General features: G+C 41.0%; 49 protein-coding genes (2 of these 49 running past the window's edge). 37 read left to right on the top strand and 12 right to left on the bottom strand.

From position 1 onward, the window contains the following. From GDZ68_RS03560 to GDZ68_RS03600, 9 genes are all read left to right on the top strand, one after another. On the top strand, window positions 1–730 hold the 3' portion of the coding sequence (locus tag GDZ68_RS03560; protein WP_153720903.1) for a CdaR family transcriptional regulator. The gene continues 419 nt to the left of window position 1, outside the view; the window shows 730 of its 1,149 coding nt (coding positions 420–1,149); the start codon falls outside the window, past its left edge; the stop codon is at window positions 728–730. 382 nt (window positions 731–1,112) lie between these two features. Beyond that, window positions 1,113–2,357 carry an urea ABC transporter substrate-binding protein gene (locus GDZ68_RS03565; protein WP_153720904.1) on the top strand — a complete coding sequence of 415 codons (1,245 nt, stop codon included), beginning with the start codon at window positions 1,113–1,115 and terminating at the stop codon, window positions 2,355–2,357. A gap of 70 nt (window positions 2,358–2,427) precedes the next feature. Further along, window positions 2,428–3,330, top strand: coding sequence for an ABC transporter permease subunit (locus GDZ68_RS03570; RefSeq protein WP_228550991.1), 903 nt, complete (start codon window positions 2,428–2,430; stop codon window positions 3,328–3,330). Further along, window positions 3,323–4,390: an ABC transporter permease subunit gene (locus GDZ68_RS03575; RefSeq protein WP_153720905.1), complete on the top strand. Its 1,068-nt coding sequence runs from the start codon at window positions 3,323–3,325 to the stop codon at window positions 4,388–4,390. The genes GDZ68_RS03570 and GDZ68_RS03575 overlap by 8 nt, the downstream gene beginning before the upstream one ends. Continuing rightward, window positions 4,350–5,123 carry an ATP-binding cassette domain-containing protein gene (locus GDZ68_RS03580; RefSeq protein ID WP_228550992.1) on the top strand — a complete coding sequence of 258 codons (774 nt, stop codon included), beginning with the start codon at window positions 4,350–4,352 and terminating at the stop codon, window positions 5,121–5,123. Before GDZ68_RS03575 ends, GDZ68_RS03580 begins: the two co-directional genes overlap by 41 nt. Window positions 5,124–5,127: 4 nt before the next feature. Continuing rightward, window positions 5,128–5,823, top strand: coding sequence for an ABC transporter ATP-binding protein (locus GDZ68_RS03585; RefSeq protein ID WP_153720907.1), 696 nt, complete (start codon window positions 5,128–5,130; stop codon window positions 5,821–5,823). Between the two features lie 55 nt (window positions 5,824–5,878). Beyond that, window positions 5,879–6,796 carry an acetamidase/formamidase family protein gene (locus tag GDZ68_RS03590; protein WP_153720908.1) on the top strand — a complete coding sequence of 306 codons (918 nt, stop codon included), beginning with the start codon at window positions 5,879–5,881 and terminating at the stop codon, window positions 6,794–6,796. A gap of 30 nt (window positions 6,797–6,826) precedes the next feature. Continuing rightward, entirely contained in the window at window positions 6,827–7,999 is a 1,173-nt protein-coding gene (locus GDZ68_RS03595) for a glycerate kinase (RefSeq protein ID WP_153720909.1), read from the top strand. A gap of 977 nt (window positions 8,000–8,976) precedes the next feature. Then, window positions 8,977–10,803: a WG repeat-containing protein gene (locus GDZ68_RS03600; RefSeq protein ID WP_153720910.1), complete on the top strand. Its 1,827-nt coding sequence runs from the start codon at window positions 8,977–8,979 to the stop codon at window positions 10,801–10,803. 705 nt (window positions 10,804–11,508) lie between these two features. On the opposite strand, the gene GDZ68_RS03605 is transcribed toward GDZ68_RS03600, so the two are convergent. The 5 genes from GDZ68_RS03605 to GDZ68_RS03625 form a co-directional block, all read right to left on the bottom strand. Then, window positions 11,509–12,765, bottom strand: a complete 1,257-nt coding sequence (locus tag GDZ68_RS03605) for a dihydrolipoamide acetyltransferase family protein (protein ID WP_153720911.1) — start codon at window positions 12,763–12,765, stop codon at window positions 11,509–11,511. Between the two features lie 12 nt (window positions 12,766–12,777). Next, complete coding sequence (locus GDZ68_RS03610) at window positions 12,778–13,836, bottom strand: alpha-ketoacid dehydrogenase subunit beta (protein WP_153720912.1); 1,059 nt, start codon at window positions 13,834–13,836, stop codon at window positions 12,778–12,780. A gap of 15 nt (window positions 13,837–13,851) precedes the next feature. Next, window positions 13,852–14,799 (bottom strand): thiamine pyrophosphate-dependent dehydrogenase E1 component subunit alpha, encoded by a 948-nt coding sequence (locus GDZ68_RS03615; RefSeq protein ID WP_153720913.1) that lies wholly within the window; start codon window positions 14,797–14,799, stop codon window positions 13,852–13,854. 21 nt (window positions 14,800–14,820) lie between these two features. Continuing rightward, a complete protein-coding gene (gene lpdA / locus GDZ68_RS03620) occupies window positions 14,821–16,173 on the bottom strand; it encodes a dihydrolipoyl dehydrogenase (RefSeq protein WP_153720914.1) in 1,353 nt (450 codons plus the stop codon). Window positions 16,174–16,456: 283 nt separating this feature from the next. Beyond that, window positions 16,457–18,397: a sigma-54-dependent Fis family transcriptional regulator gene (locus GDZ68_RS03625; protein ID WP_153720915.1), complete on the bottom strand. Its 1,941-nt coding sequence runs from the start codon at window positions 18,395–18,397 to the stop codon at window positions 16,457–16,459. Window positions 18,398–18,602: 205 nt separating this feature from the next. Between GDZ68_RS03625 and GDZ68_RS03630 the strand changes: the two genes are divergently transcribed. After that, window positions 18,603–18,854 (top strand): hypothetical protein, encoded by a 252-nt coding sequence (locus GDZ68_RS03630; protein ID WP_153720916.1) that lies wholly within the window; start codon window positions 18,603–18,605, stop codon window positions 18,852–18,854. A gap of 393 nt (window positions 18,855–19,247) precedes the next feature. On the opposite strand, the gene GDZ68_RS03635 is transcribed toward GDZ68_RS03630, so the two are convergent. The 3 genes from GDZ68_RS03635 to GDZ68_RS03645 all read right to left on the bottom strand — a co-directional run bounded on the left by GDZ68_RS03635 (window position 19,248) and on the right by GDZ68_RS03645 (window position 22,457). Beyond that, entirely contained in the window at window positions 19,248–19,829 is a 582-nt protein-coding gene (locus tag GDZ68_RS03635; protein ID WP_153720917.1) for a DUF7686 domain-containing protein, read from the bottom strand. A gap of 107 nt (window positions 19,830–19,936) precedes the next feature. Then, window positions 19,937–20,905, bottom strand: a complete 969-nt coding sequence (locus tag GDZ68_RS03640) for a lysozyme inhibitor LprI family protein (RefSeq protein WP_153720918.1) — start codon at window positions 20,903–20,905, stop codon at window positions 19,937–19,939. A 199-nt stretch (window positions 20,906–21,104) separates the two neighbouring features. Further along, entirely contained in the window at window positions 21,105–22,457 is a 1,353-nt protein-coding gene (locus GDZ68_RS03645; RefSeq protein ID WP_194841044.1) for a DUF6612 family protein, read from the bottom strand. A 425-nt stretch (window positions 22,458–22,882) separates the two neighbouring features. On the opposite strand from GDZ68_RS03645, the gene GDZ68_RS03650 reads away from it, so the two are divergent. The 17 genes from GDZ68_RS03650 (at window position 22,883) to GDZ68_RS03730 (ending at window position 37,817) form a co-directional block, all read left to right on the top strand. Next, the gene (locus tag GDZ68_RS03650) at window positions 22,883–23,722 is read left to right on the top strand and encodes a class II fructose-bisphosphate aldolase (protein ID WP_153720920.1); all 840 of its coding nucleotides are present in this window, start codon (window positions 22,883–22,885) and stop codon (window positions 23,720–23,722) included. A 17-nt stretch (window positions 23,723–23,739) separates the two neighbouring features. Further along, window positions 23,740–24,438 (top strand): triose-phosphate isomerase, encoded by a 699-nt coding sequence (locus GDZ68_RS03655; protein WP_228550993.1) that lies wholly within the window; start codon window positions 23,740–23,742, stop codon window positions 24,436–24,438. Then, entirely contained in the window at window positions 24,438–24,947 is a 510-nt protein-coding gene (locus GDZ68_RS03660) for a YjbQ family protein (RefSeq protein WP_153720922.1), read from the top strand. Before GDZ68_RS03655 ends, GDZ68_RS03660 begins: the two co-directional genes overlap by 1 nt. 82 nt (window positions 24,948–25,029) lie before the next feature. Continuing rightward, window positions 25,030–27,018 (top strand): BglG family transcription antiterminator, encoded by a 1,989-nt coding sequence (locus GDZ68_RS03665; RefSeq protein WP_194841045.1) that lies wholly within the window; start codon window positions 25,030–25,032, stop codon window positions 27,016–27,018. A 16-nt stretch (window positions 27,019–27,034) separates the two neighbouring features. Continuing rightward, window positions 27,035–27,502: a PTS sugar transporter subunit IIA gene (locus GDZ68_RS03670; RefSeq protein WP_194841046.1), complete on the top strand. Its 468-nt coding sequence runs from the start codon at window positions 27,035–27,037 to the stop codon at window positions 27,500–27,502. Further along, on the top strand, window positions 27,499–27,783 hold the full coding sequence (locus GDZ68_RS03675) for a PTS sugar transporter subunit IIB (protein WP_153720925.1): 285 nt from the start codon (window positions 27,499–27,501) through the stop codon (window positions 27,781–27,783). Before GDZ68_RS03670 ends, GDZ68_RS03675 begins: the two co-directional genes overlap by 4 nt. Before the next feature lie 11 nt (window positions 27,784–27,794). Continuing rightward, entirely contained in the window at window positions 27,795–29,120 is a 1,326-nt protein-coding gene (locus tag GDZ68_RS03680; protein WP_153720926.1) for a PTS galactitol transporter subunit IIC, read from the top strand. Between the two features lie 21 nt (window positions 29,121–29,141). Further along, window positions 29,142–29,783 (top strand): ribulose-phosphate 3-epimerase, encoded by a 642-nt coding sequence (gene rpe, locus GDZ68_RS03685; RefSeq protein WP_153720927.1) that lies wholly within the window; start codon window positions 29,142–29,144, stop codon window positions 29,781–29,783. Window positions 29,784–29,807: 24 nt separating this feature from the next. Further along, window positions 29,808–31,286: an aldehyde dehydrogenase family protein gene (locus GDZ68_RS03690; protein WP_153720928.1), complete on the top strand. Its 1,479-nt coding sequence runs from the start codon at window positions 29,808–29,810 to the stop codon at window positions 31,284–31,286. A gap of 33 nt (window positions 31,287–31,319) precedes the next feature. Then, the gene (locus GDZ68_RS03695) at window positions 31,320–31,592 is read left to right on the top strand and encodes an HPr family phosphocarrier protein (protein WP_153720929.1); all 273 of its coding nucleotides are present in this window, start codon (window positions 31,320–31,322) and stop codon (window positions 31,590–31,592) included. After that, window positions 31,586–33,307 carry a phosphoenolpyruvate--protein phosphotransferase gene (ptsP, locus tag GDZ68_RS03700; RefSeq protein ID WP_153720930.1) on the top strand — a complete coding sequence of 574 codons (1,722 nt, stop codon included), beginning with the start codon at window positions 31,586–31,588 and terminating at the stop codon, window positions 33,305–33,307. The genes GDZ68_RS03695 and ptsP overlap by 7 nt, the downstream gene beginning before the upstream one ends. Before the next feature lie 306 nt (window positions 33,308–33,613). Beyond that, a complete protein-coding gene (locus GDZ68_RS18050; RefSeq protein ID WP_194841049.1) occupies window positions 33,614–33,826 on the top strand; it encodes a hypothetical protein in 213 nt (70 codons plus the stop codon). 141 nt (window positions 33,827–33,967) lie between these two features. Further along, on the top strand, window positions 33,968–34,324 hold the full coding sequence (locus GDZ68_RS03710; protein ID WP_408020115.1) for a hypothetical protein: 357 nt from the start codon (window positions 33,968–33,970) through the stop codon (window positions 34,322–34,324). A gap of 279 nt (window positions 34,325–34,603) precedes the next feature. Continuing rightward, complete coding sequence (locus GDZ68_RS03715) at window positions 34,604–35,710, top strand: DNA sulfur modification protein DndB (RefSeq protein ID WP_153720933.1); 1,107 nt, start codon at window positions 34,604–34,606, stop codon at window positions 35,708–35,710. After that, on the top strand, window positions 35,700–36,743 hold the full coding sequence (locus GDZ68_RS03720) for a DNA sulfur modification protein DndB (protein ID WP_153720934.1): 1,044 nt from the start codon (window positions 35,700–35,702) through the stop codon (window positions 36,741–36,743). Before GDZ68_RS03715 ends, GDZ68_RS03720 begins: the two co-directional genes overlap by 11 nt. Window positions 36,744–36,899: 156 nt before the next feature. Further along, complete coding sequence (locus GDZ68_RS03725; protein ID WP_153720935.1) at window positions 36,900–37,451, top strand: competence protein ComK; 552 nt, start codon at window positions 36,900–36,902, stop codon at window positions 37,449–37,451. A gap of 69 nt (window positions 37,452–37,520) precedes the next feature. Beyond that, complete coding sequence (locus GDZ68_RS03730) at window positions 37,521–37,817, top strand: hypothetical protein (protein WP_153720936.1); 297 nt, start codon at window positions 37,521–37,523, stop codon at window positions 37,815–37,817. A 193-nt stretch (window positions 37,818–38,010) separates the two neighbouring features. Here the strand turns inward: GDZ68_RS03730 and GDZ68_RS03735 are convergent, their stop codons facing one another. The 3 genes from GDZ68_RS03735 to GDZ68_RS03745 form a co-directional block, all read right to left on the bottom strand. After that, entirely contained in the window at window positions 38,011–38,868 is an 858-nt protein-coding gene (locus GDZ68_RS03735; protein ID WP_153720937.1) for a DMT family transporter, read from the bottom strand. A gap of 324 nt (window positions 38,869–39,192) precedes the next feature. Continuing rightward, window positions 39,193–40,371, bottom strand: a complete 1,179-nt coding sequence (locus tag GDZ68_RS03740; RefSeq protein WP_153720938.1) for a hypothetical protein — start codon at window positions 40,369–40,371, stop codon at window positions 39,193–39,195. Between the two features lie 45 nt (window positions 40,372–40,416). Beyond that, window positions 40,417–41,580 carry an amidohydrolase gene (locus tag GDZ68_RS03745; RefSeq protein WP_153720939.1) on the bottom strand — a complete coding sequence of 388 codons (1,164 nt, stop codon included), beginning with the start codon at window positions 41,578–41,580 and terminating at the stop codon, window positions 40,417–40,419. 1,036 nt (window positions 41,581–42,616) lie between these two features. Here GDZ68_RS03745 and GDZ68_RS03750 point away from each other — a divergent pair. The 3 genes from GDZ68_RS03750 (at window position 42,617) to GDZ68_RS03760 (ending at window position 47,657) form a co-directional block, all read left to right on the top strand. Further along, the gene (locus GDZ68_RS03750) at window positions 42,617–45,133 is read left to right on the top strand and encodes a hypothetical protein (RefSeq protein WP_153720940.1); all 2,517 of its coding nucleotides are present in this window, start codon (window positions 42,617–42,619) and stop codon (window positions 45,131–45,133) included. Window positions 45,134–45,155: 22 nt separating this feature from the next. Next, on the top strand, window positions 45,156–45,758 hold the full coding sequence (locus GDZ68_RS03755) for an Ig-like domain-containing protein (RefSeq protein WP_228551002.1): 603 nt from the start codon (window positions 45,156–45,158) through the stop codon (window positions 45,756–45,758). A 588-nt stretch (window positions 45,759–46,346) separates the two neighbouring features. Next, on the top strand, window positions 46,347–47,657 hold the full coding sequence (locus tag GDZ68_RS03760; RefSeq protein WP_153720942.1) for a hypothetical protein: 1,311 nt from the start codon (window positions 46,347–46,349) through the stop codon (window positions 47,655–47,657). Between the two features lie 139 nt (window positions 47,658–47,796). On the opposite strand, the gene GDZ68_RS03765 is transcribed toward GDZ68_RS03760, so the two are convergent. Further along, complete coding sequence (locus tag GDZ68_RS03765) at window positions 47,797–48,969, bottom strand: ROK family transcriptional regulator (protein ID WP_153720943.1); 1,173 nt, start codon at window positions 48,967–48,969, stop codon at window positions 47,797–47,799. 142 nt (window positions 48,970–49,111) lie between these two features. Between GDZ68_RS03765 and xylF the strand changes: the two genes are divergently transcribed. From xylF to GDZ68_RS03800, 7 genes are all read left to right on the top strand, one after another. Continuing rightward, window positions 49,112–50,191: a D-xylose ABC transporter substrate-binding protein gene (xylF, locus tag GDZ68_RS03770; protein ID WP_153720944.1), complete on the top strand. Its 1,080-nt coding sequence runs from the start codon at window positions 49,112–49,114 to the stop codon at window positions 50,189–50,191. A gap of 68 nt (window positions 50,192–50,259) precedes the next feature. Beyond that, window positions 50,260–51,780, top strand: coding sequence for a xylose ABC transporter ATP-binding protein (locus GDZ68_RS03775; protein WP_153720945.1), 1,521 nt, complete (start codon window positions 50,260–50,262; stop codon window positions 51,778–51,780). Next, the gene (locus GDZ68_RS03780) at window positions 51,777–52,943 is read left to right on the top strand and encodes a sugar ABC transporter permease (protein ID WP_228550994.1); all 1,167 of its coding nucleotides are present in this window, start codon (window positions 51,777–51,779) and stop codon (window positions 52,941–52,943) included. The genes GDZ68_RS03775 and GDZ68_RS03780 overlap by 4 nt, the downstream gene beginning before the upstream one ends. 37 nt (window positions 52,944–52,980) lie before the next feature. Further along, complete coding sequence (gene xylA / locus GDZ68_RS03785; protein WP_153720947.1) at window positions 52,981–54,303, top strand: xylose isomerase; 1,323 nt, start codon at window positions 52,981–52,983, stop codon at window positions 54,301–54,303. A 74-nt stretch (window positions 54,304–54,377) separates the two neighbouring features. Further along, window positions 54,378–55,877 carry a xylulokinase gene (xylB, locus tag GDZ68_RS03790; protein WP_153720948.1) on the top strand — a complete coding sequence of 500 codons (1,500 nt, stop codon included), beginning with the start codon at window positions 54,378–54,380 and terminating at the stop codon, window positions 55,875–55,877. Window positions 55,878–55,889: 12 nt separating this feature from the next. Then, a complete protein-coding gene (locus tag GDZ68_RS03795) occupies window positions 55,890–56,876 on the top strand; it encodes a Gfo/Idh/MocA family protein (protein WP_153720949.1) in 987 nt (328 codons plus the stop codon). Beyond that, window positions 56,828–57,671, top strand: the 5' portion of a protein-coding gene (locus GDZ68_RS03800) for an aldose epimerase family protein (protein ID WP_228550995.1). 248 nt of this gene lie beyond the right edge of the window; 844 of the gene's 1,092 nt are visible here — the first part of the coding sequence; the start codon lies at window positions 56,828–56,830; its stop codon lies off the right edge, out of view. Before GDZ68_RS03795 ends, GDZ68_RS03800 begins: the two co-directional genes overlap by 49 nt.

Here is a 57,671-nt window from a genome sequence, read left to right on the forward strand (position 1 = left end):
GAATAACGATCTCGCCAGGCTAGAAAATGAAGCGAGTTATCTGAGCATTGATCTTGCAAAAAAATGCAAGATGATTGCCGTACAAATCAGTAATTTTAATGCGTCTGTATTTGATTATGAAATACTGCATCAAAATGAGACACAGATATTCAATACGATAAAACAATACTTTCCTTTCAATTCTTTTGTCGCGGGTTTAGGCAAAGGAATGTTTGTAGTTTGCATTGTTGCGAATCGGGAGTTTGAACTTGGCTACTATAAAACATGCAAGGAGTTCAGTGAAAAGTTAAAAACCGAAGGATTCTTTAATTACATTGGAATTGGCGGCATATACGAAGGAATATTTGGTTACCGTACAAGTCTATTGGAGGCAATTCAAAGTATTGATATTTTAAAACAATCAAATTCTAAACGTACTATTGCCCATATCTCAGATTGGGGAACAATGAATCTGGTGGCGCAGATACCAAAGAACTATCGTCAAACCTTCATCACATCCTTCCTTAATCAAAAACCTCCTTTAACTAAAGAAATCGAGGAAACATTACAAGTTTTTTTATCAAATAATTTAAATTTGAAGAAAACCGCATTGGAGATGCATATTCACCGAAACACATTAATATACCGGTTGGATAAAATCAAAGAATCGTGGGGATTGGATCCAAGAAAATTTAGTGATGCATTAAACCTGCAAATGATGATTTGGTGTAAAATGTTAACAGAAAAATGATTTTTCTTTAAATTGAACGTTTGTTTCTTTCTCCTTCACTTTTTAGAAGTCTTGGCTGGTCAACTGTTCTGGCAGGATAACATTTTTTATATCCAGTGTACACAGTATTTACAATATTTTTAAAAAGTGATTGGAAAAATATGAATATGAAATCGCTTGAAATTGTCATAATTGTTTTTAAGTACAAAGAATGCCTGTAAATATCTGAAAATTCGTTAATTTACACAAAATATAAGTTAAGTATTCTTGATAAGATAGATATAGAAATATAAGGGCTTTCAAATGATAAGTGAGAGGATGTGAATTTGAATTACAGTCCCTATTATCTTCTATCACTAAGCTTCTTCGAAACAAAAATTGCCATAATAAAAAGGAGGATGTTATGAGAAATTATAAGAAGTCGTTATTCTACGTTGTCTTTCTAATTATTGTCTCTTCTATATTAACGGCATGTGGTGACGATGGCTCATCGAAAGCGGAAGGAGACACTATTAAGTTAGGTGTATTAGAAGACCGGTCAGGAGATTTTGCACTTGTCGGAATTCAAAAATCCCATGCTGTCGAGTTGGCTGTTGAAGAAATCAATGATAATGGCGGGTTGTTAGGTAAACAAATCGAGATAGTAGCTCCAGACACACAGTCGGATGATAAACGTTTTCAGGAAATGGCCAGAAAGCTAATTTTAAAAGATAAAGTAGATGTAATAATGGGCGCATTTTCAAGTGCCTCAAGAGAAGCAATCCGTCCAATTATGGAAGAGAATAAGATGCTGTATTTTTATAATAATCAATATGAAGGCGGAGTAGCAAGTAAGTATACGTTTCCTACAGGGGCAGTACCTGAACACCAGGTTATGACAGTGATGGAGTATATGATTGAAAATTACGGTTCGAATGTGTATACGATTGCCGCAGATTATAACTTCGGACAGATAACTGCTGATTGGGTTCGGATGGCTGCGGAAGATCTCGGCGGAAAAATTGTAGGCGAAGAGTTTATCCCGCTGGGTGAATCCCAATTTAACAGTAGTATCAATAAAATTCAAAAGGCGAAACCTGATTTTCTAATTGTGCTATTGACCGGTGAAAAACAATCATCATTCTATGAACAGTGGAATACGCAGGGAATCAAAGACTTGCCGATGGCCACCACGATCAATATGGCGCAGCAATATGAGCATATACGGTCCGAAGCACCTGCATTAGCTCATATGCATGTCGCCGCACCTTTCATGGAGGAAATGGATACACCTGAAGCAAAAGAATTTGTGGAAAAGTTTCGTAAAAAGTTCCCTGACGATGACTATGTTGGTATGGAAGCAGAAGCTCAGTATACAGGAGTCAACTTATGGGCGAAAGCAGTGGAACAGGCTGGCACGACTGATGTAGATAAAGTGATTGCTGAACTGGAAAATGGTCTGAGCTGGGAGGCGCCTTCTGGAAAAGTAACCATTGATCCGAAATCCCACCATGCAGTTAAGGATGTCTACTTGTTTTATGCGGATGAAAACCATAAGATCAGCACCTTGTATAAGTGGGATCAGGTGGAGCCGTTCTGGCTACATGAAGAAAAAGGTATTGACTTAACGCAGGATTCTCCGAATCAGCAATATACTCCAATTGATTAGTATCATTTAAGAGCCGGGAGGATTAATCTCCTCCTCTATTTTCGAACATCTATATTTAAAATGATGGGAGTTGACGACTATCATATTCCTAGAAAACGCTTTTAATGCAATTTACCAGTTTATGGACAGCTTTTCATTCTTGATTTTATCTGCAATAGGGCTGGCTATCATATTTGGAATGATGGGGGTCATTAATCTAGCACATGGTGAGTTTATTATGCTCGGCGCCTACATTACGACACTCTCCTGTTTGGCCGGAGTCCCTATACCTATCGCGATTATATTAGGATCTATAGGTGTAGGGATATTTGGATTTATTGTTGACAAACTAATCATCCGACATCTATATGGTAGACCTCAAGATTCCGTAGTTGCGACTTGGGGCATCAGTTTAATAATGGGTCAAGGAATGTTGATCTTGATGGGCCCTTCATTGCAAGGTCCCTCCACACCGCTTGGTTCCTTTTCAGTCGGGGGTATCAATTATTCATTATACCGCTTAATCTTGACTATTATTGCTTGCTTACTAGTTGTGCTTTTATATTGGGTGTTTATGCATACGAAGTTCGGATTACGATCCAGGGCGACTATGCAAAACGAAGAGATTGCCAGAAGTCTGGGTACCAATACAAGTCAAATGTATACGCTTACTTTTGTGGTTGGATCAATGTTTGCCGGATTAACTGGCGGGTTGTTTTCGTTCACGATGACCATCGGACCAACTTTCGGTACAGGATTCTTAATGGAGAGTTTTGTAACGGTGATTGTCGGGGGAGCGAACCCTCTCATCGGAACCGTTATGTCGGGAGGAACATTAGGCATCGTGCATAGTGCTCTTTCCTATATATTTGGGACATTCATAGGAAGAGTGGGATTGTTGGTAGCGGCCATAATATTTATCAGACTATGGCCGACCGGTTTTTCGGGACTGTTGGAGAAAAAAATATTGAGGGTGAAAAAAACAAATGGATAATTTGAAAAATTTCAAAAAAATCGACTCCGAGAAGATTACTATGCTTGTACTTTGTATCGTATTTCTTCTTTTTCCCCTTATCGCTTCCGCATATGATGTCTTAAATATGTCTTATTTTTTCTCAATGGTGTTCTTGTCCATGAGCTTATGGCTTATTTGGGGATTAACAGGAATCTTCAGTTTTGGCCAGACCGCTTTCTTTGGAGTGGGGGCCTATGCCTATGCAATGATCAGTATGAATTTTAATAATAACACGATGACTATTGTCGCCTTAGTGGGAGCTCTGGTTATTGCCTGGATACTTGCTTTACTTTTGGGATATTTCATGTTTTACGGCGGAGTGAATGATGTATTCGTTGGATTGATTACCTTATGTGTAACGCTTGTAATGGCAACCTTTTTAGCGCAATCTGCTGGTTCCCAATGGAAAATAGGAAGTGTGCTGCTGGGAGGAGACAATGGAATCAATAATATCCCACCACTTTCTATAGAAATAGGCAGCATACAGTTTTCTTTAGTAGGTACTTATCAATACTATTTTATAATACTAGTCTTAATAGGATTTTACCTATTTTTAAGGAAGATGCAACATGGAAAAATGGGATATAGCTTTGTAGCAATCCGAGAAAACAGGGAAAGAAGCCAATTGCTCGGATATAATATCTCTCTTCTACAAACATTGTCATTTTCATTCGGGGGCGTCCTCGCTGCTTTCAGTGGAGTGTTATATGTTACTTGGGGCGGCTATATATCTCCTTCTGCCATGGGAATATCAGCAGCTGCACTTCCAGTTGTACTAGTGGCGGCAGCTGGCCGGAATAATCTTTCAGGTGTCATGATATTTACTGTTTTGTATTACTTTCTTTCACAAAAGCTGTCGGTCAGTGGAAGTGAGTATGCACTGGTAATATTGGGCTTCATCTTGATTATGGTGATATTAATTGTTCCGAAGGGGATCGTAGTAACAATTTTCAATGCGCTGGACCGATTATTTTCTTCGAGAAGGAGACGAGATGCTAATGACACAGCAAGCGATACTAAGCAGGCAGGAACTTACTGATGCATCAGACGCATTGATAGAATTAAGCCAGGTAACGAGGGACTTTGGCGGTTTACGGGCGGTGGATCACGTAGACCTGACTATTAGACGGGGAGAGCTGCGTGGACTGATCGGCCCCAATGGTGCTGGGAAGAGTACAGTATTCAAATTGATTATGGGAATACACTCCCTCACCTCAGGAAAAATTCTCTTTAATGGCACTGATATCTCCGAAATGCCTACATGGCAGCGTGCTCGGCTAGGGATCGGTATTAAAATGCAAATTCCATGTGTGTACGGAGAGTTAACAGGTTATGAAAATATGCGGATTGCAGCCCAAAACTATATGAAGAATAACGAAATAAAAGGTGAAATAGAAAGAATTGTCGAACTGATCGGCATAGAACATCTTTTGCTACAGGAAGTAAACAATCTATCACATGGACAGCAACAATGGCTGGAAATAGCCATGACGTTATTGTCAAATCCTGACTTACTATTGCTTGATGAGCCCGTTGCTGGTATGGGGCCGGAAGAAACAGCTTTTACAGCCGAGATTATTAAGCGTCTTAATGAAAACGGATTTTCAATTATATTTATCGATCATGACATGGAGTTTGTTCGACAAATCTCAAAGAAAGTTACAGTATTGCACCAGGGAGCAACTTTCGCAGAAGGAAATATAAATGAGATTGAATCCAATAAAGAAGTGATTGAAATTTATTTAGGCTCAGATAGTTCGGAAGGGACGTGATCAGGTGCTTGACATTCGGAATTTCACAACAGGATATAACAAAATAATAGTTATCAGAGACATTTCAATTCAAGTGGAAAAGGGCAAAGTGGTCTCCATAATAGGACGAAATGGAGTAGGTAAAAGCACATTGATGAAGGGAGTGATGGGGCTGTTACCTTCAAGTTCAGGTGAAATTCATTTTAACAATCAGGATATTACGAAACTGAAAACTCACTCCCGGGCCCGGCTTGGTATAGGTTACGTACCTCAAGGCCATGGTGTTTTCCCTAATTTAACCGTTGAAGAGAATTTACGAATGGGTGAGTCTATTAACGTAAAAAAGAAAAACAATGATTTTGATGTAATTTACAACTATTTCCCACGGATAAAAGAGCGTTTACATCAAAAGGCGGGGACGTTAAGCGGCGGAGAACGCGCCCAACTTTCGATTGGAAGAGCACTAATTGGTACACCAGATTTATTGATACTGGATGAACCTTCAGAAGGAATACAACCAAATATTATTCAAAGTATTGGAGAAATCATCAGGCAAATCAATAAAGACTTAGGGTTAACCGTCCTCCTTGTGGAACAACATTTTGGATTAATTAAAAGCTTGGCCGATACTTGTTATGCAATTGATAAAGGAAGAATTATTGGTGAACATACATCGGATGACCTGTCATCCGAGATAATCCAAAAATACCTAACAGTATAATTTTAATACATTACTATTTAGTCTCATTTAGAGAAGAGAACAGGAGTGATAAGAAGTGAAAATTATAAAACAGCCCGGTAAACATAGCTATGTATTCAGCCGTTATCTAGAACCGATTGCAAGTGTAAAACCAGGCGAGGAAGTTGTGATTTATACTGAAGATGCCTTTGAGAACCAAATTACAAAAGAAACAGATATCCCATCTGAAATCTTAGGGAAATATTTAAACCCGCAAACTGGCCCAATCTATATTGAGGGAGCTGAACCGGGCGATACACTCATCGTTCATATTATTGATATAGAGCCGACAAGGGATTGGGCTGTCAGTATTTTAAATCCATACTTCGGGGGATTGACTGCCACTTCAATGACAAAAATGCTACATGAACCATTACCTGAGAAAGTCTGGATCTATCAGCTGAGTGACGGCATGCTGGTAAACAATACACAGCTGAGTTTTCCGTGGAAACCATTTATGGGTACAATGGGAACGGCACCGGACTTAGAAGCTGTGTCTGCCCTGACGCCTGGTCAACATGGCGGTAATATGGATGTGCCGGATACCAAACCAGGTAATTCCGTTCATTTACCTGTTAACGTAGAAGGGGCTTATTTCTACACAGGTGACTGCCATGCCGCGCAAGGGGAAGGGGAATTATGCGGTGTTGCTTTGGAAGTTACAGGTAAGGTGACAATGAAATTTGAACTCATTAAAGGAAAGTCCCTTGAATGGCCGCGTATCGAAAGTCCGACTGAATTAATGGCGGTGGGAAGTGCCAGGCCAATGGAGGATGCTGCCCGAATAGCATACGGTGAATTGATAGATTGGATGATCGAACTTGGCTGGGATAAGTTAGAGGCATATCAAGCGTTGACACAGATAGGAAAACTATATGTAGGAAACATGGTTGACACAAATTATTCTCTTGTAGCAAAGATAGAAAAGAAATATGCACTGATTGATAAAAATTGAACAAGAGAGGGAGTGGACAGGAGGTATGTCATGAGGATTTTAGTATCTCCAGATTCATTTAAGGGCAGCGAGTCCGCTAAATCTATTGGTGAAATTATTAGTTCAGCCATTAAAACCGAGATACCCCATGCTATTATTGATGTAACTCCAATGGCAGATGGTGGTGAAGGTACAATTGATGCTTTACTACATGCAACCAAAGGAAAGAAACTAGCTTTAACAGTTACTGGCCCCCTGGGAGGGAAAATAAAGACTCATTACGGTCTTTTAGAAGAATCCCAAACAGCGGTTATTGAAGTAGCTTCATTTGTAGGTTTTACTGCAGTGTCTGAAGAGAGACGAAACCCACTTAGATATACGACCCTCGGAATTGGAGAATGCATCGAAAATGCTTTAGAAGCAGGCTACAGGAAATTCATATTTTGTCTGGGTGGGAGTGCAACGAATGACGGCGGTTTTGGAATGCTTCTAGGAATAGGCGTCTCCTTTAAAGATCGGCATGGTACCAGGCTGGAACCATACCCACACAACTTGTCTAAGATTCACGATGTCGACTACAGTGGTGTAGATCCTCGTATATGGGATACAGAGATACGGATAGCGAGTGATGTGAAGAATCCTTTATGTGGTAAAAGTGGAGCGACATACATTTTTGGACCCCAAAAGGGTGTGAAATCAACCGACTTGGCAGTAATGGATCAGACCTTGAAGGATTACGCTGATAAGATTGAATGCCATTTGGGAAAACAGTTTTCTGACATTCCAGGGGCAGGAGCGGCTGGAGGGCTGGGCTTTGCACTACTTACAATCGGCGCGAAAATGGAGTCTGGTGCAGAATTAATTGCAAATAGCATTAATTTGGAGGCTAAAATCCTGAATAGTGACTGGGTAATAACAGGTGAAGGACGCACCGATCACCAAACATTACAAGGGAAATTGCCTTATGTAATTGCCAAAATGGCAAGAAGGCATAAAAAGCCTACAATTTTAATTTCAGGCTCCATCGAAAGTAATTTATATGATCTGTATGAAGTTTTTGAGAGCATGCATGCAATTGCAAATGGGCCGCTGACATTGAAAGAATCAATAGAACATACCCAGGAACTTTTGTATCACCGAGTTCGGAATATCGCTCGGTTGTTGAAGTATACCGACCTGGAAGGAATGGGTAGAAATTCAAAAGTTATTAAACCTGCAAAGTAGAAGGGAGAACGAACAAAAAAAGCCTGGATTTTTTCAGGCTTTTTTGTATGCGTGTTAAAATAGTTACCAGGTCTCCATACAAAAGAATTCTGTTAGGCATGGTGCGAAGGTTATGGAGAAACTTGCACAATGCAAGCTTGTGGCTTCCTGCAGTTCTTGGGAGAAAACATTGTGGCTCTAGCACGTAAGCTTTTCGTTTCGTGAAACTGTGCGTATAAGAGTATGTTCATAAATGAAGTCTTATGCGGCTTCTTGGTATATTGATAAAGGCAATGGAGCTAAAACTGTCCCATACAAGCGAGATATTTTAGCGACCAAAACCAGCTTGCTCAATTAAAAATAGAGATCTGTTCCCAAACAATTAGTGTAACCGAGTACATTAATTCAGTAGTCACTTTTCACAATAAATCAGCCAAGAACAGAGAAGTTTTTTCATAGCTTTGCACATTATTATGGGATATGTAAAAACTTTATCATTATAATACAGCAGACTTATCGACAAAAAAATTCCCCCAGAAAGGGGCTTTATGAATTCACCTAATACGATACCTGCTACACCCAATACAAGAATCGCAATTACTTCAGGCAAGTTGCCTATAAACATACTAAACATAATAAGAAAGTACCAGGTACACAAACAATTCAGACACTAGTCTGACAACTTAGCGTGATAAGAAGAGGGGCTGTCCAGAAAGTCAGTAATAACTGATTTTCTGTGATAGTTTTTTCTCATGGAGGAAACATTGTTCTAATTGGCAGGGATGTCTACACTGAATCCGCGCTATAAAGAAGGTATCAGGTAGACACACAATTAGAATTGCTGAAATCATGAATGCAGCCCGCGCTCGTTTTACAAGTTGAACAATAGAATAGATGTAGATAGAAATTCTATATTAAAAGTCCTGTGAAATTTGAAGGCGTTAGTGTAATATTAATGGTTAAAGAACAAAAAAATGGAATTGAGGAGGAGATAAGACATGGGGAAACTTTTTAGCAAGTTATCAATAATTTTTTCAGCAATCCTGTTATTTGCGGTCCTAGTTCCGTTCAATGTTTTGGCGGAAACGCATTCAGAAACAGGGCAATACTTCTACACAGAAACCATATCACCGCTATATGATGATGCAAAAACATTTTCAGAAGGGTTGGCTGCAGTTGGAAAAAATGGAAAATGGGGTTACATAAACGAAGCAGGAGAAACAGTAATTGACTTTCAATATGATCGCGCACACAGTTTTTCAGAAGGAAAAGCGATTGTGGAGAAACATGTAGGTGACGGAGATTACGTTCAACGTTTTTATTACATTATAACGCCGGACAATAACACTACAAGCGTCAAATATGGAGAGAGCGATTTCTACACTCTCAATGGGTACTTTAAAGAGTATGGCGGACCTCTGGATGAGATGTATGACACCGTCTTTTATAACGGATATGTTATGCTACCTGCAGATTCACCCACCGGTACATTTATTTTTGATAAATACGGCGAGGCGTATGATGCAGCCTCTTACCTTCCGACAGAAGGAACTTTGGCAAAATACGATCATTACTCGGATATAAATTCAGAAGAATACGAAATGTTATATGATGAAATAGAATTTATAGGTGCTGCGCCGTTTAATCAGGGAATGGCACCTGTTGCCTTTACAGATCCGAATAATAAAAATAATCATTATTGGACATTTCTAACGAAAGACAGAACACTATGGTCAGGTCCTAAGTTTTACTACTTTTTCGTAAAAGATCCATTTGGGTCATATCAGGTATTTAATGATAATTCATTAGCCAGCATTATGAATGCAGAGGGAAAATTTGGAGCTGTCAATATGGAAGGAAAAACCGTAATTCCTTTTCAGTATGAGCAATTAAGGGTGTTTAACGAAGGCGTTGCGGGATTTTTACAAAACAATAAGTTTGGTTTTATTGATATAAACGGTAATGAAGTGATTAAACCGCAATTCGATGATGTGTCGTTGTTTGAGAATGGTCTGGCTGTTGTACGCCAAGGCAGTATGGCATATGTGATTGACAAGAAGGGAAATAAAATTAAAGGTTCGGAAAATATCCCGCCGAGTTCGTATTTCTTTGAAAGTAAATCCGATGGAAATAATGAAATTGGTAATATGACGGTCAGTCCAGGCAAATATATTCTTACAACCAGCCATGAGAAATTCGGGTTTGCAAAAATCAACTCTGGCGGGGAAGTTATAAATGTAACGGGAATAAGTCTGAATAACCCCAAACTGGAGATGGAGATAGGAAAAACAGCAGCACTGGCAGCAACAGTTTCTCCAGTTGATGCGACAAATAAAAAAGTAATCTGGTCGAGTAGTAATGAAGAAGTGGCTACAGTGGATGCATCCGGTAATGTGGCAGCTAAATCAAAAGGAAAAGCGAACATAACAGTTACAACAGAAGATGGGGAATATACAGCTGTCAGTGAAGTAACGGTCAAAGAATCCTCAACTGTCACTGATCCCTATGAAGGTTACAAAGTGTGGGATACATCACTTAAAAACAATTCAGCGAGCCATAGCTGGAGAATAAAGTTAAATATGAATGTTAACGAAAGTACGGTGGATAGCCGGAGTGTATTTATTCTCGACAAGAACTATAAGAAAATTAATTTTGTTAATCCGCGAGTCGAAAATATCGGAAACAATGGATATATAACATTGGATAATAACGGAAGTTTTATACGCGGGGAAGAGTATTGGATCATTATAGAAGATACAATTCAATCTTTTAGCGGAAAGAAGTTGGTTAAAGGTCTTAAGGCCAAATTTGAGATTACTAAATAAATTTAAAATATGAAGATGAATGGCAGTGACTTTCTTGAAAATGAAGTATTAAGTGGGAACCTCTCAGGGTTCCTTTTTAAAAAAAGGGTACCAGGTACACACACAATATACTATAGATAACCGTTGAAAGGCGCGGGTCATGCCTGAATCCAAATATTCAATTTGCTCCTTTTTCGTATTCATAAACAGGTGTATTCTTCGTATGATTGTGGTAAACTGAACGTAAACTAAAAAGACCGGATGCGGTAAACACCCAGTCAATTGCAACTGACATCCGCCTGAAGAGCGGTTGGCCAGAGGTAAAGAGCGTTTTACTTAAAAAGTAACTATCTCATCTACTTAGCCGGTAGCGGGGGTGGTTACTTTTTTGTCTTGATGACAATCGCGATGAAGCCACCCCGCGCCTTAGGAAGCATAAGGGTGGTTCTCGCAAATAAATTTTTGTTTGACAACCATCGCCCTAACGGAAAACTATGCACGATTCAAGGGAATGTTCCCTGGAAAAAAAGGTTATCAGGTACACACAAAAAAAGAGGGAATAGGTGTATGTATAAGTTGTAAATCCAACTGCTCAATATCGAGCAGTTCACTTTAACGGTTTGGAACAAGAGATACAAATAAATATTAGAGAATTATAGCCTGAAACGACCTGTCAAAAAATCAAAAAACCACAAGGAAGAAATTTCTTCCTTGCAGTTTTTTAGACTAGAGTACCAACAGATAAGGAGACTCGATATACTTCACTAAGACAGACAAGAACTCAGCAGCCTTCGCACCATCGACAATCTGATGGTCGAATGTAATACTAAGCGGAATCTTTTTGATGGTTTTGACCGTTCCGTCTTCTGCCAATACTAATTCTTCTTGGAGAGTACCAACGCCCAATATTCCTGTTTCGGTTGGGTTAAGTATCGGTGTGAAATATTCGATGCCGCTTGCGCCCAAGTTGGTAATAGTGAAGGTGGATCCAGAAAGAAGTGATGGGTCAGCTTCGCCATTTCGCGCTCTTTCTGTTACATCTTTCATTTCATTTGCCAGCGCACCGATCGTTTTTTGATGGGCATTTTTAATGACTGGCACCAGTAATCCGTCATCTAGAGATGTCGCGATTCCTAAGTGCACTTCATCAAATTCTTTCAGTTGCCCATCATGATATGTGGCATTCATTGATTTCAGTTCTTGTAGAGCCAACACCACAGCCCGTGCTAATAAGACGGTTACGCTCAATTTCATCTCCGAGTTACTGGCGCTTAATTTATCGCGCAATGTCTGTTGGAAATCAATTAGCTGTTCGGCATTTGCTTTGCGGTGCAATGTGAGTTGGGCAGTCTGTGATAAACTATCACGCATATTTCGAGCAATCGCTTTACGCATAGGTGAAAGTCCTTCTCCGACAGAAACTGTTGCTGTCGCAGCTGATTGCTGTGCGGCGAGTTCCTGTTGCGATCCTGTTTGAATATGTGTACCGCTCTCTAGAATATGTTCTATATCTCGTTTAGTAATCCTTCCCTTGCCGCCGGATCCTGTCACCGATTGGATATCAATATCATTGTCAGCCGCTATTCGTCTGGCAAGTGGCGTAATGAAAATACGATTTGACCGCTGATGTTTAGTAACTCCTTGTTGAGTCGGCATGTCTGCAGGTGATGCAGGTTTTTCGTATTCCGTTACGTCTACGCTGACTGCGTCTGTATCTTTTTTATCTGCAGAAGAAGGCTTTTCTCCTTCTTCGCCAATAAAAGCAAGGGCATCTCCTACTTTCAGTTCATCCTCTACGTTACCAAACTTCTCAATTAAGATACCTGAACTAGTAGCTTCTACATCTTGATTTAATTTTTCAGAGCTGATCATTAACACAGGTTCGCCTTTCTCCACTGTGTCGCCTACTTCTTTATACCATTCTGTAATGGTGCCTTCGGTCATCGTCATTCCTAGTTTTGGCATTACAATAGTTTCGCTCATTTATTTCACCTCCTACATCGTATGAGATTTCTTTAAATCTGTAATGATTTCATCAGCAACACGCAACACTTTATCCGCATCCGGTATATAGGCTTTTTCTAGGTTGGCGGCAAACGGAACAGGAGTGTTAGGTGCGCATACGGTTTTAATTGGACCGTCTAAATAATCAAACGCCTTGTCGGCTATGACGGATGCGATGTCTGTCGCAGTATTATTATGTGGATTGGATTCGTCTATAATAATTAGGCGGCCGGTCTTTTTCACGGATTCAATTACCGTTTCCTGATCCCATGGGGCAATCGTCCGTAAATCGATGACTTCTACCTCCACACCATCAGAATTCAATCGCTCCGCTGCTTCTTGCGCAACTTGCACCATTTTACCGATTGCTACAATCGTCAGGTCACTTCCTTCGCGTACTACATTAGCCTTGCCGATTTCGACGGTGTAGTAATCTTCGGGAACCTCTCCTTTGACACCATACAGCATCTTATCCTCTGAAAAGACGACTAAATTATCGTCTTCGATCGCTGCCAACATCAGCCCTTTTGCATCGTAGGGATTGGAAGGAACGACTACTTTTACACCTGGGATCGCACCGAACAGCCCATACAATGTTTGAGAGTGCTGAGCCGCAGCTCCTGCACCGGCTCCGTGGACAGTACGCACAGTGAGTGGGATTTTTGCCTTGCCGCCAAACATATAGCGCATTTTTGCACCTTGGTTCAGTATAGGATCAAGTGCAAAGCCGACAAAGTCATTAAACATCAATTCTGCAATTGGCCGTAAGCCGGTTGCTGCTGCTCCGACAGCCGCACTGAAGTAACCGTGTTCTGCAATGGGTGTATCGATGATGCGCTCCCGCCCGAATTCGGATACCAGCCCTTTGGATAAACCGAATACACCGCCAAATGCGTCGTCATATCTGCCGTCGTCTTGAACTAAATGATCTACTTCCGCGCCTCCAGCGACATCTGTGCCGATTAGGATAACTGTTTCATCTTTGCGCATGGACTGCGCCATTGCTTCATTTATTGCTGTCATAAATGTGACTTTTCTTTCCGTCATCATAAGTTCCCCCTTTTGTTATGCGAAAATATCCGTATAAAGTGTAGATTCATCTGGAAGAGGACTTGCTTCCGCAAACGCTACTGCATCCTCAATAGTCTTCTTCGCTTCAGCTTCAATTTTATCTGCCTGTTCTGCAGTCATCCATTTGTTTTTCGTAGCCTTTTCACGGAATTCGGTGATCGGATCACGGTCTTTGTTCGGATCTTGATCGGTTTTATATTTTTGTTCGTCTCCCTCAAAGTGCCCGTATTGCCGATACGTATCGCACTCAATTAAAGTCGGGCCCTCTCCGGCTTTTGCTCGTTGAATGGCTTTTTCTGTAGCGTCGTAAACCGCTTCCACGTCCATTCCATCCACACGTACGCCAGGCATATTGTAGGCGGGTGCCCGTTCAGCCACTGTTTCTGATGCAGATGCATATCGGAAAGGTGTACCTTCGCCGAATTGATTGTTTTCGCAAACAAAAATGACCGGTAAGTTTAAGATGGATGCTAAATTGAGTCCTTCATGGAATGTACCTTCATTGGATGCGCCATCCCCGAAGAAACAGACCGCTACATGGTCTTTCCCTAATGTTTTAATGGTCAATGCGGCACCTGCTGCTAACCCAAAACCGCCGCCTACAATTCCATTGGCACCCAGCATTCCACGATCTACGTCAGCAACGTGCATGGAGCCGCCTTTACCTCCACCAAGACCATCTTTTTTTCCCATGATTTCCGCCATCATTCCTTTAATATCGCAGCCTTTTGCGATGGCATGTCCGTGACCCCTGTGAGTGCTTGTAATATAATCTTCGTCGTCCAATTGTGCCATCACACCAGTAGCCACCGCTTCTTCTCCTGCATATAAGTGAACAAATCCCGGAATAAGACCTTTTCCGAATGTGTAACGTACTTCCTCTTCAAAAAAACGAATTTCATTCATCTTTTGATAAATCCATAATGCTGTTTGTTGTTCCATAATAAATTCCTCCTCTACGATCTATTTATGAATAGCCAGTCCGAAAAAGTCATTCGCGCTTTCTCCTATAGCTTCCGACAGAGTGGGGTGCGCTTGCACAAAATTTGCCAGCTCAAACATCGTCCCTTCTGTATGTTTCACAGCCGCTATTTCTTGAATTAACTCTGTCGCATTCGGAGCGACAATTACGGCCCCCAAAATTTCACCGTACGTGGTATCGGCAATGATTTTAACAAAGCCTTCTGTCTCACCTATAGAAAGCGCCCGGCCATTCCCGGATAGAGCAGACTGGGTAGTTTTTACTTGATAGCCGCTTGCTGAAGCTTCTTGTTCACTAAGTCCGAATGAAGCGATTTCAGGATGCGTATAGACACAGCGCGGAATGGAGGTTTGTTCCAGCGGCGTAACTTCTTTGCCGAGGATTGCCTGAACAGCCGTCAGTCCTTCCGCACTTGCCGCGTGTGCCAGTTGGTAGCCGCCAATGACATCACCTATTGCATACACATGTTTTGTACTCGTTTCATAATGAGGATCCACATCGATATAGCGACCAGATTCATCAAGTTGTAAATCTAGTTGATCAGCTACTTCCAGATTCGGTTTTCTGCCTGTTGCAACGAGCAGTTTGTCGTAAGAATAGCTCGTTCCTTCCACCAGCACACTTTCTTTTGTCACATTTTCGATTTTTGCGCTTGTAACAATATGCACACCTAAATCTTTCAAGCGTTTTGTTATCACTTTTCGAGCATCTTTATCTTCTGTCAATAAAATATCGTCTGCTACTTCGATCACGGTAATATCGGTACCAAGAGGAGCCATGGCGAATGCCAGTTCAATGGCGATGACGCCGCCTCCGATGATCACAAGTGTGCTGGGTAACTTTTGAAGTTCAAAGAAAGAATCGGTAGTTACATAATCCACTTGTTCAAGTCCCGGAATCGGTGGGACAAATGGTTTGCTTCCGGTAGCTAAAATTACGTCTTGTGCTTTTAGCTGAGTATCCTTAACCGTCACCACACGATCTTTATTGACTGCAGCCTCCCCGTGAAACAATGAAATTTTATTTTTCTTTACTAAGTAATGAATGCCTTGAGTCAAAGTTTCGACTACTTGATCTTTTCGTTTCATTAATTTAGGGAAATCAATCGAAATAGATCCAGTTTGGATGCCCCAATCATTTGCTTTTTGAATGCTTTCCACCATTTCACTGTGCTGCAAAAGTGTTTTGGAAGGGATACAGCCAACATGTAGGCAAGTCCCTCCAAGCTTTCTTTTTTCAATAAGTGCTACTTTCTTTCCCGATTGAGCCGCACGGATAGCTGCAACATAGCCGCCGGGACCTGCACCAATCACAGCCAAATCAAATGTTTCCATATCTCCACATCACCTGCTTTCGTTAAAATCAATAGGACTTTTTAAAATTGAACGCTGATCTAACGCAATTTGGCAGTTCACTAATAGATATTGCAAGAAGCATGCCAAAAAAGAAGATTCCTGAAAAATGTTAATGTTATCGGACTTATTAGACTCTTCGATACCATTTAAACTGAATGAGTTCATGAGGGGAGTGTCTCAGCGAAACAGAAAACTGTCTCATAGTTACAAAAGAAAGCCTCTAATGGATTTGCAAAATATTGCAGATCCATTAGAGGCTTAGTTACTCAGCCGTAATATTAAACTGTTTCATTCGTCGATACATAGTGGCCCGTGAGATACCGAGACGTATAGCAGCATGCGCAACAACTCCATTTTCAGCTTGTAAAGCTCCGAGTAACTGTTCTTTGTCAGTTTGCTGAGAGTCGGTAGTCAACTCGGCAGGCAAGTGAGAAGGAGTGAGAATTTCACCTTCCATATTGAATAATGCTTGCTGGACGACATTTTTTAATTCGCGTATATTGCCCGGCCACTGGTAATCAGTGAGGCACTTTATAGTATCAGCGGTGACCTCTACATGCCGTTTTCCGAATTGGCTGCTCAATTCATTGATAAAACGACGAGATAGCGCTGGGACGTCTGATATTCTATCTCGAAGGGCAGGTATCGTTATTTGGATGATCTTCAGACGATACAGCAGGTCTTCCCGAAAGGTACCCTCCGCCACGGCTTGTTTCAAATCGCGGTGTGTGGCCGCGATGATGCGGACATCGATCGGGATCGCTTTTGCACTGCCGATCCTGGTTACTTCACGTTCTTCCAGGATTCGCAGCAAATGAACTTGAAGGTCGAGGGGCATGTCCCCGATTTCATCCAAGAAAATGGTGCCTCCTTGTGCCAATTCAAATTTACCGGGACTGCCCTTTGCTCTGGCGCCAGTGAAAGCGCCTGCTTCGTAGCCTGATAATTCACTTTCCAGTAAACCTTGTGGCACGGCGCCGCAATTGATCGCGATAAAAGGTTTATTCTTTCTATCGCTCGCTTGATGAATGGCCTGCGCAAAGACTTCTTTTCCTGTGCCGGTCTCTCCTGAAAGAAAAATTGTCGCGTCAATCGTTGCTGCCTTTTTGGCTTGCTTCAGAACATGGGAGAAAGCAGTGGATGAACCGGTTATATTCTGAAATGGATCAGATGTTTTTTTCTCTTGGCTTCTCGTCACTTTCTCGCTTTTCGGCAAAGATCTGGTTTTCTTTAGAGATATAATAGCCCCCAAGCACATATTCTGGAAGGAAATCGGGTGAATGGAGCAATTATACGTTTGTTTTGTATGGGGTATTTTCGTTTCTTCATTTAGGATTTTCTTGCCGCTCAGCATGGAATGAGTTATGAGCTGATCTAATCCGCTAAAAGTTTGAATATACAGAGCTTTAGAAAGGATCGGATCTGCCATCGCGGTCTTACTTCGTTCTATAATATTTTTCTCACGATCCACTACCAAAATAGACTCTTCTACTTCTTCCATTGCAGTAGTCAAGAAAAGATTTTCACGTATTGCGCTGTCATACACTTGATTTATAATCGAATTAGACAGATTACGAGTTTCGGCAATAATGAGTTTAAATGTATGGGGATGGAGTGTGGGGTTAGACCCTGCAATGTTAACAACCCCCAATAATTCTTTAGTAAAAGGCGCGATGATGGGGGTAGCTGCACAGTACCAATCATGATTCTTCTCACAGAAGTGTTCGGAAAATAATACCTGTGCGGATTGTTTGGTTTTTAACGTGACACCGACGGCATTGGTTCCGGCTGATTTCTCACTCCATGTGCCTCCGTCAAAGATGTTAAGTACTTCCGCGCGTTTTAGTGTTTGCGAATCTCCCCAAGAGTGCAAAATAGTTCCTTGGCGGTCTGTAATAGATAACATAGTTTGTGATTCATTTAATAAATCGAGAACATGTGTAATTCGCTCAGTGGAATACGACAGCAATTGTTCATTTTGCCGTAAACGATTATCCAAATCGTGATGGGTAACAATTTCTTGGATTTTTGTTTGAAAAGGATTGACTCCCAGACTCTTGGAACTTTTCCATGACTCTGAGATTTCACGACGTATCGTATTGTCTGATTGTATTCCGAGCTCTTGATATTGTTTCCAGGCCGTTTTAGCTGATAGATTGAATTCATTTGGTTCAAGAATTGCTTTTTTGAGTAATTGATTCATATCGAAGCCTCCAAACCGTAAGTTATACTATAGGAAACACTATTGAATATTTAGACTATACCATATGAAAAGGACTGTACGCGAGAGATCATCGCATTTAACAGGATTCTTCTATCGAAAAGTTAGTCTGACATGTTATGATAAAGACAGATACATGAAAGCGCATTCAAAGATAGGCATGATCATATAGTTAGGTTTAAAGGCTATGGAGATGATTCTCCAACAAAAACAGGAATTAAGTTTGCTCATGACGACAGAACTTCGTCAAGCCATTGAGTTATTGCAATTATTGACTTATGATTTAGTACAATATGTCAGAGAACAAGAACTGGAAAATCCGTTAATTGAATTAAAAGAAGCTGAACGATATGATACTTTTCATGAAAGGTCCCGTGCCGCAGTCTCCGGATACGGGGGGAGATCAGCAGGATTGGATAAAAGAGCAGGAAGAGAGTAAGAGAGATCAATCAATCAATCAATCAAGTGGATATCAGTTTTGCGGATAAAGAGACACGCCAGTTATTGAAAGCTTTGATTATAACTTGCTGCCCGCTATGTACTCCTGTGAACGACAAACAATTAAAGTTGCAGAGCAAGTGGACGATGAGATTCGTAAAAAGAGTTCGTTGTATTTTAGAGAAAATGAACAACTTATCAAGAATAGTGTCTTGCCAAAGGCGCTTCAGTACTTAATTACAACTGGCGATGTAATATAGAAAAACGATTACCAGATACAAACATAATCCAAATTAGTATAAATATAGAAAAAAGCTTTCTGCTCGTTCAGAAAGCTTTTTTCTCTTTGTATCGATATGGAATCTGGCGTATCCTAAGCAGTTCACATTTGCAGTTAGTCGGGCGTCACTAGAATTATACTTCTCATTTCATCATACTCATCCGCCAATTCCTTCATTTCAATCTTCAGCTGAAAGCCTTCAAACGCCTGCAGGAGACGGCCGACTTCTTCCCAGTTATATGGCTTGCCGTCTATGATGACGAGCGGTGCTTCGCTGTCGGTTTCATTATAGGAAAGCACGCCAATCAATTGATGCTCTTTGACAGCAGTGTACGGCTGTCCGTTCGAATACTTTCCTGTTTCGAGATAAGTCTTCGACACGCCTCGTTTGGTCTTTTCTTTCAGCTGGTCGAACAGTGTATGCTGATCGGCTGTTAACTCTCCATCCACTGCAAATTCGTAGCCGTGCTCCCATCGTTCGCGGGCTGTCAGCAAAATGGCTGATCCCATAATCAGACGTTCTACTTCGAAAAGACGCTGAATACCATTTGTGTCAGCGGCGGAAAATGTTTTGGGCAGTTCGGGGAGATCTACCCCGAGTTTATCCGCCATTATCGCATTATAGCAATCCATACAAAGCGGCTGTCCGTCGAACTGTACGTGCACCGAACCGATGCCGCAAATAGTACATTTCATACAAATCACTCCGTTTTACGTTCATTTATCATAGAAAAATCTACTTGCCATGCAAATAATATTCTGTTTACTGGAGACTTGATTCTTTTTGGATGTCCTTATTTTTATCAGTCCATATAATGTTCTATTAAATAAAGAACTCTGTTTTGGGTTTCGAAAGCAAGATAATCCATTCCAGATGCTCTGCTTGCAGCGGTTTCGTCCGGAAGTTCAGCGAATCTTTTCTCTTTTTGTTTGATCCACTCGCGCTGCTCATTTTTCAAGTTATTGAAATCGTTGGCAGACATGGATTGTTTCAGTGCGCCCCAAATCTCATTCAATAAGCTGTCCCATTGGTCATAGTACTGTCCGAAAAATCCATCCCATAAGTCTTGTGCATTGGGATCGGCTGCTCTTGCCTCATTCATAATCCTTTGTTCTAATTGATCGGATTTATTGAGATAGCGGGATTTCAGATCACTGTGGTTCTCTTTCGGAGAAGAAGAATTTTTTGCCGTTTCTTTGGCAGGCTGTTTGTCATCCGTGGTTGCAGCGGATGTTTCAGTTGTCGTTTGCTCTTTCGCTGCATTTTCTGCTTTCTGCGCTTTTTCCTTCTCTGCTTCCTTAGCAGCTGCTGCCTTTTCGTCCTTCTTCCGTTTCTTTTCTTCTATCGCTGCTGCTTTTTCCTGTTCTTTTCTGGCTTTCTCCATTTCTTTCTCCAAATTCTTCACTTTAACCAGCTGTATATTTGGATTTGGTTCATTTGAATCCATCACACTCTTCACTTTGATTTTTTCTTTTTTCTCAAACTTGCCTTCCAGAAAGAATTGATAAGTTTGTGTCCCGGGTTCTGCAATGTCGATAATGAAATTACCTTTCTTTAAATCGGTCGCCCGGTAGTCCACTGTCTCAGGCTGACTGTCAAAATCATTTCTGACAACCATTCTGTCTCCGCTGAACTCAAGGAATCGGCTTTCTTCCTGGTCATCCACGATCTTCCATGCACCTTCCAGCTGTTTGTCCGGTGAACTGCCGCATGCGGATAATACACTTACGATGAAAATAGATAGTATTAATAGACTTGCAGACTTTCTCAAAATAAAAACTCCTTTTAATCAAATTTAATAATTACATAAAAGTTCCAACTCAGGAAGAGTCAGGGTTAGTATATTCTGGGAATTCGCGTATGTAAACCCATTTCGGAACAAGCGTTATCCCTGTACTAGGTACACATACAAAATAACAAAAAAGCTGCCCCAGAAAATCAATACTGATTTTCCGTGGCAGCCTGTTTCATCAGATTTCCATTTCTAACTCTTCGCCCAAACCAAGTTCTTCCATATATTCTTCCATGGAAATCGCATTCTTGATCACTTCTTCAGGAACTTTGATTTCTTTAATCTGGTTGAAGTTGCTGAACGTTCCATTCATCTTTTGGAAAATAGAAATCTTTTCATCTTCCATACTCATGGACATTTTCGTAACAGCTGAAAGATCCAGAGGGAATAATGTTTCTTTATCGATCGTTTGAACTGAATAGTACTCTTCGATATTCAAATTCAATGCTTCCAGAATATCACCGATGTCCGCTTCAGTTCCTTCTTCCTCAGCAGTACCTTCCTCATCTACTGAACCTTCCTCTTCTGCAGTACCTTCTTCAACTGCTTCTGCTTCTTCAGTTGATGATTCTTTATCTTCGGAAGGAATCATGCCTTGTACGTCTTCCGGAAGCAATCCAGGCAGCAGATTCATGATTTCATCCATCATGTCTTTGAATTGTTCATTCGTCAACGTTTGCGTCATGACGTACTTGTCATCATATTCAAACACGTGAACACCTTCGCTGAACTTCTTCATCAATTCCAATTGAGCATGCGGATCTGCCTGCTGTGCAGAAGATTGTGCGATCAGGTTAGTCATATCGTCGTCCATTTTGATCCACTTTTTAATCGTGCTGTCGTATTGATACATGCCGTCTTCTGTGACATATGCTTTTTGCATTTGATCCAGTGACTCGCCCATCATATTCATTTTCATCGTTGTTTCCATATACATGGCCAGCGGATTTTGAATAGCATCCATTTTCAGATTCATCAACATATGAATAGGATCTTCTTCAGAGGAAGCTTCCATTGTCTGATCGATTGTCAAAGCAGCAGAAAAACTATTCAAGTCAGCCTGAAGCGTTTTCTCTAGGAATGCATCAACATCTTTCACACGATTTGTAGTGACATTAACCGTTTTCTGATCTTCTGTTACTTCAACCTGGAAACCTTCCAATGAAGATAAAAATTCTCCGGTTACATAATTTCCAGCGTTCTGTAATGTAAGAGGGAATTCTGTATTGGCCTTTTTCCCGTTCACATCAATTTTTCCAGCTGCAACATTAAAATCCACTGTAACGTAAGAGTTTGTAGCAGTTACTACACCTTTATCTTCCGTCACTTTAAAACCAGCTTCATTGAATACATTCTGAACTGGAATTAAAATTTCATCATTCGAGAAAAACGGCTGCTCGTACCCCTCAACTTCTACCCCGTCAACCACTAATTTTGCCGTATTCGTATCTGCCGCCTGCACGTTGCCGGCTGGTACAGCAAAAGCAAGTGCTAACACAAGCGCGAATACCCAAGAACCCAACTTCTTCAAAACTAAAACCCCCTTCAAATTTGGAAAACCATACCTGCATTGTGTGCAAGTATACTATTGTGTACGGATAGTTCCTGAAATGGTTTCAAATAAAGTGAAAGTTTATAAAGTTTTTTTAGAATTATTAGATGGAAATTTTGATTCTATATAATAAGTCAACATAATTTAATGAAATTAGTAGAATCAACGTTTCTGCTGCATTGTAGGAGATATAGTTTTTAAGTGTTAACTTTCTAATTGGAGCTCAAGTACGATCATTTATGATTGAAGAAGAGTTTTTTTCGATTGTGAAAACATATTGAATAGTAAGATCCATATTTCTTTTTTCACTATTATTGTTGCAATAAATTAAAATGATAAGAAAGCGCTTACATGTTATTGTTTGAATTGTGGGAACATATTATAAGTGAGGTGAACATGAAACTATGTTAGTTTCTTCAAAAGAATTATTTAAAATCGCTTTACAAAAACAGTTTGCCATTCCGGCTACAAATTTTGTGGATCAAAACACTTTACGTGCCTATTTAGCGGTTGCGGAAAAAAGACAATTACCTCTCATTGTTTCGTTTGCTCAAGCTCATGAAGAAGAAATGAAATTGGAGGAAGCCGCTTTATTTGGCAAGTATTATGCTGAGAAAGCGGAGGTTCCGATTGTTCTACATCTAGATCATGGCACAGATGTAGACTATGTAAAGCGAGCGGTCGATTTAGGCTTTACATCGGTGATGATCGATGCTTCTCAAGATTCATTAGATGATAATATCAGAAAAACACAAGAAATAATTGATTACGCCAGACCGTCAGGAGTTGCTGTGGAAGCTGAGATCGGTCACGTCGGTTCTGGTGAAAATTATGAAAACTTAGAGCAAAGTGAATCGTTATTTACAACTGTGGAAGATGCAAAGATATTTTATGAAAAAACACTAGTAGACTCATTGGCAATTTCAATAGGAACAGCCCATGGAAATTATGCCGGCACCCCACATATTAACTTTGAAAGACTGCGTGAAATCTCACAAGCTGTACCCGTACCTCTAGTATTGCATGGTGGATCATCGTCAGGAGATGAAAATCTCTGTCAATGTGCTCTAGGGAATATAGTGAAAATAAATATTTTTACCGATTTGATGAACTCTGCTGTGAAAGATGTGACGCTCGAGAGTAGTAATTATCTTGACGTCAGGAATTCATTACATTCAGGTATCGAGAAATGCCTGAACCATTACTTTACAGTATTCAATACAAAAAGCGTGCGTCTTTACTAATGAAAGGGGGGATGAGGGTGAGGATCAGGAAAGGAGACCCTTTTTTCGTTGTCAATCCGAAGAGTTTTTTATTCGGTGATAAATTGCTGAAGCTGGCGCATGCGGCGAATAAATTGGCGAGACAATACGAAGTCACTGTTTTATTTACAGGACCACAAACTGAGCTGGCAAATATCGTAGCAGAATGCCCTGACTTGATAGTCACCGCACAGCATATGGATAGTGTTGAACTTGGTGATGCCATGGGTTATGTGCTTGCAGATTCATTGTGTTATATAGGTGTAAAAGCTGTCGTGTTGAATCACGCAGACAACCCGTTAACTATAGGCGAAATTGAAAAAACTATCGTAAGGGCAAAAGATGCGGGGCTTCAGACAATAGTTTGTGCGGATACTGTAAAAGAAGCGCAGGCAATTGCAATGCTGGCGCCGGATGTAATATTGGCGGAACCGACTGAACTGATTGGCCAAAATCAGAAAAGTGATCGCATATACGTGGAAGCGACTATAGAAAAGATTAAGGAAGTAAACCCCAGTATACTTGTAGAACAGGGAGCAGGTATACGTACTGAAGCGGATGTTGCAGAGCTATTTAGACTTGGAGCTGACGGAGTTGGTGTTACGAGCGGTATTGTGAAGGCAGCCGACCCTGTAGATATGATGGAGAAGATGATACGTGCTGCAGCACAATATAAAGAAGTGAGGAGAGGGAAATAATGATCTACTCCGGAAAACTGCAATTGACCTCCCATGGAAACCGCGTAACCTATCATGAAATAACGGAACAGATTCGGGAAATTGTCGTCGAAAGTAAAGTTAAAGATGGAATATGTGTGGTAGCAAGCCCCCATACGACATGTTCGGTAATTTTTGAAGAACTCTCTTATGACCGGAACTACTATGGTGATGAGTATCTGCAAGTAGATTTGAATAATATCATGGAGAAATTAGCACCCAGATGTACAACTGAAGGCCAGTATTTTCATCCGGGTCCAAAACATATACAGGTCGGATTAGAAGAATTCAAGGGACGAATCAGTCCGGAAGCTTTTACGATGCTAAACACAGATGCACACTTGCGTAGCACACTTTTAGGAACCAGTGAAACCTTTATTATCGAAGAGGGAGCATTACAGATTGGCTTGGTTGGTTATATTTACTTTATAGATTGGGACCAGATCAGGCAGAGGAACCGAACATGTCATGTCAAAATAATAGGTGAATAAAGTGTATGCTGAATTTAGATTGCATTTTGGTGACTGAATAAGAATATATGGAATATCAAAATGAAACAAGGAAGTGTCAATATTGTTTGATATCTCAACCAGGCAAGCAAAATTGATTGATCTGCTGACAAAGAATGAGACCTATTTACCGGCTAAATATTTTGCGGATCAGCTGAACGTATCTAATCGGACGATTTTTAATGATCTGGAAAAATTGAAAGATGTGTTTAAAGAATGCAATTTGGTTATCGATAAGAAACCAAATCAAGGAATTAAGCTTATTGGTAACTTTGCGGCTTCTAAAAATCTCATACAGACTGTTGCAGAGCATTATAGAAACAACCAATCCAGTTTAAGTTCGCTGGATCGTCAGATGCTGATTGCTAAGTGGCTGCTTGTTAATAGTAAGGTTGTTACTTACAATTCTATGTCGATGGACTTATATACCAGTTCAAGTTCTTTAATAAAAGATATTGAAAATCTCCGCCATTTGTTTGGGGAAGATCTGAAAATAATTTCGAACAGCAAAGGAACGAAGGTATCCGGGAAGGAAATAGATATTCAAAAAGCAATCAAACGTTTGGCTTATCTGTTGATCAATAAAAAACAAGACAATTATTCCTTGTCATCTTATGCACATGCACTGGAAAGCCTGTTCGATAAAAAAGTTACGGAATCAGTTTATGATTCTGTAAAGAAAATCAGCTACTATCGAAACCGAAATATTCCTGAACAATATCTAAAATCATTTTTCATCTCGCTATTAATTTTGACAGAACGCTCTAACCGTGGATTTCACTTAACTAGTCTTCCTCACATCCATATTGACGGTGTGGAAGCAATAAGAAAACATCCTATGGCTGAAGTGATTTCCATGGATATAGAAAGTAAACTGGGCAGCAGATTTACAGAAATAGAACACCAATATATTAGCAATGAATTGTTCGCCCACCGGATGGAACCGTCACATAGCAATGAATGGGCAGAAGACTTTTATTCGTTGGATATCCGGGAAATGATAGCAGAAATCAGCCAGGCGATAGAGATAGATCTGAGCAATGATGAAAATTTGTTTCAATCGTTGATCAGCCATACGGTTCCAATGATTTACCGTCTGAAGTCGGATATTACTATTAATAACTCGTTGTTGAATGAAATAAAAACCAACTATGGTGTTCTGTTTCATATCATTCGCTATTCCATAGAAAAAATAGAGATGAAACATAATATTAAACTAACTGACGATGATATATCTTTTATTACACTACATTTTCAAGTGGCAATCGAAAGAAGGAAAAACATTTCCCAAGTATTGGTCGTTTGTCAGTCAGGTATTGTGACGTCTGAATTGATCATCCAGAGGATCGAGAATCTCTTGCCTGCGAATATAAAATTTAATTTAATTTCGGCTTCGCGACTGGTTCAAGAAGATCTATCAACTGTCGATTTTATCATTTCTTCAATTAGGTTGAATGAAATCAATCACCCGGTAGTCTATGTTTCTCCTCTGGTCAGCGATACGGACTTGAAAAATATATACGATTTTTATTTGAACTATTCCCCGCGGGAGAGAAAGAACGACGATCAAGTGCTGAATACAGATTTATTATCAACATTTGTCAATCCCAGATACATTTTTCTAAATGAAGCGAGTACAACAAAGGAAGAATGTTTAAATAAGATGATTGGGAAACTTGAGGAAGACCGCATGGTAAATTCAGCATTTAGAGAATCCATTTATGATCGTGATATTTTAGGGAACACCGTTGTTCAAGGGTGGGTAGCAGTCCCTCATGCCCTTTCGTCGAGTGTCAATGAGACCCAAATATCCATTATGACTACATCGAAGCCTGTTAAATGGAATCAGGAAGAGCATGTATCAGTCATACTTTTATTGGCAGTTGCTGAAAAAGACGTGAAAATCATCAGAAAACTGTTAAGCCATCTTTACAAAGTGATACTCGCATCAAATGATTATGAGCAAATTCCACCCATCAGTTCATTTACTGATCCCGATGAATTCATTGAGTTCCTTAGAAAAGGGAAGGAAGATTTTCAGTTTTCGTTATAGGAATGGAGGTACTACAGTGTACGTCGAAGAAAACTTAGTGTTTTTTAATAACAGCTTTGAAGATAAGAACGAACTTTTTGATTTTATGGCAGACGTGCTTGAAAAGGAAGGATACGTTACAGAAGAATTTAGAGAAGCCATAAAAATCCGGGAAGAAAATTATCCGACGGGCCTTAAATTGACAACTATGAATGTTGCAATTGTGCATACTGAAGCAATCTATTCCCAAACGGATAAGTTAGTCATATTGAAGCTTGGAAAACCGATAGTCTTCAATAATATCGAAACTCTGCAGCCGTTAGAAGTGGACTTCATCATTGGGCTGATTCTAAAGGATAGTGAAAAACATTTGCAGATTTTAAAGAATGTCAGTCAGTTGTTACAAAGTGAGGAGGCAATTGACTCGATAAAAAACACAGCCTCCCATGAAGAGTTATTAAAGATGATGATAAAATATTTTAATGAAAAGAGGAGTCTATTATGACTAAAAAAATTGTAATTGCATGCGGCGCCGGCCTTGCAACATCCACGATGATTCTGCAGAAAGTAGATGAATATTTAAAGGAACTAGGATTGAAATATACCATCACCCAGTCGCAGATCTATGAGCTGGATATGTATGACGGGGAAGCTGATCTGTTTATTACATCCATGAGGATTGACCAGTCTAAATATAAGACACCGATTCTATTGGGTATGCCTTTTTTAGTGGGAATGAATGAAGATACTTTAAAAGAGGAAATTAAACAGGTTCTTATGAAATAGGGGGAGATCATATGGGAGTTGTCGATTATTTCTTATCACTTGGATCTAGCGTTTTTGTTCCAATTGTTTTGATTGTCATCAGTTTGGTATTTGGACAGGGAATACTGAAGTCTATTAGAAGCGGGATAATGGTAGGCATCGGATTCATCGGGTTAGGATTGGCGATTTCATTGATTTCGGACAGCCTAGAACCCGCGGTCGGCCAGATTGTTGAAAGGTTCTCTTTTAATCTGACTGTCATTGATATCGGATCCGGAGCGGCGGCAGGAGTGGCTTTTTCAACTTTAGTGGGCGCGCTGATCATTCCTTCCGTTTTTATTCTCAACCTACTATTGTTGGTAGTTGGTTTCACTAAAACTATGAATATTGATATTTTTAACTACTCTCATTACGCATTTACCGGAGCAGTCGTCCACTTGGTGACGGGAAGTGTCGTGCTTGGGATTGGAGCCAGCCTGATTCAGGCTACCTGGTCTTTACTGTCAGCGGACTATTCTGCGAGGAAAGTTCAAAGGATGCTAGGTGTAGAAGGGATTTCAATACCTCAAGGATATGCCGCCAGTACGGTACCATTGTTTTCGTTGTTAGATAAGGTATATAACCGCATTCCTTTTTTACGAAATTCAAAACTTGATATTTCTTATTTGCAGGGGAAAATCGGGATGTTCGGCGATCCGGTGATTATCGGTACAGTGCTCGGGATCATTCTGGCACTTTTAGCTGATTATAATTTTGTGGAAGGTGCAAATCTTCTAATGAGTGTAGTGGCCATCATGGTGCTGTTTCCACGCATGGTAAAGATCATTGTAGAAGGTTTGCTGCCTATTTCTGAATCCGCCAAAGCATTCTTCAATAAACACTTTAATGGAAAAGAAGTCTTCATTGGCCTGGATTCAGCTATCACTCTTGGGTTACCGACAACACAGATTATCGGAACTATGTTAATACCAATTACGCTTATCCTTGCGGTTATATTGCCTGGTAACAGCGTATTGCCGCTTGGGGATCTTGCATTCGTCGCATTCTTTACATGTATGGCGACCATCATCCATAACGGGAATATATTAAAGACAATCATCAGTGGAGTAATTAATATGGTCATTGTTCTATATATTGCCACCTGGTTCGCGCCGTATTTTAGTAAGCTCGCTGCAAACAGTGGGGTTACAGCAATCAAAGGTCAATCGACCGCACTCTGGAATGGAAATATGTTTGATTATGTTATCGCACAAATTGGCAACTTTGGCTGGATTGGTTTGATTGTATTGATTATTCTCACCATCCCAGTAGGGCTTTACGTCAAAAAAGTTGGCAATAGACCTGAACCTGTGGAGTAAGCTAGGAAGTGAGTGAAGTGCATGATTGTCTCAGCCTCGATTTTAAGTGCTGATTTTCTGAACTTAGAAAGAGATATTCGTCTTTTGGAGGAAAAAGGCACAGAGTTCATCCATATTGATATCATGGACGGCCGTTTCGTTACAAACATCACATGGGGTCCGGCTACCGTGAAAGCTATCAGAAAAATAACGGAATTACCTATTGAAGTACATCTAATGATTGCTGAGCCGGAGCGGAGTATAAAAAACTATCTAGATTCAGAGGCGGATTTCTTTGTGATCCATCCGGAAAGTACTCAGTTTTTACGCAAAACGCTGCTTGAAATAAAAAATGCAGGCAAGAAAGCGGGAATTGCGCTAAAGCTTGAAACGCCAGTCGACACTATTAGACATTGTTTGGATGTAGTGGACCTTGTGCTTTTTGTAACTTGTGACGAGGGGTTTGGAGGGCAGTCTTTCCATCCCCTTTCTCTTGAAAAGATAGCTGAAGTTGCGAAATGGCGAAAAGAATATAAATTGAATTTCCAAATAGAAGTCGATGGCGGTATCAATAGTGAAACGGCAGCTCAGTGCAAGGCGGCAGGTGCTGACATTGCAGTTTCTGGATCATTCATTTTCAGGGATGACATTCAGGAAGCTATCGAGCGATTAAAGAGTGTTTGATTCTTTCGACAGGAGGAGAAACGCATGATGCAAGACTATCAACTATCCAAAAAGGTTTCTGAATTTTTGAGTGAACCTAAGAAATTATTCATCAATGGAGAATTTGTGAATTCTGTTTCCGGGAAAATATTCAGTACGTATAATCCGGCAAATGGAGAAGTGTTGGCGCAGGTTAGTGAAGCTAATGCTGAAGATATTGATCAGGCAGTACAAGCGGCAAAAGCTGCATTTGAGCACGGTCCATGGTCAACGATGAGCGGTGCTGAACGAGGAAAACTGATGTATCGGTTAGCAGAGTTAATTGAACAGCATACACAGGAGTTAGCAGAAATAGATTCTCTGGATAACGGCAAACCGATAGCGGACTTGCAGGGAAATGATATTCCTAACGCAATTGGCCAATTCGAATACTTTGCTGGTTGGACAACTAAAATTGTAGGACAAACCATTCCGGTTGCCGGTGAGTATTTTAATTATACGCGTCATGAACCGGTAGGCGTCGTGGGGCAAATTATCCCTTGGAATTTCCCTTTAATGATGGCTGCATGGAAAATAGCGCCGGCTTTGGCGACAGGCTGTACGGTCGTCTTAAAGCCTGCTGAACAAACACCGTTGTCTGCGCTGTATCTGGGAAAGTTGGCTGCCGAAGCAGGATTTCCGGAAGGGGTTATCAACGTGGTCCCCGGCTTCGGACATATAGCAGGAGATGCACTAGTTAAACATACAGATGTAAACAAAATAGCTTTTACAGGATCTACAGCAGTAGGGAAAAGCATAATGAAGGCAGCTGCTGACACAATGAAGCGGGTTACGTTGGAACTAGGCGGGAAATCGCCAAACATTATTTTGCCAGACGCAGATTTATCTTTAGCTATACCTGGTGTGTTTTCAGGAATTATGGCGAACCAAGGGGAAGTATGCAGTGCAGGTTCACGAGTGTATGTTCACCAAAGTCAATATGATCATGTCATAGCTGAATTGGTTTCCTATGCGAAAAAGGTGAAAATCGGCAGTGGTTTGGCCCGGGATACTGAGATGGGGCCGCTGGTTTCGAAAAAACAACAAAATCGCGTATTAGATTATATCAATAAAGGCAAATCTGAAGGAGCTATCTTGCTATGTGGAGGAACGGGTTCTGAAGAAGGATATTTTATACAGCCAACTGTCTTTGCAGATGTGAAGGAATCTATGACCATTGCTCAAGAAGAAATTTTTGGTCCTGTAGTTGTAGTCATGCCCTATGAAACTATAGACGAAATCATTGAACGTGCCAACCAATCTGAATTTGGCTTAGCGGCTGGAATTTGGACCGAAAACTTGAAAGAAGCTCATTATGTTGCAAATAAATTAAAGGCAGGTTCTGTCTGGGTTAATTGTTATAATGTAACGGATCCCGCTTCTCCGTTTGGAGGCTATAAAGAATCAGGCTTTGGACGTGAAATGGGTTCTTATGCATTGGATAATTATACAGAAGTAAAAAGTGTGTGGATTAATTTGGAATAGCACAGTACTTTAATTTGAAAAGGGTGAATTCATATGGAAGAATGTAAATTTATCATAACTGATCCTGCAGGAATTCACGCTCGTCCTGCGTCTATACTAGTACAGACTGCAAATCAATTTGTATCCAATATTGACATCGTATTCAGGGAACGAACTGCAAATTTAAAATCAATTATTGGGGTTATGGCGTTAGGGATACCTGTTCATGCAGTAATATCGATCCGTGCAACAGGCGCGGATGAGGAGTCAGCAATAAAAGCTTTCAGCGAAGCGATCAGTGAGCAAAAGTTGGGTGATAGATATTGAAAGTGGTAGAAGGTGTTCTGGCATCGAATGGAATTACAATTGCACGTGCTTATTGCTTAGAAAGCAGTTCATTTAAAATAAGTAAAAAGCAAATAAATGAGCATAGCGAAGAAATATCACGTTTCCAGGATGCAATTAAACAAGCGAAGTTAGAAATTGATCAAATAAAAGAACGGACTGAAATGCGACTGGGTACTGAAAAAGCAAGCATTTTTTCTGCACAGTTGCTGATTCTTGAAGATCCAGAATTCATTGGGGAAGTTACTGATAAAATAAAATCGGAAAATGTTAACGCCGAATATGCGGCAAATGTAATTGCTGATAAGCTAGTTTCACTATTTGAAGCTATAGAAAATGACTATATGAGAGAGCGCGCAACTGACATACGTGATGTGACGGACCGTCTGATTGCAATTCTATTACACGTTGAGCTGCCCAATTTGGACTTGATCACGGATGAAGTAATTATCGTAGCGGAGGATTTGACTCCGTCGGTTACAGCGCAACTAGATAAACAATATATTAAGGGGTTTGTAACTAATATTGGAGGAAGAACCTCCCATACTGCAATCATGGCCAGGTCAATGGGGATTCCTGCGGTAGTGGGAACAAAGAATATAATGGAAAAGGTGAAAAATAACGACTTACTCATCGTGGATGGGGAAGAAGGGTATGTCATCATAAACCCCACTGAAGAAAAAATAAAAGAGTATCATGAAAAGAAAAAGCAGTTTGAATTGAAAAGTGAGGAACTCAAAAAGCTGATTAACACGAAAACGGTGACAGCTGATGGACATAGCATCGAACTTTCTGCTAATATCGGCACTCCTGAAGAAGTTCAGAATGTCCTAGAACATGGAGCGGAAGGCATCGGATTATACCGTACAGAATTTTTGTATATGAATCGTGACCAGTTACCGAATGAAGAAGAGCAGTTTGCGGCATATAAGCGAGTGTTGGAAGAAATGAAGAATAAACCTGTAGTGATTAGGACTTTAGATATCGGCGGTGATAAGGAACTTCCGTATCTACATTTCCCAAAAGAAATGAACCCGTTTTTAGGTATGCGGGCAATCCGGTATTGTTTAGAAAATAAAACTGTATTCCGTACACAACTTCGGGCGTTATTGCGGGCGAGCAAATTTGGTAATCTTAAGATCATGTTTCCTATGATAGCCACCTTAGAAGAGTTGCGTGAAGCAAAACAGTTGCTGCAAGATGAAAGAGACGTCCTGCTGGCCGAAGGGGTATTACTTGCCGAATCCATTAAAATTGGAATGATGATTGAGACCCCGGCTTCCGTAGCAATGGCCGACCATTTTGCAAAAGAAGTCGACTTTTTTTCCATCGGAACCAATGATTTAATCCAATATACAATGGCTGCAGATAGAATGAACGAAAATATATCCTATCTTTATCAGCCGTTCAATCCAGCCATCTTGCGATCGATATCCAGGGTAATTGAGGCAGCCCATAACGAAGGTATACGGGTAGGTATGTGCGGAGAAATGGCAGGAGATAATTTAGCAATCCCAGTCTTACTCGCGTTAGGATTGGATGAATTTAGTATGAGTCCATCCTCTATTTTACCAGCACGTTTACAACTAACAAAATTGTCAAGAGAAATGACAAACCTGAAAAAAGAGCTTTTGCATTTACAAACAGCAGCTGACGTACATGACTATTTAAAAGACCATAAATTACTCAGTTGCTAAATGCCTTTTTGAGGTAAGCTTTAAACTTCCTGCTCGAAGATATTCTCAGTATAAGTCTTTAAATGATGGCTATCTAGAGTCTAACACTGTGAAATTAAAATTAACGGTTTGAATAGCAAAATGGTTTTATTGCCAGAAAGCATATTATAGAAAATTATTACGATACTTTTAATGTGAGGTTCAATGGTTTACAAACAAGTCACCATTCATAAAAAACGAGTCGAGAATTAGAGTTTTCTGGTCGAGAAATCGGTCATCTCTGCAGGGCTTTTTTCGTGAGTCTTAGCACATTGCTGATTGTTAGAGATGGGATGGTCAACGGGAGTCGCCGGAAAGACGACTTCAAAAGGGATTTCACTAGACGGACGTGTCATTATTAAAAACCATATAAAAACGAAGTATATCTGGCGGCCAGTGTTGATCCGCTGCCTCATACGTTTTATGTGGGTGCTGGGGAGTAATGAAACAATCACGACTGCCTCCTTTTTCGGACATCATCGGTATTTTAATGATTTGTGAGTCGGACTTACTTGTTACTCGTCCGGCAATTTACTATTATTTTAAAAGCAAAGATCAAATTAGCTTGGCAATAATTGAAGAAATCATCAGTAAAACTGAAAACTATTTAGCGAAATTATTCGTTTACAAGAACCAGCCCAGATTAAATTTGAGAATATTATAGAGAAACATACTTTATTAATTTTAGAGAACCAAATAAAAGTAGGAATATTTTTTGAGGAACAAAAATCATTGCCTGCTGAAATTACTCGAAAAACCCAGGAAGCTATTGATTTATACTACGAAACGGTTACGGTGTGGTTTAAAGAAGGGGTGGAGAATCAGTACTTCATCGATGTTCATCCTAGCATCGCTGTCCAAACCATCCTTGGAAGTTGTAACTGGGCTTATAAATGGTACTCACCAGAAGGACCTATTCAAAAAAATGAACTCGCAAAAATAATGTCTCGCATCCTTTGTGATGGGTATAAAGAAAAGGGATATCAATTCAGTCGTTAGGAGGGTGGTTACTTCTTTTATTAATGATAATCTTGCTATAATCACTACCAGTGCTGGTAAGTTTATTGTAGCCATCCTACTCTCAGAAGTTCTCTGACCCGCGCGGTTAGAGAACTTTTTTATGTCTTTTACCACCAATTAATAAATTTGTAAAGAGCGGGCTAAAAAACGTTCTTAAAAAAATAATGTTATCAGTCAAGTTGGAATAATCAAAATAAGGATGGACTTGTAAATTTTCTTGTTATATACTGATTCAAATGGCAGGGGGAGGGAATATTCATGTCGGGTAATATGATGACCACTACGATGGGTGGGACAGGCTATAAACAGTTCGGCAAGGAGGTTCTATGTACTCAGGTGCGATTCTCTATGCTGGAGGCCATATTTGAGGTGGACAATGAAGTACAGCGTCAGCTTGATCCGCGAAAGCGCCGGGAAATCCGAGATTTCATTTTAGTGAGCTTGGAGCGCGGAGAGCCTTTTTATTTCTCACCATTTATTTATTCGAGCAGGCGGAATATAGATGAAACAGATGCAGGATTTACGTTGAAACCGGGTGCGAGGATATTCGTACTGGATGGACAGCATAGGTCTTCTGCATTATCATCTGCGCTCGGCACGTTGAAAGCGATGAAAGAAGCAGCGGAGGAATTGGGTGATGAAGTTAAAGCACAAGAAGCGCAGCGGCAGATTCAGCAGCTGAATGCCTATCCTGTTTCGATGCAAATTTACTTAGACTTGACTCAGCAGGAGGAGCGGCAGTTGTTTACGGATTGCAATACGGAACGGCGGGAGGCACATGCCGGCTTGCAGCTGCGTTATGACCAGCGCGATCAGTATACCGAATTGACACGCAATGTGGCAGACCGTCTGAAAGAGCAGCTGGACATTGAATTTCTGACATCGCGTGTGACGGAAAAAAGTACGACGATTACTTCATTGATTACGATGCGAAAATGTTTGATTGCCTTATTCGAAGGTGTGCTGACAGTGAAGACGGGAGATCCTTACTACCGAAATTGTAAACAGAAAGATGTGCCTGCCATTGCAGAAGCTTTCTTTGCTTCCTGGCCGTCAGTCTTTCCGAAAAATATGGCAGATCGGAAGCGCTATGCGAGCGGGGCAACAGGTGTGCAGATGGCATTGGCCTACACGGTGTTCACGCTGACACGTGAGCGGTCCATCTCCCATAAGGAAGCGATCCGGCTGCTGAAGGTCCTGAAAAGGCACTGCAGCTGGCGGCATGACGATCCGCTGTTCAGCCATATGTACGATAAGCAATCCGGTCGGGTCCGAAATCATTCGAATACTACGGCGGTAAAACGGACGATGATGAAGTTCTTGAAAGTCATTCACGAAGAAGGGAAGACGCTACATGATCATTGAACAGGTATTTGAGAAAAAACAGTCGATGGTCATCTATACGGCAAATGAATTAGCGGAGATGCTCGACGAGGGGCGCTTAGTGCTGAGAGAAGTGAACACTGGACAAGTGCGGGAGATCAGGCGGTATATACTGGATAATATATTGGAAGAGCAGATTTACATGCCGCCGATCATTGCCATGCTGCCTGAAGGGAGTTTGGATGAAGGGAAACCAAAGAAGCTGACAATCATCGATGGTACGCAAAGAATGCAAGCGCTTACGCGACTGCGTTCGGCGATTACCAGGATGACTGGCAGCGACGACATGACGGAGCAGAAAAAAGGATTCGGCTTGTTCTACATGCTCGATCAGGTGCAGGTGGCGGTACAGGTGTTTGAAGGGCTGTCGCAAAAGGAAGCGGATCAGCTGTACATCGATTTGAATACGAAGGGGAAGAAAGTATCGTTGTCCAAGCGGATTTCATTCGACTCACGAGATGAGGTCAGCCAGACGACGAACAAAGTGCTGGAGAACCATGAGCAGTTGAAGGTGGCTGGCGTAGAGATGGAAAAAACAGCAGTTGTCCGGCCGAGGAATAAAAATCTGCTGTCGCTGTCACAGCTGCGGCGCATCGTGGCATTATTCATTACCGGCAAGCTGACGGACAGGCAAATAGCCATGTCGGCGGAAGATCAGCTGCAGTCGGAGCAGCATATAGAATTGATTAGCACATGGTTCGATGAGCTGTTCACTCTGTATCCAGCCAAGACTATCGGTAATTTTGAAGAGTCTATGCTTGCCAGTTTCCCTTTGCTGTCGGCGCTTGCTCAATATGCGTATGAAGGGCTGGAGCATGAACGGTTTGAAGTGAAAAAGGAGACAGTCGAGCGCCGGATGAGGGGGCTTGCGCATGTGGACTGGGCGAGGAATCAGGAGATCTGGCGTACGTTTGATGGTTCGGTTAGAGGGAAGGATCGATATTATTATTTGAGAAGCAATAAAAAAACGAATGATGCGCTGGTGGGCTGGCTGCGCAGTGAAGGAGGTGAGTAGTGGGTGAGGAAAGTTGGAAACAAGAAATCCCCGAGTGTATAGCGTCAGGGCAGACACCACTCGGGGACAACCGGCCGGCGTATTACCGACCTAGTGTTAGTATACCCTTTTTTGCCGGATTGGAAAAGTGTCAGCAGAAAAAAGGGGGAGAAAGCAATGGAGAGATTACGACATGCAATCATTACACAGGGAACGTACATGATTTGTCCGCAGTATGATGAGGAAGGAAAGCTGGGATCGATGGTATTGCAAAACGGAGATTTCATATATGCCGATATCAGTCCGACAGATTTGGTTGATTACAGTATTCGCTGCTATGGCTCTAGCCTTCGCGGCGCAGTGGACGGAACGCGGACGATTTTTGGTGAAGACATCTTCATGCCACCGGTCATTGTCAGTGAAAAACTTGGCCTGTACTGGTTTCCGAGCAAATCATCATCAAGTCCGAAGTGTATTTGGTTTTCAGCAGGTGATATTGACCGTTTCAAAACTATCGACAAAGAGCATATTCAAGTCTTTTTTATAGACGGAAGCGACATGACCGTAAACTGCAGCGCCTACTCCTTCGAAAGCAAATATCTTCGCGCCTGCAGGCTGAAAGGCCGGATGGAAGCTAGAACAAATGTGATGGTGGTCCATGAAAAGCAAAGTTCTTATTCGATTCGAATGGACAGCAGCAAGAGGAATTTTGAGGTGGAGAAGCAATGAAGTGATATTTTAGTATCAGGTGAGTGATGTAGGGAATGATTATGTCGGCAGAGAGAAAAGTTAATCTTATTGGATATGATTACATTTGCAAAAGAACGGCTTAAATTGGCTGTTGGCGAAGGGATTATGACATTGTCCGGAGCTACGGATTTTTATGATTCTGAAAGTCAGATAGAAGAACGGGAAATGGGCAGGGAGATGTATGAATACTTGATGCAGTTATCGTTTGAAGACGTGAAGTTCGTACAGACCGTGATGTATATGGGCAGGGATGAAACGCTGGAAGATGGGGGTGACGCGGTAAGTTTGTATAACGAAGTGTATTCGTCGTTGAGTTGGATGCGCAAGATGTGGAAGCGGAGATGATTGTTGAGAAGATGCCGCTGGATGAGTATTTGAGCAGGGGCTAGAGTTGATGACTGTTCCATCTTGAGCGGCTATAGAATATGAAAAACTCTGCAGGATTATGCAGAGCTTTTTGATTGTGAAAGATACCAGACGCGCACACAATTAAAAGACAATTCGGTTTACTCAATTGTATGGGCACCTGGTACCTGTTTCATGACAAAGCAGGCTTCTTATTCTGTAAAAACATATAAAACGAAGCACCGAAAATAATGAGATAGCCCAAAATGCTATAAAGATCAGGTACCTGGCCAAGGAAAGAGAGGCCGAGCAGAGCGGTGAACACGACCGTGAAATAGTTGAATACAGAAATGTCCTTGGCGGGCGCAAACTTGTACGCGAGTGTGATGCCGAACTGGCCGATGGTCGCGAACACTCCGCCGAGCAGCAAATACACCGTCTGCTGCAGCGTCATTGGCTCATAGTTGTAGATGACGAACGGCAGAAGCACAACTGTCGTGAATCCCGAAAAGTAGAAGACAACCGTATAAAATTGCTCCCGGTCGCCCAGTGCACGAAGCGCAGTGTAGGCGGCGCCGGCAAAGACGGCAGACAATATTCCCGCTGCATAGGGCACGATGCCAAGCGAGAATGAAGGCTTGATAATAAACAGCGTACCGAGAAACGCGGCGATGATGCTGTAGATTTGGTACGGTTTCACAAATTCCTTCAAGAAGATGGCAGCAAAGATAATGGTGAAGAAGGGGCTCATTTTATTAAGCATGTCCGCATCTGCAATGACGAGATGATCGATTGCATAAAACAGCAGGATGATTCCGATCATGCCGAGTGTCGACCGCAGAAGCAGAAGCGGCTGGTTTTCCCGCTTGCCAAAGAAACGTTCTTTGAAATGAAGTACGAAAAAGAAGGATATAATCATCGACACTCCGTTCCGGAATATCGTTTTTTGCAGCGTCGGCACGTCACCTGATAATTTGACAAACAGCGTCATGATAGAGAAGCCGAAAGCAGAGAGTAAAATGAGTAAAATTCCTTTATTTTGATCAGTCATAGTTGTCACCTGTCCTTATTGTGTCCGGTATGTATGATAGCATGAAGTGAAGAGCTTTAGCACCTTCTAACACAACGTTAAAAGAAACTTTTCGAACGGACACTTACTATCAGGAAGGTGCCTGTGCGCGACACAAATCGGACACTATTCAGAATTGTATGCAGAGTGAAATTGTGTGTGTACCTGGTACCTAACACTTTAGCATAAATAAAGAACTCTGCATGGATTTGCAGAGTTCTTTGATTGCTTTCTATAAAGGTGTTTTCGAAAGGGGGCCGAGTCACATCTATTCAGGAATAACCCTCTGCAAACCAAGCCCATCTATCACAGCGTTTTAATCAGTATACTGGCTATCACTACAGACCCGAATGTAACGGTGGTAAACCCGCCAACCAGCATCGGTGTCAGTATCTCATCAAATATCTTCTGTTCCTCTTCTTTATTTCTGCCTACGCTTCGACTTACTTCTTCACACACAATATAATCTCCCGGGAAACCGAAAGTGGCGGTTAATGCGACGGGAATTCCTTTTAACGGATCCCATTTAAATAATTTCGAACCTAAGAATCCGCCTAATACGATGCCCGCTACACCCAATAGAAGAATTGCAAGTACTTGAGGCAAGTAGTTTAAGAACATACTGAACGTGATATCGTTCATCATGACGATAATTAAAAACAGGATGCCGGCCATACCCACTGTAAACGCGTTTGCACGTTCCATCACACGATCTGGATAGAAGCCGATGACACGGCCTGTTACCCCAATAATCAGAGACCAGATACTGTAGGGGATAATGGTATACTTTCCAAGGATCACTGCTAATGCACCGCCTATAAAAAGTAAAAACAATAGAATCAAGTTGCTCCTATACTTTTCCGGCAGAAAGAATTTATCTTTTTCTTCTATTTTTTCGCCTTTTTCGTTTTCATTGCATTCTGAAACGTAAGTTCCTGCATCCATTCCTGACCGGATTTTCAAAGCATACTTTCGTAATAAATTAGTTGCCAAAGGAATACCGACTAAAGATTGCAGTGCCATGATTAGTACGGGAATGGTCACCAGAGAAACGAGCCCTAATTCTTTCAGACCTTCTGAAGTTACAAGGAGAGCAATAATTCCCCCTGTTAATGGTCCGATTCCAGCCACGGCCACTTCATAATCGAATAGCAAAGTGATGAGTGTAAGAATGAACACAGAGGCCAACAGGATTCCTAATAATGCGATGACTACTGCTTTCCATTGGATTTTAATACTTCTCATAGGAATTAACGTTCCCATATGTACGATAATGGGGGCGGTCCCTAATACGGTTCCTACTGCCACAAAACCAGAGTCTTCTATCAAACTTTTCGGTAATACACCTGTCCAGACTAATACGAGATAGCCCATTAAGGAAATGAATAACATAGGCACTCTTGCTTTAGTGGCTATTGAGATGGCTTCGCCGACCGCAATTAACCCTAAAATAACCATTGCTGCAACGACTGGTTCTTGAAACATAGGCAAACTTCCTTCCGCTGTCTTTACGACAAATTGTGGATATCATTACAAGAGTTTAAAAGGTGCTTTTGCTAATATCCTTAATCCATTTTCCAGTGACTTCTCATCAATTGAAAACTTCGGGTGGTGATGAGGGAAATTTCGATCTTTCTCATGTTCTTGTGTAAATGCGGCTCCTATCCCGATAAAACAGCCGGGCACCTCGTTTGAGAACGCGGAGAAATCTTCTCCACCCATCATCGGAGGAGTTTCTAAAATATAATCACTTCCAAGTTCCTCTGTAATTAACTCTTCTATTTCTGCGGTGACTTGATGGTTGTTGTTAACAGATCCATAACCAAAAACGTAATCATATACATAGGTGGCATTATGCGCCTCCGTAATGCCCTTCACGATCTGTCCAATCCGCTGTGAAACTTCCTCTCGTACTTCCTGATTAAACGACCGAACCCCTCCGCCGATTTTAATAGTATCGGGAATAATGTTTTTAGCCGTTCCACCATGGAATTCTGTTATGGATACGACGACTTTATCTGCAGGATTTATATTTCTGGCTACGATTTGCTGTATGTTACTGACAACTTGTGCTCCGATAGCAATGGGATCAATCGTCTCGTGCGGCTCAGATGAATGTCCGCCTTTACCTATAATTTCAATATCAAATACGTCTGAATTAGCTGTAAATGGCCCATAAGCAATAGCGATTTTTCCTTCTGGAATCATGGAAAACACATGCAGTCCAATTACCTTATCTACCCCTTCCATTACGCCCGCTTCAACCATTTCCTTTGCTCCGCCAGGAAATAATTCTTCTGCGTGCTGAAATATAAACCGCACCTCTCCCGTCAGCTGTTTTTGAGAGAGCAGTTTTGCTGCGCCCAATAGCATGGCGGTATGGGCATCGTGACCGCATGCGTGCATCACTCCAGGATTTTTTGAGGCGTATGGAAGTTCAGTTTCTTCATGAATTGGGAGTGCATCCATATCAGCCCGCATCGCAAGTACCTGACCTGCTTCACTTCCAACCAACCGTCCCATAACGCTCGTTTTCGTCGGCCGCGTCACTTCTATATTGCCGAATGAAGTCAACGTATCATATACGAATTGTGACGTATTCACTTCCTCATAAGACAACTCAGGAAACTGATGAAAATGTCTTCTCCACTCAATTACATCTTCTAACACTGCTTCGAAATTATGTTCTGCCATCCCTCTTCCTCCTCTAAAGTTGTGTTTAATAGAAAAATAACAGTCTGAGCAAAGTGATTTCCTCCTATCTGGGAAATAGCATATGTGGAGGTAATATTGGAAAGCGCTTACAATGGACGCCGATGCTTTCACTCTTTTAATATCTCCAACACACTAAGACTGTTATACATAGATACTTTGCAATACTCATGCCAAGTGCCTTTATTTATTGAAGCTATATACAGTAAAGAAGAGTGAGAAGCCTGGTACGTCAAGTTTTGTAAAGATTTATTAGTTAAAATATTCAGATCAATCTGGAAGAACTTTTTTAAAAAAAGAGTATAAACGTGAGATGAAAGTGCAGATATTATTTGCGGGTAAGCGTGGAATGAATAAAAGTTATAAAGAATACGAAGTAGGTATCTTGTATTTTAATATGCAGAAAATATTGGCGTGCAAAACGAAAAAATCATTCTTTAGTTAAAAAGACGTAATAGATGTTAAATGCTGTATGTGCATGCAATCCCATAGTCAATAATAGAAGGACATGCGATGATGTATTGCAACAGCTGCTTACTAGTGAGAATGAAGAGATAGGATTGCGGGCTGTAGAGGCTATTATAAAAATTTTGTAAGGGATAGAGAAAAGTAAAGTACTATAATAAAATCAGGTTTTATGATTATTAAGTTTCTTTCTTAGATATCTTTAAGCCACTGAGTTACCGGTTTTATGTTTTATTAGATAAAACCTCTTTATTTCGTCGTGATTGATGAAAATTATTTTTTATATCAATAAATAAACCATAAGTCCTTTATTTGAAATTATTTATAAGTATAGTAGTTCTATGAGTTCAGGGAAAAGGGCTTAAGTCACCTAGAAATTTGTCTACTAGGGTGATATAGTTAAAAATATGGAAAACATTCTGGATAAGTTGGTTAAACGTGGAATACCCTCAGAAGTAAAGCTTGATAGGACTTGTTTAAGTTGAGTATCCTGTCTTATTTAAATCTGTGTTGTTTACTGATTATTTAGATACAATTGGAGGGAGTTTTAAAAGTGAGAATTAAAATTAGAAGTGAAAAGGCGTTGTATTCGATAGTCGTAAGGTTGATGGCTTTTGTATTATTGTTTTCAATTATCGTACCGTCAATTGCAGTAGCAGATGTGGCGATACCCGAGCTTACGATAACGCCGGAAATAAAAGAGGTTGATTTGAAAAGTAGTTCTGGGAATACAGCAATAGAACTGACTCTGACAGGTGCTGAATGGGTTGCAGATGAAGATCTAACACCTGAAAAAAAGTTCTTATTGATTGATAGTTTAAAGGTTACTGAACAAAATGACCAGTGGGGTCTTATAAAGAAGGAGTTAATGAAAAATATTGACGGTTATATTGCGAGAGGTGAAGATACTACCTCAGATATTGGGGTAAAAAATTCTAAAGTTATTATTACAATTCCGACTGTAGAAAAACTATCTTTAACGCAAGATTTAATTATATCTGTGAACGTACCTTATCAACTACTACTAGATACAGTAAATGTGCCTAACAGAACATTTACGATACAGGCACAGCCGAAGGTTTTGCTATCAGGAACAGCGATTCCAGAAATTTCGCAAACTGATTTTAATAAAGGAGGTAAGACGATAGTTCTTACACTCTTGAATACTACATGGATAAGTAATATTGCTTCAAATACGGTAAAGCGCAATAAATTATTAAGTGCTTTTGAGTTGGATGATGCGATTGAAAATGAAGTTAAAGCTAGAGCAGATGTTCAATTAACAAATAATGAAACAACAATATTAATTACACTACCTGCAATTTCTAATAAGTTCTCCGGTGAAATAGTGTTTGATAGTAGTAAGTTAGTAGACCCTAAATTATTAAAGGATATAACAGAATTCGAGAAAAAGACTGAATTGATTAAAGTAACACCTGTTACTGATCAGACTTTCGTAGTTTCGGGTACATCTACTAATAAAATTAATACGCTAGATATTATTAAAGGTGGAAAAACTGTGATTATTACTTTGAAGAACGATATTTGGAAGCAAGATATCGTGAGTGAAAACATACTGTTGAGTTCAGAAAGAAAAATCAAGTTAACTACTGCCGGAGATAAGGAAATTGGTTATTCTATTCAAAGGGTAAATGATACAACAGCTATCTTAACATTGGAACCAGAGGTGCAATTTCCAACGGAAACAAACGAGAATGTGAAAATCACGATCCCGAATGAATTGCTCAGTATTCGCACAGGTGAAAAGGATCTTATCAAAGAAAATGCATTCTCTATAAACGCTGTTACTGCAACTATGACAGGTACGGGAACTTCTTTAGATTCAATAGATATAAAAAAAGGTGGGAAAACACTGATTTTTACATTGGATCATGCGGAATTTAAAGCAGACTTAAAAATTGATGATGTTAAGCGAATATTTACTTGTGGTGATAGCACACTGCATAACCCTTTCTGTGATATCTCAAGTGAAAACTTTACAGTTGCTAAGAATAAGCTATCAATTAAATTACCTGCATTTCCTCTATATCCATCATCTGCGGCACCGGATATTAATATAGCAATTAATTCTAAAGTTTTGAGTGGGTACGAAGAAGCTGAAGATAAAACAGGTGATTTTATTTTTAATAGCAGTATAAAAATGGGCGAAACTGCTTCAGCTAAATTTTCTGATGAATCACTATCGTTAAAAGCCAATGATCTTCAAAGTAAAACGTTTGCGATTGTAATAGAATTAGAAAATACTAAGTGGGATAAAACAATTCAAACAAATTCTTCTAAAAGGTCTGCATTAGTACGAGGTTTTTCACCTGATAATCAAACAAAAGAGTGGGGACGCATTAGTTCAGCTCTTATAAAGGAGGGGGATTTTAAAGTAAGTGAATCTGATGATAAAATACTTACTATTACTTTAAATGGTGGTGTTCCTGACTACTCAATTTTACAGAAGCAAATAGTAAATCTCTCTGTATCTAAAAGTGTCCTAGAGAACTATAAGTATGATATAAAACTTAAAAATTCAATCACTATAAGTGCTCCTTCATTAGAAGGGACTACAGAACAGTTCTCCAAGATACTGGGGGACGGTTTAGCAATTTATATTGAGAAAAACGGTCTGAATACTATTGGAGTAAAAGTTCCAGAGAAAATATTACAAACAGTCTCAACATATGTAACAGAATTTAAGGATCAATCTATAGCGACGATTGAAGCTACAACCTCTAACTCAACTGATATAGTTACGGCTACTCTACTTACCGGCGATGTTTCGGTAACTAAACCAGCTACAATTATTAACAATCGGTTTACAGTTGTGTTCGATAACGTGCAAAAAGATAGCACGATTAGAATAGATGTTAAAAGTAGTAGTGGCCGAACGGAAACAGTATTTAAAAAACTGGCGAAAGGTAATAAAAAATACGTCGAGGTTCCTAAGACGCCATTAGATGGAGTCTATTCCTTGCATTCGGTATTAACGGAAAAGTCATTACTGACAAATATTTTGAAATATTATACATTGGAAGATTTGAAAATAGGTAAAACTCAGTAAGGGAGTGAGAACTTTGAAGCTAGTGAAAAAAATCGTACTTTCTGTAGTGTTAATATCTGCACTTGTCATTTCGTTTTCTCCTGAAACGTCTGCGAAGAGCTTCCCGTCACAAATGGTTGAAAATCTCAATAAGTCGTGGAAAATCAAGTTTAGTCAGCCAGTGCATTCAGAGTCACTTGATGCGAGCCAGATTTATATCTTAGATGGAACAAGAAAAATCCCAACTACTCTCCAAAGACTAGACGGAGGATATACAGTTGAAGTTAAACCGTTGCAGCCGTATCAACCGGGGAAAACCTATCACTTAGAAGTATTGCCCACCATTAAATCTGAGAGTGGAAAATTCCTGAGTTCTAAAACATCAATGCCTTTTGAAATAGCTGATCCATCTGCAGCAATTCAATCCATTAAGCATGTGGCGGGAGAAGGGCTTTACAATTTCAAAATTAAAGCTAGAAGTGATGTTTACAATGTGAAAATCAATGATGTAGACCTTCATTTGACTGGATGGAATGAGTTCTCACATACTTTTCTTAATTTAAAGGCAGGTTCAACGGTCTCGATTCGTGCATATAGCAGCACCAATCAGATTTTGGAAACTAAGTCGTACACTATTGCTCAATAAGTAGATTACAACTATCTACACAAGTTGAATTAATACCCCTAACTGAGTATCTTCAAGTTGGGGGTTTTTGGTGCGCCCAGCATGGACGTAGTCTCTAAGATGCAAGCCCCCAAACCGCGACGAAGAAAGTTAGCAGTTAGCTTAAGGCAAGGATATCCCTGATGACGTGGAAACTGTGGAAAGCGAGCGGCAAACTTCTGGTCTGAGGAATACGAATATCATATTAGGCATAATTCGGAGGTTTTGCGAAACAAGACGAAACCATTTCTGTCGTAGGTTGGACGGAGTATATGAAGCAGACAGCTGGAGGGAAGACTACGTTCAAACAGTACCTACTAGGGAATTTATTTGAACTTTTTATCTTACTGAAATTAATTGTCGTGTTACTATTTAATTAGTGTAAATTAATCAGTAAATAACCAGATGTCCTGTGTTAAACGCAGTGAAAGTGAAGGGAAGATTGCACAATGTAATAGATAATCGGGTATTTGCAAGCAACTTATGAAGGGCGAGACGGCAAGAATAATGAGTTCCTTCTATTTAGGAAATCCGGTTTCTTAATGAAAAGGTTTTGAGGAGGAAAAGAGAATGAAAAGAAAATTACTTCGCTATGCTTCAATGACCGTGGCTATTTTGATTGGCGTGAGCGGCTGTTCAGAAAAAGAAGATACAGCAGAAGAATCTACAGTTACAGTTCAACCAGTAGCTTCATCAGAAGAAAAGACAGAGCCCAAGGAAGTTTACGAGCCAAAAGATGTAAAACGGACAGATACGGCAGTCGCTGTTGAAAGCCTCGGAAAACAGGCTCTATTTACCGAAAAGCTGTTGGAAGATGGGAAGGAAATCCAGATATTCATCTTGCCGGCAGACATAAATAGTATACAAACGGTCGCTGAAGGAGAAGGTTCCGCGTTCGGACAGCCGGGTGACCGGCGCTATGAAGGGGAGCTGCAATTTTACCTTTCTGATTTAGAAGGCGACGAGGCGTATTTGCAGGACATGAATTCAGCTTCCTACACTCTAAACTTATCGAAAGATCCATTTACTATGCGAAAAGTTGATGATCAGTCGATGCTGCAGATTGCAGAGGTGGTTCATTCGAATGGCAGGGAGCTGTCGTTATTTACTGCAGATCAAGGGCTATTACACTCAGTTTCGGTAGAGGGGGAGCCGGTGCTTTATGCCAGTACGGAGAAAGTGAAAGTGGTGGAGGACCGGTATCTGCAGACGTATCAGTATTTCAACGATGAACCGCTGGGCTGGCTGTTCCAGACGTATGAGTGGCATCCTGACGGGAACAAGCTTACCTTGATCAATGAAAGGGAGCTGTTCATTGAAGATGAGTGGAAGGAAGACAGTGACTGGTATGGTGAGGGGTTTGCAGACGAAGTGTTTGAGATGTATAAGGGGCTAATCGCCAAATGGCATGATATTGACGGCTATGTCGACCAGTTTCCTTATCGCATGTTCCCTGATGATTTGGCGAATCGGCTGAAAAACGGCTATATTTTGGACGAGCAGTTGAAAGTCGGAGGATCGATGGCGGCTTATAGTGAAAAGCATCCTGTGCATCTGGGAGAATATGAGGCAGAGGGCGGGTCGTATCTTGCCTATCCGGACGGCCAGAATGTGTTTTATGATGAGTATAACGATACAGTTGCTGGCATTGAGCTGAGTGGATTTTATTATAAGGATACGACTGCAAGGCTGCGGCAGTTGCTGGGTGAGCCTTTCTGGGACTCTGCGGATCATCCGATGAGCGAAGAGGAGAAAGAAGCAATTGCAGGATCGAATTATGATACTGGAGATATAATGGATTATGAGATTGGTGATTATCATGTGAAAGTGGAGTATGAAGGGGAGGAGGTTATTGGGGTTTATTTGCATGGTGGAAGTTGATCTATGTTTCTTGAATTAAAACACTGAATTAGTAGCTAGGTTCATCACTAATATTCCGGAATCCATGCAGATTCCGGAATACAGTGACAGAAAATATTCAATTTCATTTTGTACATAAAGTAAATTGATGCGGAGTTGGTTAAACCGTATGTTCTGAATTTAAGAATTCTTCAATTGTAAAAGCTGCCATTCCCAAAGCCGTTGCGTAAAAGTTTTGTTTCATAAATGTGATATCGAGTTCTTCTTTATGAAATGGCAGAAGCTCTGTATTTGTTGTATTGATCATTGCATCTTGGATCCAAGGTTTTGCTTTTGATAATCTGTTGCCTATAATTAACATTTCTGGATTAAATGTTTTGATTAGGTTACTAACCCCGGTGCCAAGATAATTACCGGTCTCTTCGAATAGTTTGACAGCATCTGTATTGTCTTCTTTAGCAGCGGCAATTAGCTGTTCAAGTGTCATTCCGTTTAAGGATTTTTGGCGCTTTGCTTTCTCCAATAATGCATTTTCGGAAGCGTAGGCTTCCCAGCAGCCCTTATTGCCGCAATTACAAAGTTTTCCGTCTTTTATAATCGTCATATGCCCGTTTTCACCAGAATAGCCGTTTATGCCCCTGTATAGCTCGCCATTCAGAATAAGACCAACGCCTATGCCAATTCCTGCGCTGACGAAAATTAAATTATTTACATTCTTTCCGACTCCGAATCGTTTCTCCCCATAAGCTCCGGCGTTCGCTTCGTTTTCCACTACGATAGGAAGGTCAAACTTTTCTTCGAGAATAGCCTTCAAGTCGGTATTTATCCATTTTAAGTTAGGAGCGAGCAGTACCTGGCCGCTATTGTCAATAACGCCCGGAACCCCAATACCGATTCCTACAACACCATACTTAGTTGGAGGAGCCATAGCTATCAGTTCCTTAATCATACTGTCCAATTCACCAATATACTCTTCGAGCGTAAGGGCAGCTTTGTATTCTTTTACTGATTCATGAAGAACATTGCCGAGCAGATCTGTTATGATGCCAAATGTATAATTCACCCCTATGTCAATTCCAATCGCATAACCTGCTGTTTGATTGAAGTTCAATATCACGGGACGTCTTCCGCCGCTGGATTTGCCGGGGCCCGATTCGAAAATCAATTCTTCTTCTATCAGTTCGTTTACCAGGGATGAGACTGTTGCTTTATTTAAACCGGAACGCTGTGCAATGTCTGCCCGGGATAACGGAGCCAAATCAATCACAGAATGCAGGACGATCTCTTTATTTTTTTGCTTTACGATATGTTGATTCCATGTAACTTGTTTCATGTGATCACTACTTTCTATATCACGATCTATTTACTGAATAATTATAGCATACTATAAACTTAGTTTATTCGATAGACAAACAAAGTTTGAAATGTTAGAATCTTAGTAACACAGTAAATCCAATCAAAAGGGGGAAAAAGGAATGGGTAAATGTAAGGGCTTACACATGTTTTTACTAATCGCTTCATTGGTATTATTGCTGGCAGCATGCGGGCAGGATGCAGGTTCAGGTGAAGCAGATTCTTCAAAGTCGGGGGATAAAGAAGAAGGGAAGCTTCGGATTGGGCTGTCTGTTTCTGATTTAACGCTGGAGCGCTGGCAGCATGACCGTGATTTCTTCGTTAAAAAAGCAGAGGAGCTGGGGGCGGAAGTAGTTGTTCAGTCGGCGAATGGAGATGAAAGTAAACAATTATCACAAATCCAGAACATGCTGTCTCAGGATCTTGATGCTTTGGTAATAATTGCGATTAATTCAGATGCTCTCTCGCCTGTAGTAGATAAAGCCAAGGAGGAAGGGATTCCCGTTTTGGCATATGACCGTCTGGTAAATGGGTCGGATATTGATGCTTATGTTTCGTTCGATAATGTGCAAGTAGGTGAAATGCAGGCTGAGTATTTGGTAGAGAAAACGCCTGCTGGAAAATACTTTTTGATGGGCGGTTCGCCAACTGATAATAATGCGAAGATGTTCAGGGAAGGACAAATGAATATTATTCAGCCATTGGTGGACAGCGGGGATATTGAGATTGTTGGCGATCAGTGGGCAAAAGGCTGGGATGCGAATGAGGCATTGAAAATTATGGAAAATGCTTTGACAGCCAATAAAAACGATATTGATGCGGTAGTGGCATCGAATGACAATACCGCCGGAGGAGCGATTCAGGCATTGGATGCTCAGGGGCTGGCGGGTAAAACTGTCATTTCGGGGCAAGATGCAGACTTGGCAGGGGTGCAGCGTGTTGCAGAAGGCACACAGACGATGACAGTGTATAAACCGATTAAAGCAATTGCAGAAAAAAGTGCTGAAGTAGCTGTTCAACTGGCAAAAGGAGAAAAAATCACGTCGGATACCACAGTGAATAACGGGAAAATTGATGTATCTTTCATTAAACTGGACCCTATAAAAGTAGGAAAAGAAAATATTATGGATACAGTGATTAAAGACGAATTCCATTCCTATGACGATGTGTATAAAAATGTTCCGGAAGATGAGCGTCCATAAAAAATATGTAGAAAAGGCGGCCCAGTAAGCCGCCTTCTCAATTTATCTGTATAGGAAGGAGAATTGAAATGGAAGACTACGCACTCCAGATGAGGAATATAACAAAAGAGTTTCCTGGTGTGAAGGCGTTAGAAAATGTCTCCTTTTCTGTACGTAAAGGGGAAATTCATGCACTTTGCGGCGAGAATGGCGCTGGGAAATCTACCTTAATGAAAATATTAAGTGGTGTATATCCATTTGGAACTTTTGATGGAGAGATATTGGTAAATGGAAAGAGCGTAGAATTTAAGACGATTAAGGAATCACAAGAAGCTGGTGTATCTATCATTTATCAAGAGTTGGCTTTGGTGGAGGAGCTTTCAATTGCTGAAAACTTGTTTTTAAGTCATGAACTCATGCGGTCACCGATTATTAATTGGAATAAGATCTATGTAGAAGCTCAGAAATGGTTAACCAAAATAGGATTGAATATTGATCCCCAGGTAAAAGTGGGGAGCCTGCCAGTTGGGAAGCAGCAGCTGATTGAGATTTGTAAGGCGCTAACCCAGAATACAGAAATATTGATACTCGATGAACCGACTGCTGCTTTAACAGAAAGCGACGTTGAGATACTTATCAATTTATTGAATGATTTGCGGAGTGAAGGTGTTACATGTATTTACATCTCCCATAAACTTGGAGAGGTAATGTCATTGGCGGATACCGTAACTATTCTGAGAGACGGTCAGACGGTCAGCACGGACTCCATTGAAAATTTGACGGAAGATAATATTATTACAAAAATGGTCGGCCGTGAGCTGACAGAATTATTCCCATATGAAAAACGTCCGGAAAGTACAGAGGGAATTTTAGAAGTGCAGAATTATTCTCTGACTGAAAAATCCGGTGATCGAATAATCAGTGACGTTTCATTTCATTTAAAGAAAGGAGAAATCCTTGGTTTTTCAGGACTGATGGGTGCTGGACGTTCTGAATTGTTCATGGGTTTATTTGGCGGGATGGCAGCTGAGAGTTCTGGCAACGTCGCAATAGATGGCAAGCCAGTTATGATTAAAACCCCGGCTGATGCCATTAAAGAAGGTTTGGCCTACGTTTCTGAAGATAGAAAGCGCTATGGTTTGGTGCTCGGAATGAGTATTACAAAAAACACAACATTGGCAGCGTTAAATAAGGTAATGAAGCTAAAAGTGATTGACCAGGCGATGGAAATCAAGGTAGCTGATGAAATTACATACAAGATGAATTTGAAAGCACCTACCTTGGAAGCGCAAGTAGGAAAGTTGAGCGGTGGAAATCAGCAAAAAGTAGTGTTGAGCAAGTGGCTGTTAAGTCAGCCGAAGATTCTTGTTCTTGATGAGCCGACCAGAGGGATTGACGTGGGTGCTAAATATGAAATTTATAAAATCATCAATGAATTGGCTGCTCAGGGAGTGGGTATTGTCATTATTTCATCTGAATTACCAGAAGTGCTTGGGATGTCAGACCGGATTATTGTGATGGCAGAAGGAAAAATTACAGGTGAATTCACTAGAGAAGAAGCCACGCAGGAAAAAATTATGGTATGTGCAACAGGAGGGAAGAATCCATGAAAAATCAGCCGATACAAAATCCCGTACCGGAAGAAAATGAAAGTAAACTCAGTTTCAAATTAGATATTCAAGCTTATACACTTATTATTGCCTTAGTGCTGATAGCCCTTATCTTTGGATTTTTCACGGGAGGAGAGTTTTTATCTTCACGGAATATTTCCAACCTCTTTTCGCAGATGGCCGTAATTGCGGTACTGGCAATCGGGATGACTTTGCTGATTGTGGCCGGTCATATTGATTTGTCCGTCGGCTCCCTGGTAGGTCTTACTGGCGGAGTGGCAGCGATTTTGCAAGTCTGGCATGGCTGGAATACGTTTGCCGTGGTAGTGGCTGCTGTTGCAGTCGGAGCTCTTTTTGGTGTCTGGCAAGGATGGTGGGTAGCTTACCGGGCAGTCCCTGCATTTATTGTGACCCTCGGCGGTATGCTGATTTTCCGTGGAATACTTATTGGGCTGAGCAAGGGGCAGACTATATCACCGATGGATGAAAGCTTCAAGTCTATCAGTAATAGTTACTTGCCTTTTTCAGCCGGTTATATATTGGCTGTCGGCAGTATTCTCTTATTACTGTTTTGGACATTAAAAAATCGCTCAAAAAGACGTGATTTAGAGTTGCTGATTCCACCTGCATATATCGATTATGGAAAAGTTGCTGTATACTCGTTCTTTATTTTATTGGCAGCGTATATGCTGAGTCGGTATCAGGGGGTTCCAATTCCGGTAATTATTGTGGTGGGACTGGCAGCAATCTATGTCTTCATTTCCAATAAAACTGCTTTCGGACGCTATGTATATGCAATAGGCGGCAATATTGAAGCAGCTGCTTTATCAGGAATTAATATTAAACGAAACACCTTGATGGTATTCATTTCAATGGGAGCTCTATCGGGAGTGGCGGGAGTTCTATTGACGAGCAGATTGAACGCAGCCACGGTGAATGCCGGAAATATGTATGAACTGGATGCCATCGCTGCTTGTGTAATAGGCGGAACCAGCCTGATGGGCGGCAGAGGAAAAGTGGTCGGCGCGCTGATCGGTGCTTTGATAATGGCCAGTATTGATAACGGAATGAGCATGATGAATATAGAAACATTCTGGCAGTATATCGTAAAAGGTCTCATTTTGATTGTGGCTGTTTGGATTGATATTGCCAGTAAGAAATAACAGGTATGAATACAAGAATTAAATGGAGGTATGGAGTATGAGTTATTTTACTGCTATTAATCGGATTAAATACGAAGGAAAGAGTTCAAAAAATCCTTTATCTTTTAAATACTATAATCCAGAAGAAGTGATCGCTGGGAAAACCATGGAAGAGATCTTACGGTTTGGAGTGGCATACTGGCATACATTTACCATGGATGGTTCTGATCCATTCGGCAACGGAACGATGATTCGTAATTGGGATCGCTACTCAGGGATGGACCTGGCTAAAGCGCGAGTTGAAGCAAGTTTCGAATTCTATGAAAAGTTAAATGTCCCGTATTTTTGTTTCCATGACATTGATATCGCTCCTGAGGGTAATTCACTGCGTGAAACGAATAAAAATCTGGATGAAATTGTTCAGTTGATTAAAACTAATATGGAATCCAGCGGGATGAAACTGCTTTGGAATACAGCCAATATGTTTACCCATCCCCGTTTTGTGCATGGGGCAGCGACATCTGTCAATGCAGATGTGTTTGCCTACTCGGCTGCGAAAGTGAAAAAGGGGCTCGAAGTCGCCAAGGAATTAGGTGCAGAAAACTATGTCTTCTGGGGCGGACGTGAAGGGTATGAAACGCTGCTGAATACGAATATGAAGCTGGAACTTGATAATTTAGGCCGTTTCTTTCATATGGCAGTAGATTATGCAAAAGAGATTGGCTATACAGGTCAATTTTTGATCGAACCGAAACCGAAGGAGCCGACTACCCATCAATATGACTTTGACGTGGCGACAGGGTTGGCGTTTCTGCACACGTATGATTTACAGGATCAATTCAAGTTCAATATTGAAGCAAATCATGCCACATTGGCAGGTCACACATTTGAACATGAACTTCATTACGCCAGAGTCCATGGAATGCTCGGATCAGTGGACGCTAATCAGGGTGACCCGTTGCTTGGGTGGGATACAGATGAATTTCCTACAGATTTATATACTGCGACGCTGGCTATGTATGAAATCTTGAAAAATGGCGGCTTGGGAAGCGGCGGATTGAACTTCGATGCAAAGGTCAGAAGGGGTTCATTTGAACAGGAGGATTTATTCCACGCACATATCGCCGGGATGGATAGTTATGCGGTCGGTTTGAAGGCTGCGCAGAAGCTATTGAATGATCGCGTATTAGAAGGTTTTATAGAAGAGCGATACAGCAGCTTTTCTAGGGACATTGGAAAAGAGATTACAGAGGGGACAACGAATTTCCATGAGCTCGAGAAATACGCCTTGGATTTGAGAACGGTCAGTAATCAATCAGGCAGAACGGAACGCCTGAAGGCTCTAGTCAACCAATATATTTTGACAGCTGCAGCAGAATAAAACGATATAAGGGCTGTACTTGTGAACTATTCAAGTGCAGTCCTTTTATATAAATTCAGGAGAGGGTGAAGAGGGTGCGATATGTAATCGGGATAGACTTAGGCACGAGCTCTGTGAAATTACTGCTGGTTGACCAAAATGGTCTGGTTTGTAATGAAGTATCAAAAGATTATCCATTGATACATAAACAGTCAGGCTATAGTGAGCAAAATCCCGATCTATGGGTGGAAAAGACAATAGAAGCTCTTAGGGAATTACTTCAGCAGTTTAAAGGTGATTCCCAACAAATAGAGGGAATGAGTTTTTCAGGGCAAATGCACGGACTGGTTCTCGTGGATCAGGAAGGGAAGCTATTACGCAACGCTATTTTATGGAATGATACGCGCACAACTGAGCAATGCGAAGAAATTTATGAGATGGCTGGAAAAGAACGAATTTTAATGCTGGCGAAAAATCCGGCGTTAGAAGGTTTTACGCTGCCTAAATTACTATGGGTCAAAGAACATGAACCTGAGATTTATCGTCAAATCGCCCATTTTATGTTGCCGAAGGATTATTTGCGTTATAGACTGACAGGAACCATAAGCAGCGAACTTTCAGACGCAGCGGGTACATTGTTGCTAGATATCAGCAAGAAGATATGGAGTAAAGAAATTTGTGAGTCAGTAGGCGTAGATCTCGCTATCTGTCCGCCTTTAGTTAAATCCGATTCCTTTATAGGAAATATTACAGATGAAATCGCACAGCGAACAGGTTTGCCTGTTACCGCGAAAGTGTTTGCAGGAGGGGCTGATAATGCCTGTGGTGCCGTCGGTGCTGGTATATTAAAGGATGGTATGACACTTTGCAGTATTGGAACCTCCGGTGTGATCCTTTCCTATGAAACTGCGAGTGGCAAGGATTATGAAGGAAGGGTCCATTATTTTAATCACGCTAAAGAGAACGCGTATTATGCGATGGGCGTCACTTTATCCGCAGGTCACAGTCTTGACTGGTATAGGAGGATTTTTGCTGGAAGTCGAAGTTTTCAGGAGCTGTTGAGCGGGATTGAGGGAGTGCCTGCAGGGGCTAATGGCTTGCTGTTTACACCATATCTGGTCGGTGAACGCACGCCGCATGCGGATTCAAATATCAGAGCAAGTTTTATTGGAATGGACACGTCCCACAGCTTACCAGATTTTACACGTGCGATACTTGAAGGCATCACGTTTTCATTGAATGAATCATTAAGTATTCTACGTGATAGCGGAAAGTCTATCACATCTATCGTATCGATCGGCGGAGGAGCTAAGAATAGTGCCTGGCTGCAGATGCAGGCGGATATCTTTGATGCAGAGGTTAGTAAATTAGCAAACGAGCAGGGGCCCGGAATGGGTGCAGCGATGCTGGCGGCTGTAGGATGCGGCTGGTTTCATTCATTAGAAGAATGTGCGGAAGTTTTCATTAAGACCAGTGAAGTGTATCGGCCAAATGAGGAAAACGTACGGAAGTATAAGGAGTTATTTGCGATTTATCAGCAAGTGTACAGCCAAACAAAGTCTATTAATGATCAACTGGCAGCTTATAGAAACTAGGAGGAGATTGAGATGAAAAAAATCCGTTGGGGAATACTCAGTACAGCAAATATTGGACAGACGCAATTTATACCGGCTATTTTTCGTGCTGAAAATGCTGAAGCAGTGGCAATTGCAAGCCGAGGTCCAAAAGTGCATGAAATAGCTAAACAATTAAACATCCCTACTGAATATGAAAGTTACGAAGAACTATTAGATGATCCGAATGTGGATGCTGTGTATATTCCGCTGCCGAATCATTTGCATAAGGAGTGGGTTGAAAAAGCTGCGAATAAAGGTAAACATGTACTATGTGAAAAGCCGGCTGCATTGAATATGGAAGAAGCTGCCAGAATGGTGAAGACCTGTGAAGATCATCAGGTAAAGTTTATGGAAGGCTATATGTACCAACTGCATCCGCAGCATGACCGCGTGAAAGAAATTATTGCTTCAGGAGAAATCGGCCCTGTTAAATTGATTAAATCCAGCCATTCGTTTCATTTGGAGAATCAAGATAATATTCGGATGGATCAATCGATGGGGGGAGGCAGTTTATTTGATGTAGGGTGTTATGCAATTCAGCTGATCCGGCATATTACAGATGATGAGCCGGCAGAAGTGTCTGCTTTTGCTGAACTGAAAGCTGGAGTAGATATCAGTACTGTTGGCTATCTGAAAATGAAAAGCGGCATTACAGCGCTGTTTGACTGCAGTTTTGATATGGTTGCCAGAAATGAATATGAAATTGTAGGAATGAAAGGAACAATTAAAGTCCCTTATGCATACCGCCCGGACAGGAATGGCGGGGTCGGGGAACTTATTATTACGACCGGAGATACTGCGCGAAAAGAAAAGACATTTGGGGATATTTATAAGTTGGAAGTAGAACATTTTTCCGACGCTATTCTAAATGACTTGCAGCCTCGTATTACAGGAGAATCCACTGTTAAAAATATGAAAGTTATCGAGGCGTGCTATCGTTCGATCGACACGGGTCAACCAGTAAAAATCAGCGACTGAAAGGAAGAGGGATTATTGTTACTGTAACTGAAAGTATTTACGGCTATATAGACGACAGGCCGATTACTTTATATCAATTGACGAATGACCGGGGTCTTGGCATACATTGCCTGGACTTCGGCTCTGTCATCACGGAGATTAATATGCCTGATCGACAAGGCAATAAAGAAAATGTCGTCCTTAGTTTGAATACGCTTAAAGAGTACGAGGAAAATCCGCATTATATAGGCGCGGTCATTGGAAGGACTGCCGGCCGAATAAAATCCGGGATGCTGCAGATAGAAGGCCGTGATTATACACTCACTGCCAATGAAGATTTCAACCATCTTCATGGCGGGAACACGGGGTTCAGTCATGTGATTTGGAATTCGAGGATTGTGGAGGCAGCTGATGAACAAGCAGCCGTCGAATTTACTTATCGGAGTCCGGACGGGGAAGAGGGGTATCCGGGAAATCTGGAAATGAAAGTAACCTATACACTCACCCATAACAACGAATTGATCATCAGCTATCAGGCTGTTTGTGATAAAGACACCATGGTGAATCCGACGAATCATTCCTATTTTAATTTAAGCGGCGATGGTAAACGGCCTATCAGGAATCATAAATTACAGTTGGACAGCAGTTTTTACTTGGAGATTGATGAACACGCGCTGCCGACTGGCGAGATTTCCCGAGTGGAAGGTACGGCTTTTGATATGCGCGGCGGAAAAGTAATAGATGAAGTAGATACCTCGATAGAATTTCAATCGGAAATGCAGCATCACAAAGGTTTCGACCATCCATTTGTGCTGG

This window comes from Sporosarcina cascadiensis, from assembly GCF_009650995.1.
In the GTDB taxonomy this organism is placed as follows: Bacteria; Bacillota; Bacilli; order Bacillales_A; family Planococcaceae; genus Sporosarcina; species Sporosarcina cascadiensis.

What these genes read in the sequence shown, in the direction of transcription:
- GDZ68_RS03635 (WP_153720917.1), bottom strand. Translation starts at nt 19,829, where the DNA reads ATGAAATGTACTATTTGCGGCATCGGTTCGGTGCACGTACAGTTCGAC.
- GDZ68_RS03615 (WP_153720913.1), bottom strand. Translation starts at nt 14,799, where the DNA reads ATGGAACAACAAACAGCATTATGGATTTATCAAAAGATGAATGAAATT.
- GDZ68_RS03600 (WP_153720910.1), top strand. Translation starts at nt 8,977, where the DNA reads ATGGGGAAACTTTTTAGCAAGTTATCAATAATTTTTTCAGCAATCCTG.
- GDZ68_RS03680 (WP_153720926.1), top strand. Translation starts at nt 27,795, where the DNA reads ATGGGAGTTGTCGATTATTTCTTATCACTTGGATCTAGCGTTTTTGTT.
- GDZ68_RS03630 (WP_153720916.1), top strand. Translation starts at nt 18,603, where the DNA reads ATGGAGATGATTCTCCAACAAAAACAGGAATTAAGTTTGCTCATGACG.
- GDZ68_RS03675 (WP_153720925.1), top strand. Translation starts at nt 27,499, where the DNA reads ATGACTAAAAAAATTGTAATTGCATGCGGCGCCGGCCTTGCAACATCC.
- GDZ68_RS03580 (WP_228550992.1), top strand. Translation starts at nt 4,350, where the DNA reads ATGACACAGCAAGCGATACTAAGCAGGCAGGAACTTACTGATGCATCA.
- GDZ68_RS03605 (WP_153720911.1), bottom strand. Translation starts at nt 12,765, where the DNA reads ATGAGCGAAACTATTGTAATGCCAAAACTAGGAATGACGATGACCGAA.
- GDZ68_RS03735 (WP_153720937.1), bottom strand. Translation starts at nt 38,868, where the DNA reads ATGACTGATCAAAATAAAGGAATTTTACTCATTTTACTCTCTGCTTTC.
- GDZ68_RS03690 (WP_153720928.1), top strand. Translation starts at nt 29,808, where the DNA reads ATGATGCAAGACTATCAACTATCCAAAAAGGTTTCTGAATTTTTGAGT.
- GDZ68_RS03760 (WP_153720942.1), top strand. Translation starts at nt 46,347, where the DNA reads ATGAAAAGAAAATTACTTCGCTATGCTTCAATGACCGTGGCTATTTTG.
- GDZ68_RS18050 (WP_194841049.1), top strand. Translation starts at nt 33,614, where the DNA reads ATGGGATGGTCAACGGGAGTCGCCGGAAAGACGACTTCAAAAGGGATT.
- GDZ68_RS03745 (WP_153720939.1), bottom strand. Translation starts at nt 41,580, where the DNA reads ATGGCAGAACATAATTTCGAAGCAGTGTTAGAAGATGTAATTGAGTGG.
- lpdA (WP_153720914.1), bottom strand. Translation starts at nt 16,173, where the DNA reads ATGGAAACATTTGATTTGGCTGTGATTGGTGCAGGTCCCGGCGGCTAT.
- GDZ68_RS03720 (WP_153720934.1), top strand. Translation starts at nt 35,700, where the DNA reads ATGATCATTGAACAGGTATTTGAGAAAAAACAGTCGATGGTCATCTAT.
- xylF (WP_153720944.1), top strand. Translation starts at nt 49,112, where the DNA reads ATGGGTAAATGTAAGGGCTTACACATGTTTTTACTAATCGCTTCATTG.
- GDZ68_RS03610 (WP_153720912.1), bottom strand. Translation starts at nt 13,836, where the DNA reads ATGATGACGGAAAGAAAAGTCACATTTATGACAGCAATAAATGAAGCA.
- GDZ68_RS03740 (WP_153720938.1), bottom strand. Translation starts at nt 40,371, where the DNA reads ATGTTTCAAGAACCAGTCGTTGCAGCAATGGTTATTTTAGGGTTAATT.
- GDZ68_RS03650 (WP_153720920.1), top strand. Translation starts at nt 22,883, where the DNA reads ATGTTAGTTTCTTCAAAAGAATTATTTAAAATCGCTTTACAAAAACAG.
- GDZ68_RS03775 (WP_153720945.1), top strand. Translation starts at nt 50,260, where the DNA reads ATGGAAGACTACGCACTCCAGATGAGGAATATAACAAAAGAGTTTCCT.
- GDZ68_RS03795 (WP_153720949.1), top strand. Translation starts at nt 55,890, where the DNA reads ATGAAAAAAATCCGTTGGGGAATACTCAGTACAGCAAATATTGGACAG.
- GDZ68_RS03780 (WP_228550994.1), top strand. Translation starts at nt 51,777, where the DNA reads ATGAAAAATCAGCCGATACAAAATCCCGTACCGGAAGAAAATGAAAGT.
- GDZ68_RS03595 (WP_153720909.1), top strand. Translation starts at nt 6,827, where the DNA reads ATGAGGATTTTAGTATCTCCAGATTCATTTAAGGGCAGCGAGTCCGCT.
- GDZ68_RS03575 (WP_153720905.1), top strand. Translation starts at nt 3,323, where the DNA reads ATGGATAATTTGAAAAATTTCAAAAAAATCGACTCCGAGAAGATTACT.
- GDZ68_RS03660 (WP_153720922.1), top strand. Translation starts at nt 24,438, where the DNA reads ATGATCTACTCCGGAAAACTGCAATTGACCTCCCATGGAAACCGCGTA.
- GDZ68_RS03695 (WP_153720929.1), top strand. Translation starts at nt 31,320, where the DNA reads ATGGAAGAATGTAAATTTATCATAACTGATCCTGCAGGAATTCACGCT.
- GDZ68_RS03715 (WP_153720933.1), top strand. Translation starts at nt 34,604, where the DNA reads ATGTCGGGTAATATGATGACCACTACGATGGGTGGGACAGGCTATAAA.
- xylA (WP_153720947.1), top strand. Translation starts at nt 52,981, where the DNA reads ATGAGTTATTTTACTGCTATTAATCGGATTAAATACGAAGGAAAGAGT.
- GDZ68_RS03625 (WP_153720915.1), bottom strand. Translation starts at nt 18,397, where the DNA reads ATGAATCAATTACTCAAAAAAGCAATTCTTGAACCAAATGAATTCAAT.
- rpe (WP_153720927.1), top strand. Translation starts at nt 29,142, where the DNA reads ATGATTGTCTCAGCCTCGATTTTAAGTGCTGATTTTCTGAACTTAGAA.
- GDZ68_RS03565 (WP_153720904.1), top strand. Translation starts at nt 1,113, where the DNA reads ATGAGAAATTATAAGAAGTCGTTATTCTACGTTGTCTTTCTAATTATT.
- GDZ68_RS03765 (WP_153720943.1), bottom strand. Translation starts at nt 48,969, where the DNA reads ATGAAACAAGTTACATGGAATCAACATATCGTAAAGCAAAAAAATAAA.
- GDZ68_RS03725 (WP_153720935.1), top strand. Translation starts at nt 36,900, where the DNA reads ATGGAGAGATTACGACATGCAATCATTACACAGGGAACGTACATGATT.